Consider the following 57,671-nt stretch of genomic DNA (forward strand, 5'->3'; position numbering starts at 1 on the left):
GTAACGTTTCCGGGCGAAGCTTCATATCCGGATAAGCCATAATTTGGCCGTAACCGGAAACATAAGGGGGAAGGCCCCATAAACGCGAGGTTGAATACATGACCAAGGCCAGCGGCGGCGATTCCAAGAATACGCTCTACTGCTCCTTTTGCGGCAAGAGCCAGCACGAGGTTCGCAAGCTGATCGCCGGCCCGACTGTTTTCATTTGCGATGAATGTGTCGAGCTGTGCATGGATATCATCCGTGAGGAAAACAAATCCTCGCTGGTGAAGTCACGGGACGGTATCCCGACCCCTCAGGAAATTCGCGATGTTCTCGATGACTATGTTATCGGACAGGGCAGCGCAAAGAAGGTCCTGTCGGTCGCCGTTCACAACCACTACAAACGCCTCAACCACGCGTCCAAGAACAACGATGTGGAACTGGCTAAGTCCAACATACTTCTGGTGGGACCGACAGGGTGCGGCAAGACGCTTCTTGCGCAGACACTTGCCCGAATCCTGGACGTGCCCTTCACCATGGCTGATGCGACCACGCTGACAGAGGCCGGCTACGTTGGTGAAGATGTCGAGAACATCATCCTGAAACTGCTTCAGTCCGCCGACTACAATGTCGAGCGTGCGCAGCGAGGCATCGTCTATATTGACGAAGTGGACAAGATCAGCCGCAAGGCCGACAACCCGTCGATTACCCGTGACGTGTCGGGCGAAGGTGTTCAGCAGGCCCTGCTCAAGATCATGGAAGGAACGGTCGCTTCCGTGCCGCCACAAGGAGGTCGCAAGCACCCGCAGCAGGAATTCCTGCAGGTGGACACGACCAATATCCTTTTCATCTGCGGTGGGGCGTTTGCGGGTCTGGACAAGATTATCTCGGATCGGGGAACGCAAACCTCCATTGGTTTTCAGGCGCAGATCCATGCCCCTGAAGACCGTCGGATCGGTGAACTGTTTGCTGAACTTGAGCCTGAAGACCTTTTGAAATTCGGCCTTATTCCGGAATTCGTTGGCCGTCTGCCGGTAATTGCGACGCTCGAGGATCTCGATGAAGATGCCCTGGTGACGATCCTGACAGAGCCGAAAAATGCTCTGGTCAAGCAGTACCAGCGTCTGTTCGAAATGGAACAGGTCGAACTGGCCTTCCACGACGAGGCGCTCAAGGCGATTGCCCGCAAGGCAATCGAACGCAAGACCGGGGCTCGCGGACTGCGATCGATTCTGGAAGCGATCTTGCTCGATACCATGTACGAGTTGCCGGGTCTCAAGGGTGTAAAGGAAGTGGTGATATCGCCTGAGGTCGTCAAAGGCGAAGCCAGGCCTCTTTATATTTACGAGGACCGCGAAGAAACATCTGCGACCAGTGCCTGACCTCCGGTCTTGCACTTTTCGATATAAGTGAATAAATGCCGCTCTAAACGAGCGGCATTTTGTTTTTAGTATCTGTTTGTGAAACAGCACCGGTGTTTTCCACCGGCTGTGCGAGTCGTCAACAGACTAGACCTATTTGGGACACAGCCTTGCCTTGACACCGGCAGGTGAGGTGTCCACCTAATAGACCTTAAGGACGGCTCGTGCGAACCGTCAGCGCGCCCAGTCGGGGTGCTGTGGTTCGGCCTGTCGGGAGAGTTTCCGAAAGCCGTTTTCCAGTGTTCTGGTTGCTTTTTTACAATGGGGCCGGAACACGCTGAGAAAGGATAAAAAATGAGCGACGCAGAAATCCGCGCCACCGATCCGGACAGCACCGCTGTCTATCCCGTTCTGCCCCTGCGCGACATTGTCGTCTTTCCCCATATGATCGTTCCGCTCTTCGTTGGCCGCGAGAAATCGATCAAGGCGCTGGAAGAGGTGATGACGACCGACAAGCACATTCTTCTGGCAACGCAGATGAATGCGGCGGATGACGATCCCAATCCCGATCAAATCTACAATGTCGGCACGCTCGCTACCGTGCTTCAGCTGTTGAAGTTGCCGGACAACACCGTGAAGGTGTTGGTGGAAGGCGGCGCGCGCGCGCAGATCGGCGAGTATTCGGACAGGTCCGACTATTTCGAAGCCTCCGCAACGGTGCTGCCTGAGCGTGACGGCGAGAATATCGAGGTCGAAGCGCTGGCGCGCTCCGTCGTTTCCGAATTCGAGAACTACGTGAAACTGAACAAGAAGGTTTCGCCGGAAGTTCTCGGCGCAGTCAATCAGATTGACGACTATTCCAAGCTTGGAGACACGATCGCATCGCACCTGGCAATCAAGATCCCGGAAAAGCAGGAGATTCTTGGCGTCGTTTCCGTTGCTGAGCGGCTCGAGCGGGTTCTTGGCATGATGGAGAGTGAAATCTCCGTCCTGCAGGTTGAAAAGCGTATCCGGTCGCGCGTCAAGCGTCAGATGGAGAAGACCCAGCGCGAGTACTATCTGAACGAGCAGATGAAAGCCATTCAGAAAGAGCTCGGTGACAGCGAGGACGGGCGTGACGAAGTCGCCGAACTTGAAGAAAAGATCAAGAAAACCAAGCTGACCAAGGAAGCACGTGAGCGTGCAGCGGCCGAGATCAAAAAACTCAAACAGATGAGCCCGATGTCCGCGGAAGCGACCGTCGTTCGCAACTATCTGGACTGGTTGATCGGCATTCCATGGAACAAGAAGTCCAAGGTCAAGCACGACCTTGCGCTTGCCGAAAAGGTTCTCGACACGGATCACTACGGTCTCGACAAGGTCAAGGAGCGCATTGTCGAGTATCTAGCCGTTCAAAGCCGCGCCAACAAATTGCGCGGACCGATTCTTTGTCTTGTCGGGCCCCCGGGCGTTGGCAAGACATCTCTCGGCAAGTCCATTGCCAATGCGACCGGACGTGAATTTGTCCGCATGTCACTTGGTGGCGTCCGTGATGAAGCCGAGATCCGCGGTCACAGGCGCACCTATATCGGTTCGATGCCCGGCAAGGTCATCCAGTCGATGAAAAAGGCGAAGAAATCCAATCCGCTGTTCCTGCTCGACGAGATTGACAAGATGGGCATGGATTTCCGTGGCGATCCATCCTCGGCACTTCTCGAAGTGCTTGATCCTGAACAGAACTCTTCTTTCATGGATCATTATCTGGAGGTCGAATACGACCTTTCCGATGTCATGTTCGTCACAACGGCCAATACGCTGAATATCCCGGGTCCCCTGATGGACCGTATGGAGATCATCCGGATCGCCGGCTACACCGAAGAGGAAAAGGTGGAGATCTGCCGCCGTCACCTCATCCCGAAAGCGGAAAAGGATCACGGCCTGCGGGAAGGCGAGTTCAAGATTGAAGACGACGCACTCCAGTTTGTCGTTCGCCGTTATACTCGCGAAGCCGGTGTGCGTAACCTTGAACGCGAAATGGCGACCCTGGCCCGGAAGTCGGTCAAGGAAATCCTGATGAGCGACAAGGAAAGCATCACGGTAACCCCGGAGGTGGTCGAGGACTATCTGGGCGTGCCACGTTATCGCTACGGCGAAGTCGAGTTGGAAGACCAGGTCGGCGTGGTGACCGGGCTTGCGTGGACAGAGGTCGGCGGCGAATTGCTGACGATTGAAGGCGTGATGATGCCGGGCAAGGGCAAAATGACCGTGACCGGCAACTTGAAAGACGTGATGAAGGAGTCGATTTCAGCTGCCGCATCCTACGTCCGCTCGCGTGCGGTCGATTATGGGATCGAGCCGCCGAAATTCGACAAGACCGACATCCACGTGCACGTACCGGAAGGCGCAACACCAAAGGACGGTCCATCGGCCGGCATCGCAATGGCAACGGCGGTTATCTCGACCATGACCGGTATTCCCGTTCGCAGGGATGTGGCCATGACCGGTGAAATCACGCTACGGGGCCGCGTTCTGCCGATTGGCGGCCTGAAGGAAAAATTGCTGGCTGCGCTACGTGGTGGCATCAAGCTGGTGATGATTCCGGAAGACAACGCCAAGGACCTTGCCGAGATTCCTGACTCGGTCAAAAACTCGCTCGAGATCATCCCGGTTTCGGGTGTGGAAGAGGTGTTGAAAAACGCGCTTGTGCGTCAACCGGTGCCGATCGAGTGGGATGAAAATGCTGCTGAAGCTGCCGCAAAAGCAGCTGAGTCGGACAAAGACAAGACCGGTGTTTTGGCCCACTAAAGTCTAATTTGCACCGCACAAAAAGGCGAGCCCCGGAGATTCCGGGGCTTTTCTTTTGAATAATCGGTCGAAATGGCGGTTTTCTGCGAAAAAACCACTTGCGTTTCGTTTCAATTCGCCCGAATTTCGCGCAACGGCGCTGACAAGAATCGTCGGCACTCTGCCGTTTCTTAGAAAGGTATCTGCTATGAATAAGAACGATCTGATCGCAGCTGTTGCAGAAAAGACTGGCCTGACCAAGGCGCAGGCGGGCGAAGCAGTTGACGGGACTTTTGATGCAGTCACGGAAACGCTGAAAGGCGGCGACGAAGTCCGCATCATCGGCTTTGGCAACTTCACGGTTTCCGAACGTGCAGCGACTGAAGGCCGTAACCCGCGGACTGGCGAAACGATCCAGATCCCGGCTTCTAAGACGCCGAAGTTCAAGGCCGGCAAGGGCCTGAAAGACGCTGTTAACAGCTAAGCGTTCATAGACGACTCGTCTTTTTAAACCCCGCATCCGGATTGCCGGATGCGGGGTTTAATTTGTTCATCCGGAAGGGTTCTCGCAAGGCTGTAGATCCGTAACGAATGCCGAGTCCGACAATGCCGGCCTCATGTTTCACGTGAGCTTCATCCACATTCGAATACAAGCCACGCATTTTTTCGAATTTGTTCTTGCCAAGTTTCATCGGACGACCTAAAAGGCGTCTCACCTCGTTGAGGGCGATTAGCTCAGTTGGTAGAGCGCTTCGTTTACACCGAAGATGTCGGGAGTTCGAGTCTCTCATCGCCCACCATTTCCTCCGATTTTTCAATGCGATTCAAAGTACGCTGATACGATCAATTCGTATCTCGTTTGCTGGGCCACCAATTGCGGTTGTCTGATCTTGCGGCTGCGCAAACAGCGGCTGATCTTGCGAATCCGTATCGAGCTCCCTTTGATCCTGCCGGGTGTCGCCAGACCCTCTCGAGGCGAGGATTTGGGTGGTGACCATGTGCAAAACTTCCTTGAAAACAGTCAATCTGCACTGAGTGCGCTTTTTTCTTGTTTTTCTCGTTCCCTCAGTCTATACATTTCACTGGCTAAGTAAAAAATCCCTAAAAATTAAAAGCTTATCAAAAATGGCCTTTCTAATTTTGCTGAAAATACTCGGCGCGGTGATGTTGCTGCTTTATGCCGTTCGCATGGTCCGGACAGGTTTTGAAAGAGCATCAGGTCCGGCGTTGCGCCGTGCAATAAGCAAGGCTGCGTCCGGTCGCGTGACCGGTGTTTTCTCCGGAATGGCGGTTGCAGTCTTGCTTCAAAGCGCAACGGCAGTCGCGGTACTGGCGGCCGGCTTTGCGACGTCCGGCATCTTGACCACGGCCGCCGGCCTTGCGGTTCTTCTGGGGGCGGATCTCGGTTCGTCGCTCGTCGTTCAGTTTCTGGTCTTTGATCTCAGTTGGCTGGTACCGCTGTTGTTGGCGGTCGGAGCCTGGTTGTTTCTCAAGATTGAGTATCGCACTGCCAAACAAACCGGACGGATTCTTGTCGGGATCGCGCTGGTCCTGATTTCGCTGCAAATGATTGGAGACTCGACAGCGCCACTGAAAGAAGCGCGGTTCATGCCTCAAATCGCTGCGTATCTGGCATCCGACGCGCTCACCGCTCTTGCACTGGGCGCCGTGCTTGCCTTCCTGATGCATTCAAGCGTGGCGACCGTGCTCATGATCGCAGCATTCGCGCAGAAGGCCGGTCTTCCCCTTGAAGCTGCGATACCGCTGGTTCTCGGGGCAAATGCCGGTGCAGGAGCCGTTGCGATCTGGTTGACAAGAGGGATGGATCGAAAAGCAAGGCTTCTGCCGCTTGGAAATTTCATTTTCAGGTCGGCCGGGGCGGTTGCCGCGCTGTTGCTGGTGACCTCGGTTCATTTACCGCTTGAGGAAATCAGCAGTCTGCCGGCGCAACAGCTTGTTGCAGTACACATACTGTTCAATCTGGCGCTGGTATTGATCTGTACGCCTCTGACCGCTCCGATGGCCTGGTTGGTCGAACGCATCTTGCCCGAGGACGTGTCAACGGGTGAAGGTGAGCCCAATGCGCCCAAGAGTGCCCTGGATCAAAGGGTCGTGCACGTGCCTCGACTGGCGCTTGCAAGCGCAACGCGTGAGTTGCTTCGCATGGGTGAGCAGGTTGAAGCCATGGCACAGCCTGTGATGATGATGCTGGACAACGGCAGCGTACCGGAAATTCGCAGACTGCAGCAGATGGATGGCAGCATCAACGTGATCCATTCGGACATCAAACTCTATATTGCGGAGTTGAACCGCGGAGAACTCACCTCCGAAGAGGCCGAGCAAAGTCTTGAACTTGCAAGCTTTGCGATCAACCTGGAACGTGCAGGCGATCTCGTTTCGAAAAACCTGCTGGAAAGGGCCCTGGGGCTTCTCGAAAACGGTGTCAGCTTTTCAGAGGAAGGCCGGCGGGAGCTGGAAAGAATGCACGATCGGGTTCTGGCAAACATGCAGCTGGCGCTTAATGTACTTGTGTCGAGTGATGTGGCTTCCGCGCGCGAATTGATAGCGGAAAAAGACATGATGCGTCTGTTGGAAAAGGAATGTCATGATCGACATCTGGACCGGCTCAAGTCCCGTCTGCCTGAGAGCATTGAATCGAGCAATGCGCATATGGAAGTTGTCAGAAGCCTGAAGGAGATCAATTCTCTTTTTGCGACGGTCGCTGTCCCTATCCTGGCAAGGGAAGGGCAGCTCAGAGACAGCCGACTGGTTCCGGCCGAATAGATATCTTACTGAAAGTAAACATCAAAACGGGTAAAGCCTCTGTTTGTTCGTCATCGTTCGAATTGAGCCGGGTAACGAAATCAACCGGGATGCATGTCTGAAAACTCGGCTACCGGGGGCAGGTTTTCCACATTGAAAAATCGTCTTATCCGGAGTGGAAAAAGCTGGTTGTCCGCGGCTTTGTCAAAAATCGGCAATTTGGATGCGACAGGGCGCTTGACTTCCCCATCCAGCCGCCGTACATCAGCGCCACTTCAGGGCGACGTCTCGTCGCTGAACGAAGCGGGTGTAGCTCAGTTGGTTAGAGTGCCGGCCTGTCACGCCGGAGGTCGCGGGTTCGAGCCCCGTCACTCGCGCCACTTCCCAACCAAGGTCAAATCGGCCGGATCGGGATGGCGCAAACTACCGTGAATGTGCGGGTGTAGCTCAGTTGGTTAGAGTGCCGGCCTGTCACGCCGGAGGTCGCGGGTTCGAGCCCCGTCACTCGCGCCACTCACGGTACCTGGATCTTTCCCAATGCCTCGTTGAACGGCAGTCCCCAGTGAACGACTGGCATGTGGTTCTGGCTGTGTTTTCCCGTTTTCGTATCCCGACATTTACCGTTCAAAACGCCTGTAAACGAGTGACAGGTGCAATGTGTTCAATTTATTGTATTTTTGCAGGTTCGGGCGACTCAATCCACTTTCCGGCTTTAGAGTGGTAATCATGGATGGGTGCGGCATAATTGCGCTCGACTTGTGAAGAGAATTTACATTGGTGCAAACTGGCTGGAACCGGGGAGTTGAAGAGGGTCTTCTGGAATTTGGTTTGAGTGTGGCAAGAGTTTGACCGTATGGGGGTCTTGCGTTGCACCATATCGTAAGTTAAGCGTGCGCTCGCATGTTGGTTCAATTGGCCGACGGGCTCTGCACGATCTGCCTGCTGGGAGGGGTGATGCGCGGGAGCCCAGGCTCCGGATCGCCTCCCGGTCCGCCTCCAAATGCAAGGACGCGAAAGACATGGAAGAATTGCTGCGGGAATACATCCCGATTGTCGTGTTCGTCGGCATTGCGCTGGTGATCGGCCTTGCGCTGCTGATTTCTCCGTTTTTGCTGGCCTACAGGAATCCGGATCCCGAAAAACTCTCTGCCTACGAATGCGGTTTCAACGCTTTCGACGATGCGCGCATGAAATTTGACGTGCGTTTTTACCTGGTGTCGATCCTGTTCATCATCTTTGATCTCGAAGTTGCGTTCCTGTTTCCCTGGTCGGCCGTGTTCGGTGAACTCGGATGGTACGGGTTCTGGTCGATGATGATTTTTCTCGGCGTCCTGACGGTCGGATTCATCTATGAGTGGAAAAAGGGAGCGCTGGAATGGGACTGACCACGACAGAACCGCTCGTTGCACAGCAACCGAAGGGCATCATTGATCCGAACACCGGCAAACCTGTTGGTGAAGACGACGCCTTTTTCCTGGAAGTGAACAATGAGTTGGCGGACAAGGGCTTTCTCGTAACGTCGACCGACAATCTCATTCAATGGGCGCGCACGGGATCCCTGATGTGGATGACTTTCGGGCTTGCCTGCTGCGCCGTTGAAATGATGCAGATGTCGATGCCGCGCTACGACGCTGAACGCTTCGGTTTCGCCCCGCGCGCATCCCCCAGGCAATCCGACGTGATGATCGTTGCCGGCACGTTGACCAACAAGATGGCGCCGGCTCTGCGCAAGGTCTACGATCAGATGCCCGAGCCGCGTTACGTCATCTCGATGGGTTCTTGCGCCAATGGCGGCGGGTATTATCACTATTCCTATTCTGTGGTGCGTGGCTGCGACCGGGTTGTGCCCGTCGACATTTACGTGCCCGGTTGTCCTCCGACGGCTGAAGCGCTTCTTTATGGTGTTCTCCTTCTTCAAAAGAAGATCCGTCGCACGGGAACGATCGAACGGTAAGAGATCTTTCGCCAATGATTTGGTGTCGGATTTTTTGTAATAAGACAGGCGCTCCGCGTCTCTTGAAAATGGCTCCTGGGGAGTGAGGTCGAACACGATGGACGAGACGCTGAAGGAACTCGCTGAGCATATCGAGCTTGGCCTGGGTGAGTCTCTTGTGTCCTACAAGGTCGAATATGGTGAGCTGACGCTTTCCGTGAACGCGACCGACATTCTCGATGTGGTCCGTTTTCTTCGTGACAACAGTTCATGCAAGTTCGTCAATCTGACTGATATTTGCGGGGTCGACTATCCGGCACGCGAAAAGCGTTTCGATGTCGTTTATCACTTCTTGTCCCCGGTCCAGAATCAGCGGGTCCGAGTGAAGCTTGAAACCGACGAAGACACAGCTGTGGCTTCGCTCACGCCCTTGTTTCCCGGCGCGGAATGGTTTGAACGCGAAGCCTATGACATGTACGGCATTCTGTTCACCGGCCACCCGGATCTCCGCCGGATACTGACCGACTACGGCTTTGACGGTCACCCGCTACGGAAGGATTTCCCCGTTACCGGATTTGTCGAAGTCCGCTACGACGACGAAAAGAAGCGTGTTGTCTACGAGCCGGTGCGGCTGAACCAGGAAATGCGCTCATTTGATTTTCTTTCGCCATGGGAGGGCACTGACTACGTGCTGCCAGGCGACGAAAAAGCAACGACGAATTGAGGCGGGCAGGGATGAGCGAGCAGCTAACTGGCGGTTGTCTTTGCGGGGAAGTCAAGTTTACCGCTGTTCCCACCGATGGCGAAATGGGTGTCTGCCACTGCGAAATGTGCAGACGCTGGACTGGCGGCACTTACATGGCAGTTTCCTGTGGCACGAGTGTCTCGTTTCAGGATGAAGCAGCGCTCGGCGTCTACAGGTCATCGGACTATGGGGAGCGCGTGTTTTGCAAGACTTGTGGCTCCACAATCGCCTGGCGCCTGCGGGACGGCTCCCACACTTCGATGTCGGCGCAGGCGTTCGACGATCCTTCGATCTTCAAATTCACATCTGAAATCTTCGTGGATGAGCAACCGGAAAATTACGCGTTTGCGAATGAAACCCGCAAAATGACCGGTCCGGAAGTCTTCGCGTACTACGTCCAAAAGCAGGACCCTCAAAATGGCTGAGGCTCAGGTCAGAAACTTCAACATCAACTTCGGACCGCAGCATCCGGCGGCACACGGGGTTCTTCGCCTGGTGCTGGAGCTGGATGGCGAGGTGGTAACCCGCGTCGACCCGCATATAGGTCTCCTGCATCGGGGAACCGAGAAACTCATCGAGCAGAAGACGTATCTGCAGGCAATTCCTTACTTCGATCGCCTCGACTACGTGGCGCCGATGAACCAGGAACATGCATTTGCGATGGCTGTCGAGCGGCTGATTGGGATCGAGGTGCCGAAGCGGGGCCAGCTGATCAGGGTTCTGTATTCTGAAATCGGTCGCATCCTGTCGCACCTCTTGAACGTGACGACACAGGCGATGGATGTCGGTGCCCTGACGCCGCCGCTTTGGGGGTTCGAGCCTCGCGAAGAACTGATGGTGTTCTACGAGCGTGCCTGTGGCGCACGCATGCATTCCGCCTATGTACGTCCAGGCGGGGTTCATCAGGACCTGCCGCGCGATCTTCTCGACGATATCTGGGATTTTTGCGACCCGTTTCTGCAGACACTGGATGATATTGAAGGACTGCTGACCGACAACAGGATCTTCAAGCAGCGCAATGTCGATATCGGTGTCGTCGATCTGGACGATGCCTGGGCATGGGGCTTTTCCGGTGTCATGGTGCGCGGGTCAGGAGCGGCCTGGGATTTGCGCAAGTCGCAACCCTATGAGTGTTATCCCGAACTCGAATTCGACATTCCGATCGGCAAGAACGGTGATTGCTACGATCGCTATCTCATTCGCATGGAAGAAATGCGCCAGTCGGTTCGGATCATGAAACAATGCCTCGAGAAACTGACTGTGGAAACAGGACCTGTTTCTTCGGTAGACGGCAAGATCGTTCCACCGAAGCGCGGTGAAATGAAGCGGTCGATGGAAGCGCTAATTCACCACTTCAAGCTCTACACCGAGGGGTATCATGTCCCGGCCGGGGAGGTGTATGCCGCCGTTGAAGCGCCAAAGGGGGAATTTGGCGTCTATCTTGTTTCGGACGGTACCAACAAGCCGTACAGGTGCAAGATCAAGGCACCCGGATACGCACATCTGCAGGCGATGGACTTCCTTTGCCGCGGCCATATGCTCGCTGACGTCTCGGCGGTGCTTGGTTCAATGGATATCGTGTTCGGTGAGGTCGACCGCTGATGCCGGCGACCAACTACTCTAATTCGACCCTGGCAGCCGCCGAGCCGGCTCCGGTCACTGTGACAGAACGGGGATAACACCATGGCGGTTCGCCGACTTGCCGCGGAACAACCAGAAAGCTTCGAGTTCACCGAGAAGAACCTCGCATGGGCAAACAAGCTGATCGATCGTTATCCGGCGGGCCGTCAGGCTTCCGCGGTCATTCCGCTGTTGTGGCGCGCACAGGAGCAGAATGATGGTTGGGTCAGCGAGCCTTCGATCCGGTACATCGCCGAACTACTCGACATGCCGAACATTCGTGTCCTGGAAGTGGCGACATTCTACACGATGTTCCAGCTGCAGCCTGTCGGCAAGAAAGCGCATATTCAGGTTTGCGGAACGACGCCGTGCCAGCTGCGAGGATCAGAAGATCTGATCAAGATCTGCAAGTCCCGCATTGCGAATCACATGCACGAAATCTCCGAGGATGGCATGTTCTCCTGGGAAGAAGTCGAGTGCCTGGGAGCCTGCGTCAATGCGCCGATGGTGCAGATCTACAAGGATACATACGAAGACCTGACCCCGGAGAGCTTTGAAAGCCTGCTTGACGACATTGAAGCCGGTAACGAGGTAACACCGGGACCACAGAATGGCCGCCGGTTTGCAATGGCCGAGGGTGGCCTGACAAGCCTGAACGAACTTGACGATGACACCAAGGGTGTTCTGCCGCTGCCGCATGTCGTTGACGGCGCGGAAAAGGCGTCGCACGAGTTTGCAGGTGCCGCCATCAACACGGGTGGCAATGACTATGACGGTGTGCCGACGCCGGCTGAAGATGCCGTCGCGAAAGTGAGAGCGGAGTTCGCTGCGAAAGCGGAGAAAAAGGCTGAAAATCCGGCTCCGGCTGCAGCCGAGAAGAAAGCCGAGGCTCCTGCACCAAAGACAGAACAACCAAAGACGTCACCTGCGAAGAAAAAGGGCACCGCTGCTGCAAAACCGAAAGAAGTTGCAGCCGAAACGCCCGCAGTTGAAGAACAAGCGCCCGAGACACTGGATGGGCCTCGTGGTGGTAAGGCGGACGATCTGAAGAAACTGAAGGGTGTCGGACCGAAACTAGAGGCGACTCTTCACGAACTCGGGTTTTATCACTTCGATCAGGTTGCCAACTGGGGGCCGGCCGAAGTCGCCTGGGTGGATAGCAGATTGAAGTTCAAGGGCCGTATCGAGCGTGATGGCTGGATCGAGCAAGCCAAAACTCTTGCTGCCGGTGAAGACACTGAATTTTCCAAGCGCGTGGAAGCCGGTGAAGTGGCCTCCTCGAAGAGCGAAGAATAGGGGGAAGAGATGCTGAAAGATCAGGATCGGATCTTCACCAATATCTACGGTCTGCACGACTGGGGACTGGACGGTGCGAAAAAGCGCGGCCAGTGGGACGATACCAAGGGGCTGATCGACAAGGGCCGTGACTGGATCATTCAGGAAATGAAGGATTCCGGTCTGCGTGGCCGTGGTGGTGCAGGCTTTCCAACGGGACTGAAATGGTCATTCATGCCCAAGGCAACCGACGGGCGTCCGGCGTATCTCGTCGTCAATGCCGACGAATCCGAACCTGGAACCTGCAAGGATCGGGAAATACTGCGTCATGACCCGCATACGCTGGTCGAGGGATGCCTGGTAGCCGGTTTCGCCATGGGGGCCATTGCCGCCTATATCTACGTGCGCGGCGAATTCATCCGCGAACGAGAGCGACTGCAGGCGGCAATCGATCAGGCATACGATGACGGACTGATCGGCAAGAACAACAAGAACGGTTACGATTTCGACATCTATGTCCATCACGGCGCAGGTGCCTACATCTGCGGCGAGGAAACAGCGCTGCTGGAAAGTCTTGAAGGCAAGAAGGGCCAACCGCGTCTGAAACCGCCTTTTCCGGCCAATGTCGGCCTCTATGGCTGTCCGACGACCGTAAACAACGTTGAGTCCATTGCCGTGGCGCCAACAATCCTGCGACGGGGAGCCGCCTGGTTCTCCGCTCTCGGGCGGCCAAACAACACAGGCACGAAACTCTTCTGCGTCTCCGGACACGTCAATCAGCCGGCGACCTTTGAAGAAGAACTCGGGGTTCCGTTTTCGGAGATGATCGACAAGCACTGCGGCGGTATTCGCGGTGGATGGGACAACCTTCTGGCGGTTATCCCGGGTGGGTCCTCGGTTCCCTGCTGCACGGCGGACGAGATCAAGGACGCGCCGATGGATTTCGACACCCTTCGCGGCATGGGGTCTGGCCTCGGAACCGCGGCCGTGATCGTGATGGACAAATCAACCGACATCATCAAGGCAATCGCGCGCCTTTCCTACTTCTACAAGCATGAAAGCTGCGGTCAGTGCACGCCATGCCGGGAAGGCACAGGCTGGATGTGGCGGGTGATGGAACGCATGGTCAAGGGCGAATCCTCCTACGAGGAAATCGACATGCTGTTCAAGGTTACAAAGCAGGTCGAAGGCCATACGATTTGTGCGCTCGGGGATGCGGCTGCATGGCCGATCCAGGGTTTGATCAAGAATTTCCGGCCGGTCATCGAGCAACGCATCGACGACTATGTTGCCAAGTCGAAGACGTCTTCGACAATGGTGGCGGCTGAGTGAGCGGAACGGGATTTGGAGAGCAACGGATGACGAAGCTCATCATCGACGGCAAGGAAGTTGAAGTCCCGGCGGACTACACGCTGCTTCAGGCCTGTGAAGAGGCGGGCGCCGAGGTTCCGCGCTTTTGTTACCACGACCGGCTGTCGATAGCCGGCAATTGCCGCATGTGCCTGGTGGAAGTGAAGGGTGGGCCGCCCAAACCGACCGCGTCATGCGCCATGGGCGTAAAAGACCTGCGCCCGGGGCCCAATGGCGAGCCTCCCGTCGTCGAAACCAAGTCCGAAATGGTCAAGAGCGCGCGCGAAGGGGTGATGGAGTTCCTGCTCATCAACCACCCGCTCGATTGTCCGATCTGTGACCAGGGTGGCGAGTGCGACCTGCAGGACCAGGCCATGGCCTACGGGGTCGACGGGTCGCGCTTTCACGAAAACAAGCGTGCGGTCGAGAACAAGGAAATCGGTCCGCTGATCAAGACGATCATGACGCGCTGCATCCATTGCACCCGTTGCGTCCGCTTCACCACAGAGGTGTGTGGCGTAACCGACATGGGTCTTGTCGGTCGCGGTGAAAATGCCGAGATCACCACATATCTTGAAGCGGCCCTGTCATCGGAGATGCAGGGCAACGTGGCGGATCTGTGCCCAGTCGGTGCTCTGACGCACAAGCCTTATGAATTTCATGCGCGTCCATGGGAACTGACCAAGACCGAGAGCGTGGATGTCATGGATGCGGTCGGATCCGCGATCCGTGTCGACTCCCGTGGCAAGGAAGTCATGCGCGTCATGCCGCGCCTGAACGAGGAGGTCAACGAAGAATGGATCTCCGACAAGTCCCGGTACATCTGGGACGGTCTCAAGACGCAACGCCTTGATCGCCCCTATGCCAAGAAGGACGGCAAGCTGCAGCCTGTCTCCTGGACGGAAGCTTTCCAGATCATCGCCGAAAAGGTGAAGGCTACGTCGGCTGGCAAGATCGGTGCGCTCGCCGGGCAGTTGGCCAGTGTCGAAGACATGTTTGCGCTGAAATGCCTGATGGAAAAGCTGGGCGTTGCGAATATCGACAGCCGTTTCCCGGGGTCGCCTTTGCATCCTCGAAATGGTCGTGCAAGCTACATTTTCAACTCCACGATCCAGGGCATTGAAGACGCTGACGCGATCATGCTGATCGGCACCAACCCTCGGCAGGAAGCGCCTGTGCTGAATGCGCGTATCCGCGCACGCTGGACGAGGGGCGATGTTCATATCGGGCTTATTGGCGAAAACGCCGATCTGACGTATCCGGTGACTTACCTGGGTGCCGGGCCTGAAAGCCTTAAGCAGTTTGTCGACCACGCTCCGGCAAAGGCTGAGCGTCCCATGTTCATCATCGGGCAGGGCGCTCTCAACCGTCCGGATGGAGCTGCCGTTCTGGCCACTCTGGCGGCAGCTGCAAAATCGCTCGGAGTTATCAAGGAAGGCTGGAACGGTTTCAACGTGTTGCACACAGAAGCCTCCCAGGTCGGCGCGCTCGATATCGGTTTTGTTCCGGGTGAAGACGGCAAAGACACTGGTGCCATGCTGGAAGAAGGAGCGCTTGATTTGCTCTTCCTGCTCGGTGTCGACGAACTTGATGTTCCGGAAGGTGCCTTCGTGGTCTATCAGGGCACACACGGTGATCGCGGAGCACATCGTGCCGACGTGATCCTGCCGGGCGCTGCCTACACCGAGAAATCCGGGATCTATGTCAATACCGAAGGCCGTGTCCAGATGGCCGACCGGGCGGCGTTTCCGCCTGGCGACGCGCGAGAAGACTGGGCCATTCTGAGGGCGCTTTCCGGAAATCTCGATCAGACGCTGGAATTCGACTCGCTCGCCGAGTTGCGTGCGAAACTGTTCGAAGCCCATCCTCACATGACCGGTATCGATATGATCGAGACGGGTAATGGCGCGGATGTCGAAAAGCTCGCCGACACGTCTGCCCGCATGGACGGTGCCGGATTTGCCAATGTGATCCGAGACTTTTTTCTGACCAACCCGATCGCTCGTGCCTCGAAAACGATGGCCGAGTGTTCGGCGCTCGCAAAGTCGCGAGCGGCAGAAGCAGCTGAATAAGGGGTAGGGGACCGAAATGGTTGAGTTCTTCACGACGACCTACCTGGGTCAGTTTCTCCTGATGGCGCTTCAGAGCGTTCTGCTCATGGTCGTGCTGCTGGTGATCGTGGCCTACATTCTTTATGCCGACCGCAAGATCTGGGCCGCCGTCCAGATTCGCCGCGGTCCCAATGTCGTCGGACCATGGGGCCTTCTGCAAAGTTTTGCCGACCTTCTGAAATTTGTCCTGAAAGAGCCGGTCATTCCGGACGGATCGAACAAGATCCTGTTTTTGCTGGCTCCGCTGATTTCCGTGCTGCTTGCCCTGTCCGCATGGGCCGTGATCCCGGTTGCTGACGGCTGGGTGATTGCGAATATCAATGTTGGCGTCCTGTTTGTTTTTGCCGTGTCCTCGCTCGAAGTCTATGGCGTTATCATCGGCGGATGGGCTTCCAACTCGAAATATCCGTTCCTGTCCGCGCTTCGGTCCGCCGCACAGATGGTGTCCTACGAGGTTTCCATCGGCTTCGTGATCGTGACCGTTCTTCTGTGTGCAGGAACATTGAACCTGTCCGGAATTGTCGAGGCGCAGCAGACAGGTCTGGCGACCCTGCTCGGCGTGCCTTGGCTGTCATTTCTGAACTGGTACTGGTTACCGCTCTTTCCGATGTTCGTGGTGTTCTTCGTTTCTGCGCTCGCAGAGACAAACAGGCCCCCGTTCGACCTGGCTGAAGCTGAATCGGAACTGGTCGCCGGCTTCATGGTGGAGTACGGATCCACTCCGTACATGATGTTCATGCTTGGCGAGTATGTCGCGATCTGTCTGATGTGCGCGCTGATGACCATCTTCTTCATGGGGGGATGGCTGCCACCCTTCGACTTCGCGCCCTTCACATGGGTGCCCGGGATTGTCTGGTTCATTTTGAAATGCCTGCTCGGCTTCTTCATGTTCGCCATGGTGAAGGCGATGGTTCCGCGCTACCGCTATGATCAGCTCATGCGCCTTGGCTGGAAGGTCTTCCTGCCGCTGTCGCTTGGCATGGTGGTTGTGGTTGCAGCTGTGCTGATGGCCACGGGTTGGGCACCGGGCGCATCGTGAGCGTGTCGCTTGCCGGAGTGATCGGTGCCGCGATCGGGTTTTATGTCGGATGGCTCGACTACAAGATCCTGAAGGGCATGCTTCAGGCAACAGAGACGAAGAACAGGCAGGCCGGCGGTGACGGTGGCCGGGCCGCAAGGTACAAAGCGCCCTTGAGCGCACTGATTTTTGGAGTTCCGGTGATCGGCTTCCCGATTGTCGGTTATTGGGCCGCCAGCCAGCTGGCTGGTTGAGGAAAGAGAGGCAAGAAGCGATGGGACTTAATCAAGCCGTCAAATCGCTGTTTCTGCAGGAATTCGTATCGGCGTTCATTCTGGCGATGCGTTATTTCTTCAAGCCGAAGCCAACGGTCAACTACCCTTTCGAAAAGGGACCGGTTAGCCCGCGTTTTCGGGGAGAACATGCTTTGCGCCGTTATCCGAACGGCGAAGAGCGCTGCATAGCCTGCAAGTTGTGCGAAGCCATCTGTCCGGCCCAGGCGATCACCATCGAGGCAGGGCCACGCCGGAATGACGGCACACGCAGGACCACCCGATATGACATCGACATGGTCAAATGCATCTATTGCGGCTTCTGCCAGGAAGCCTGCCCGGTGGATGCGATTGTCGAAGGGCCGAATTTCGAGTTCGCCACGGAAACCCGCGAAGAGCTCTACTACGACAAGGAAAAACTGCTTGCGAACGGCGACCGCTGGGAACGTGAAATCGCCCGGAACATTGAAATGGATGCTCCTTACCGCTAGGAGCTAACCCAACACTTCGACGTTAGCCCGGCAATCCGGTCGGGCTCCGCATTTCCGGCCTGAACGGGCCACACGACAGACAGGTCTTTGAAATGATCCTGAAAGCCCTCTTCTTCTACCTGTTTGCCGGTGTCACACTGGCGTCAGGGTTCATGGTGATCGCGGCCCGAAATCCGGTGACGTCGGTTCTGTTCCTGATCCTGGCCTTTGTGAATTCAGCAGGTTTGTTCGTGCTTCTCGGTGCTGAATACCTGGCGATGCTTCTTGTGGTCGTCTATGTCGGCGCGGTCGCGGTGCTTTTCCTGTTCGTTGTGATGATGCTGGACGTTGATTTCGTCGAGTTGCGGCAAGGCTTCCTGCAATATCTTCCGATCGGTGGTCTGGTTGGCCTCATTCTCATGGTCGAGCTCCTGATGGGCCTGGGAGCCTGGGTCATCGTACCTGACGTTCTTGGGCATGGCGCGGAACCGACACCGGACCTTGCCCAGACAAGCAACATCGAGGCGCTCGGGTCGGTGCTCTACACGAAATACATCTATTTCTTCCAGGTCGCAGGCCTGGTGCTGCTGGTGGCGATGATCGGGGCAATTGTCCTGACCCTGCGCCACAAGCCGAATGTCAAACGTCAAAGCATACCGGATCAGGTCGCACGCACACGCGAGTCGGCCGTCGAAGTCCGGAAGGTGGAGACGGGCAAGGGTATCTGACGCAGAACACTGCGTCATTTTAGGAAAGTCTGGTAACCGGCACGCTCCTCCGTGCGGTTTCCAGTGGGGTAAACGAGGGGAGCACGGCGAGGCGCCCATGGAAATCGGTCTGTCGCACTATTTGTCTGTCGCGGCCATCCTGTTCACGATCGGAATATTCGGGATCTTCCTGAACAGGAAAAACGTGATTGTCATCCTGATGTCCATCGAACTGCTTTTGTTGTCGGTGAACATCAACTTTGTCGCCTTTTCGTCGTTCCTCGGCGACCTGATGGGGCAGATCTTCACCATGCTGGTCCTCACCGTGGCCGCCGCGGAAGCGGCAATCGGGCTTGCGATCCTGGTAGTGTTCCACCGAAACCGCGGTTCCATTGCCGTGGAAGACGTCAACGTGATGAAAGGGTAGGAGCTGATGTATTCCGCAATCCTGTTCCTGCCGCTTATAGGCTTTCTGATTGCCGGCCTTTTCGGCCGTGCGATTGGCGACAAAGCCTGCGAATACCTCACGAGCGGGCTGGTCATACTGGCGGCCCTGTTGTCCTGGATCACGTTCTTCGGTTTCTGGCTCGGCGGCTCCGAACTGCAGATCGAGCCGTTGTTCCGCTGGATGGACGCAGGTGACCTTAAAGTCATGTGGTCCATTCGGGTCGACACCCTGACAGCGGTCATGCTGGTCGTGGTCAACACGGTTTCCGCGCTGGTGCATGTCTATTCCATCGGCTACATGCACCACGATCCGCACCGTCCCAGGTTTTTCGCCTATCTGTCGCTGTTCACCTTCGCGATGCTGTCGCTGGTAACGGCAGACAATCTTCTTCAGATGTTCTTCGGCTGGGAAGGCGTGGGTCTGGCTTCCTATCTGCTGATCGGTTTCTGGTACAAGAAGCCGTCAGCGAATGCGGCTGCGATCAAGGCCTTCGTCGTCAACCGGGTTGGCGACTTCGGCTTCGCACTCGGCATCTTCGGCATTTTCTTCATCTTCCAGAGCATCGAATTCACAACGATCTTCAACGACGCGCCTTCCTTCATCGAGGGGCAGGGCGAAGTGATGACCTTCCTAGGGTATCACCTTGATCCGCAAGCGGCGATGACGGTTATCTGCCTGCTGCTCTTCATGGGAGCGATGGGCAAGTCGGCCCAGTTCCTGCTGCACACCTGGCTGCCGGACGCAATGGAAGGTCCGACACCGGTTTCAGCGCTGATCCATGCAGCAACCATGGTGACCGCGGGTGTCTTCATGGTGGCACGCCTGTCGCCCCTGATGGAACTGTCCCAGACCGCGTTGACGGTGATCATCTTCTTCGGTGCGACAACCGCTTTCTTCGCGGCAACGATCGGCCTGGTCCAGAACGATATCAAACGCGTGATTGCCTATTCGACCTGTTCGCAGCTCGGGTACATGTTCGTGGCACTCGGTGTTGGAGCCTATTCGATCGGCATTTTCCACCTGTTCACGCATGCGTTCTTCAAGGCGCTTCTGTTCCTGTGCGCCGGGTCCGTGATCCACGCAGTTTCCGATGAGCAGGACATGCGCAAGATGGGCGGTCTTCGCAAGCACATCCCGATCACCTACTGGACGATGATGATCGGCACGCTGGCACTGACCGGTGTCGGTATCCCACTCACTCATCTCGGATTTGCCGGGTTCATTTCCAAGGACGCGATCATCGAGGCCGCTTACGCCAGTGCCGGTGGTGAACATGCGAACCCGATGGCGCTATACGGTTTCTGGATGACGGTGATCGCTGCGGCGCTGACGTCGTTCTATTCCTGGCGCCTGACTTTCATGACTTTCCATGGCAAGCCACGTGCTCCGGTGGACGTGATGAAACATGTTCATGAATCGCCGCTTGTGATGACTATCCCCTTGTTCGTCCTGTCGGCCGGCGCTGCGCTTGCAGGAATGATCTTTTACAGTTCATTCTATGGTGAAGGCTATGAAGCCTTCTGGAAGGGCTCGCTCTTCACGTCGGAAGCCAATCACGTCCTTCACGAAATGCACTCTGTCCCTGCTTGGGTGAAAGTGTCACCATTTGTGATGATGGCTCTCGGTTTCCTGGTTGCCTACCAGTTCTATATCCGCTCTCCGGAAACACCGAAGAAGCTCGCGGAACGCCATCAGGGCCTATACCAGTTCCTGTTGAACAAGTGGTATTTCGACGAGATCTACGATTTCCTGATTGTCCGTCCCACGATGTGGCTTGGCCGTGTTCTCTGGAAGAAGGGCGACGGTACGGTCATCGACGGCTACGGTCCTGACGGAATTTCCGCACGTGTCCAGAACGTCACGTCCTGGGTTGTGAGGCTTCAGACCGGATACCTCTATCACTATGCATTTGCGATGCTGATCGGCGTTGCAGCGCTTATTACCTGGTCAATGTTCACCGGTGCCGGCACCGGCGGAGGTGCGCACTAATGATTGCCTGGCCAATTCTGTCACTCACGACATTTCTGCCGCTGCTTGGCGTGCTCTTCATTCTGCTCGTTTCGGGGGATGACGAAGGAAGCAAGCGCAACATCCGGATGGTCGCTCTGGTGACCACAGGTGTGACGTTCCTGTTGTCGCTTTTCATCTGGGGCAATTTCGACTACGCCAATCCAGGCTTCCAGTTCGTGGAAAACCGAGACTGGCTCGGTGGTGACATCAGCTACAAGATGGGTGTCGACGGGATTTCCGTCCTGTTCGTGATCCTGACCACCTTCCTGATGCCGTTCTGCATTCTCGCGTCCTGGGAAAGTGTCCAGAAACGCGTGAAGGAGTACATGATCGCGTTTCTGGTTCTGGAAACGCTGATGATAGGCGTGTTCTGTTCGCTTGACCTTTTCGTCTTCTACATCTTCTTCGAGGCAGGCCTTATCCCGATGTTCCTGATCATCGGCGTGTGGGGCGGCAAGCGCAGGGTCTACGCGTCCTACAAGTTCTTCCTCTATACGCTGCTCGGATCGGTCCTGATGCTGATCGCGATCATGACGATGTACTGGGACGCCGGCACAACCGACATTGAAAAATTGATGGCGCATACGTTCCCGTCCGGCATGCAGACGTGGTTATGGGTGGCGTTCTTTGCCAGCTTTGCAGTGAAGATGCCGATGTGGCCGGTACACACCTGGTTGCCCGATGCCCACGTGGAAGCGCCGACCGCGGGGTCGGTCATCCTGGCCGGCATTCTCCTGAAGCTTGGTGGTTACGGTTTCCTGCGCTTCTCGTTGCCCATGTTCCCGATTGCCTCGGACATGTTCGCACCGTTCATCTTTACCCTTTCCGTTGTGGCGATCATCTACACGTCGCTGGTTGCGCTCGCCCAGGAAGACATCAAGAAGCTGATTGCATACTCATCTGTCGCCCACATGGGTTACGTGACCATGGGTATCTTCACGATGACAGAGCAGGGTGTACAGGGCGGGATCTTCCAGATGCTGTCGCACGGTATCGTGTCCGGAGCGCTCTTCCTGTGTGTCGGGGTTATCTATGACAGGATGCACACCCGCGAAATCTCCGCTTACGGAGGGCTCGTCAACCGCATGCCGAAATACGCCGTGGCCTTCCTGATTTTCACCATGGCCAATGTAGGCCTGCCGGGCACGTCCGGTTTCGTGGGTGAAATCCTGACGCTCATGGGGGCATTCCAGGTCAACACCTGGGTCGCGTTCCTGGCGACGTCCGGTGTGATCCTGTCTGCAGCCTACGCGCTTTACCTCTACCGCCGTGTTGTGTTCGGCGCGCTGGAGAAGGAAAGCCTGAAGTCGATGCTGGATCTCAATCTTCGGGAGAAGGTCATACTGTTCCCGATGATCGTCCTGACGATTTTCTTCGGATTCTATCCAATGGCAATCCTGGATGTGACACAGGGCTCCGTGGACAATCTCATCAATCACTACACTGCAGCGCTCGAGGCGGCCGGGGTCACCCAGCACGCCGCGGCAGCTGCAGCGGCGCATTAAGGTATCGAGGGCGAGACAGAGCTATGTCAGATGTGACTCAATTGCCAGATCTCATGCCGGTTCTGCCGGAGATCATCCTGGCCGTCGGCGCCATGGTGCTTCTGATGATCGGCGCCTTCGGTGGAAAAGGCGTTAGCTACGCGGTCTTCGGCTTTGCTATGGGCCTGCTTGGCACAGCGTTCCTGATCCTCCTGCTCGTTCCGACATTTGGCGAGACGTTCGGTGGATCCTTCGTCCTGGACGAGTTCGCCTATTTGCTGAAACTCATGGTGCTGGTTGGTTCGTTCTTTGCCATTGCAATGTCCTGGGCTTATGCCAAGAGCCAGTCCTTCGATCATTTCGAGTATCCGATCCTGATCATTCTTGCGACGCTCGGCATGATGTTGATGCTGTCTGCGAACGACATGATTGCGCTTTATCTCGGTCTGGAACTGCAGAGCCTGTCGCTCTACGTGGTGGCTGCAATCAACCGGGACAGTGTGAGATCCACGGAAGCCGGGCTGAAGTATTTCGTTCTCGGGGCGCTGTCCTCAGGCATGCTGCTTTACGGAATGTCGCTGGTTTACGGCTTTACCGGACAGATTTCCTTTGCGGGCATCGCGGAAGTTCTCACGGATGACGGAGCGTCCATTGGTCTTGTCATTGGCCTGACATTCATCCTGGCAGGTCTCGCGTTCAAGATATCCGCCGTGCCGTTCCACATGTGGACACCTGACGTTTATGAAGGTGCACCGACACCCGTGACAGCGTTTCTGGCTGCGGCGCCGAAAGTCGCCGCGATGGGCATGCTGGTGCGGATCGTCATCGAGGCGTTTCATCCTGTCACCAGTGACTGGCAGCAGGTTATCGTCTTTGTCTCGATTGCTTCCATGGCGCTTGGTGCCTTTGCCGCAATCGGTCAGCGCAACCTGAAACGGCTGATGGCCTATTCCTCGATCGGGCATATGGGCTATGCGCTTGTGGGGCTGTCCGCGGGAACGCAGACCGGTGTCGAAGGCGTCATTTTCTACATGATTGCCTATCTCGGCATGACGCTTGGTGTGTTTGCCTGCATCCTGTCAATGCGCCGCAAGGACGGTATGGTCGAAGAGATCGATGACCTTGCCGGATTGTCCCAGACCAATCTTCCCATGGCGATCCTGCTCGCGCTCCTGATGTTCTCGCTTGCCGGTATTCCGCCGCTCGTCGGTTTCTTCGGCAAGTGGTACGTCTTTGTGGCTGCCGTTCAGGCCGGTCTCTATCCCCTGGCCATTATCGGTGTGCTGATGTCCGTGGTCGGAGCCTACTATTATCTGCGCATCGTCAAGGTGATGTTCTTTGACGAGCCGGTAGAGGGCTTTGAAACCATGCCGATGGAATTGCGCGTGGTTCTTGGCCTGTCGAGCGTCTTCGTGGTGCTTTTCTGGCTCGCGCCGGGACAGGTCGTCAATGCGGCCAGCACCGCGGCACAATCACTTTTCTGACCAAGCGCATGGCAGATCATTATTCCGAACGTCCGGCGCCTGGTGCGCCGGATTTTCTCTTTGAAGACCATAAAATCGTCGGATCCACCAATGCCCTTTGCTTCGAACGGGCTCGAATGGGTCATGCCGGCGGACTCTGGATCCGTGCACAGGAACAGACCGAGGGGCGTGGGCGCAGGGGTCGAGAATGGTCCTCCCCGACGGGAAATCTCTTCACCAGTCTGCTTCTGGTCGACCCGAAACCCGCGGACAGGATCGGTGAATTGCCTCTTGTTGCGGCAGTTGCCCTAGCGGAAGCAGTTGACAAAGCAGCCGGAACGCTCCATCTGGTGGAATTGAAATGGCCGAACGACCTTCTGGTCAACGGGGCTAAGCTCTCGGGCATTCTGCTTGAGGCAGAAGTGCTTGCCGATGGCCGTCAGGCTGTTGTTATCGGCTTCGGGGTCAATTGTATTTCCCACCCGCCGCTTTCGCTGTATCAGGCAACCGATCTCAGGAGCCTAGGGTTCCAGGTGACGGCTGAGCGTCTGTTCGAGGCGCTGGCGTCATCTCTTTCGGAGATGCTTTACGGTTGGCGGAAACCGGGCGGATTTGAAACGATCCAAAAGAACTGGCTCAAACGGGCGGCCCATCTGGGCAAAGAAATTACCGTCAGGACGGCCAGAGAAGAAATTTCCGGCATTTTTGCCGATCTGGATGCGCGTGGCCATCTCGTGCTCAAGCAGGATGATGGCGGAATGCGCACCATTTATGCAGGCGACGTGTTTTTGTCCGGCGAATGAGTTCCGGCAAATTGCCTGCCTACAGGTTTGAAGGAGCAATCCATGGCTTCGGCCAACAAGAATAAGAATGATATCGTATTCCTGCCTCTTGGCGGGGTCGGTGAAATAGGAATGAACCTCGGTCTTTACGGCTATGGTCCGGCGAACGACCGCACGTGGCTGATTGTTGATTGCGGGGTAAGTTTTGCGGGGCCGGACCTGCCTGGCATCGACGTAATTGTCCCCGACATCAAGTTTCTCGAAGATGAGGTCGACAATATTGCCGGGATGGTGATCACCCACGCGCATGAGGATCATTATGGCGGCATACTCCACCTTTGGCCTTTTTTGAAGGTTCCGGTTTACGCGACCGCATTTACCGCGGGGCTTCTGGCTGCGAAGTCAGAGAGCGAACCGGGGGCGGAAGAGGTTCCGGTAACTGTCGTGAAACAAGGCGAACGGCACAAGATCGGTCCGTTCGATGTCGAATTCGTCGCAATGGCGCACTCGATACCGGAGCCCTGTGCACTGGCGATCCGGACACCGGCCGGACTGGTGCTGCACACCGGTGATTGGAAAATCGATCTGACGCCTGGCGTCGGCTTGCCCATTGATATGGACCGTCTGGCCGAGCTGGGCAGGGAAGGCGTCATGGCTCTTGTGTGCGACAGCACCAATGCGGTCAGGGATGGTGTCAGTCCCAGTGAGGCGGATGTGGCCGAAGAGCTGAAGAAGGTAATGGCGAAGGCCAAACAGCGTGTCGCGGTTACAACCTTTGCATCGAACGTCGCGAGGATACGAGCTATTGCAGAAGCAGCGGTAGCCAATGAGAGGGATGTTGTTGTCGTAGGCCGGTCGATGCACCGCGTGATCGAAGTGGCAGGCGAACTCGGTTACCTGGATGGCTTGCCGCAGTTTCACGATGAAGAAGCTTTCGGTTATCTGCCGCGAAACAAGGCAGTTCTGCTATGCACCGGTTCGCAAGGCGAAAGCCGGGCTGCACTCGCGCGCATTGCCGCCGGCGACCATCGCAATGTCGCGCTTTCGAAAGGTGACACCGTGATTTTCTCCTCCCGGACCATCCCAGGGAATGAAAAGGTGGTTGCAGAGGTGCTCAACAACCTTGCCGACAAGGATGTCCGGATCGTCACGGACAAGGACGCGCTTGTGCATGTGTCCGGTCATCCGCGCAGGGGTGAACTGGAGCAACTATACAAAGTGCTCAACCCGAAAGTCGTGCTTCCCGTACACGGCGAACCGTTGCATCTTGCCGCACATGCCGCGTTTGCGAAGGAACAGGGTGTTCCCGAAGTTGTGCGTGGCAAGAACGGGGACATCATCTGTCTGAATGCGGGCAAGGCTGCGGTCATTGACGAAGCGCCGTCGGGAATTCTCGTCAAGGATGGAGACATTCTTGACGATCCGGAAGTGACCGGAGTGAAAGAGCGGCGCAAATTGTCGTTTGCCGGCGCTGCCGTGATTGCACTGGTTGTCAACCGGGCAGGGGAACTGCTGACTGATCCGCACGTTACCCTGCTCGGGTTGCCGGACACGGATGATGACGGTGATCCGATGGAAGCCATCGTTGTCAAGGCTGTGACAGGCGCGGTAACGAGTATTCCGAAGTCCCGGCGCAAGGACAAGGATCTGGTCGCGGAAGCTGCCCGGCGGGCCGCTCGCGCAGAGATCCTCAACGTGTGGGGCAAAAAGACGCTCTGTAAGGTGATGGTGACCCAACTATAGTCCATCCGGCGGCCATGACAGCCGCCCATGCGGAGGAAGTGATATGATCGGTCGGCTAAATCATGTGGCCATTGCTGTCTCGGATATCGATGCTGCAACGGCGATTTACCGGGATACGCTTGGAGCGGACGTCTCATCGAGGGAAGAACAGCCGGATCATGGTGTGAGCACTGTGTTCATTAACTTGCCGAACACCAAGATCGAGCTGCTGGAGCCCCTGGGTGACGACTCGCCTATTGCCAAGTTTCTGGAGAAGAATCCCTCCGGTGGAATTCATCACGTCTGCTATGAAGTCGATGACATCCTGGCTGCACGGGACAAGCTCGTGGCGGATGGTGCACGGGTCCTGGGCGATGGTGAACCGAAGATCGGGGCGCACGGCAAGCCGGTCCTCTTTCTTCATCCGAAAGATTTTCTCGGCACACTTACGGAACTGGAAGAGGCCTGAATAATGTCGGTGGCGTTCGGACTGGCAATCTATTTCATGCTCTGGTGGATCATCCTGTTTGCGATCTTGCCGTTCGGGATTCACCGTACCCAGGAGGAGGCCGGAGACATTGTTCCCGGTACAGAGGCAAGCGCGCCGAACAAGCCCAGATTTCTGAGGGTAATCGTGCTGACAACGGTGGTAACCACAATCGTTTTCGGTAGCTACATCGCCTTGCGGCAATCCGGCTTCGGTCTCGACGATATACCCTTCCTGAAACCTCCAAGCAGCAGCGACAGTCAATCTGATTGATGCCATCGCAAATTCGCAGACCCTGAATTCAAACAAGAAGGCAATCGTTCGTGGAAGCGGCCCCTGAGGGCCGCTGCGTTCGTTTTAGAATGACGCCGGACGTTGAAGTTCAGTGTTGACGCTGTCTTCTTCGCTGCGCCACGAAGCCAAGCAGACCCAGTCCTCCTGCAAGAAGTGGCAGCGCAGCAGGCACCGGGACAGGTGTCACCCCGTACACGATGTCTATGGATGTCGAGGCAAGAACATCGCCATTCAGCGCGGCAGACAGATTTATGGTGTAAAGGCCCTCGGCCTGTGGATCAGCAATGCCGGGGAAAAGGGTGCTGAATCCCAGGTTCCATGAGTTCTGTGCGACATTGTAGTTTCCGACGATAGCGGAATACAAAAAAAGATCTGAAACACCAGCACCGTTTGCCGTGGAGTTGTTCCCCAGGGCATGATCTGCAAAGAGAGTATTGATTGGGTCGAAGGATTGGAAACTTGTTCCTGAACCCGGATCCAGGTCGACCTGCAACAGGTATGTCAGGTCGGTCAAATTACGCGTTCCGATGCCCGATACATTTGAGTTTATCGACCATTCGAAGTTGAAAGCAGAGCGATTTGAGGGTGCATTGCTTGATGCGGGCGAAAAGGTGTAGGTGCGATCGCCGTCGTAATTGAAGGTATTTTCCGGAAGCCCACTGTTGTTGTAGCGAAGCTTTCCTCGAAGACCCAATTCAACATTGTTGGCATTCACACCTGTGAACGCGCCATTTGCGTTGCCGGAACCGAAAATGACTTCCGGTGTGACCAAACCCGTTCCGTTGACCGGGCCAGCCTGCACAGTTGCCGGTACGATTGTTCCGGCAAACAACAATGTTACACCCATCGTGAAAGATCTAAGCATGGATCGATTCATTCCCCAAAAAGAGTCATTAGTATTATTTTCAATGAAATTTATGCGGATTCTCTTTTGTAAATCAACCTATGGTTAATCTGTTTTGCCCGCTCGCGTAACAATCCGCGGCAAAAGTGTTGCAAATGTTGTGGAAGGTTTCGGTGTGTCCGAAAAGGAACCCGATCTCAGTCGTCGTAAAGCGTTGAAAAAAAAGAAAAAGGCAGAGCCAAGCTCTGCCTTTGGTAGTTCCGCGTCTAAATTGACCCCAATCCCTTACCGGCTGTTTGACCAACCTGGTCGGGCGGCTGCAATCTGAAGATGCGCCAGAGGGCCCTTCCTCCCAAGACTCAGACCGCGATGTCCTTGAGCATCTTGGCATTTCTGCCGAGACTTCTTTTTGTTATGAGGACGGAACCTATCGGATTGTTTTATGATTGTCACCTGTTTGTCGCACTGAGTCTATTTTTTTTGCTTGCCTAATTAATTTGCAGTCCCGAGCGTTCGCCATTCGGCTGAAATTCTCGACGAGACAGGGGTAGAAAATCGACGGATTGCTCCCGATTTCAGTCTGCAAAGAAGACTATTTCCGCAAATGAATGGGTGGTTTGCGTAAAGGGCTTGTTTTTAAGCGCGTCATGCGGTTTGACTGCGCACAAATTAGGCCAAGCGCAAATCGAGAGTATATTGATGCGTCTTTCCAGATATTTTCTGCCCATCCTGAAAGAGACTCCCAAGGAAGCCGAGATTGTCTCCCACCGGCTCATGTTGCGCGCCGGAATGATCCGGCAGCAGTCGGCAGGAATTTACTCGTGGCTGCCGCTTGGTCTGAAGGTGCTGCGCAAGATCGAACGGATCGTTGAGGAGGAACAGGCACGGGCCGGCGCCATACAGCTTCTGATGCCGACAATTCAATCCGCCGACCTTTGGCGTGAAAGCGGCCGCTATGATGCTTACGGCAAGGAAATGCTGCGCATAACGGACAGACACGAGCGTGACATGCTCTACGGTCCGACAAACGAAGAAATGATAACGGAAATCTTCCGCAGCTATGTGCGCTCCTATAAGGACCTTCCGTTGAATCTTTACCACATACAATGGAAATTTCGTGACGAGGTCCGTCCGCGTTTCGGCATCATGCGTGGCCGTGAATTTCTGATGAAGGACGCCTATTCCTTCGATCTCGATCAGGAGCGGGCCGTTGAATCCTATAACCGGATGTTTGTCGCGTATCTGCGTACATACAAGCGCATGGGCCTGACCGCGATTCCGATGCGGGCCGAGACCGGTCCGATCGGTGGAGACCTCAGTCACGAGTTTATCGTTCTGGCTGATACCGGCGAGAGCGAGGTCTATTGTCATTCCGACTATCTGACCAAGGACACTCCGGGTGAAGAGGTTGATTTTGACGATGATCTCACGCCAATCGTGCAAGACTGGACCTCGCACTATGCGGCGACAGAAGACATAGTTGACAAGGCGGAGTTCGAGGCCAGCGTCCCGGAAGACAAGCGGATTGTTGCAAGGGGTATCGAAGTCGGACAGACCTTTTATTTCGGCACGAAATATTCCGAACCGATGGGTGCGAAGGTAGCCACGACGGAGGGTACCGAGGTCCCGGTTCACATGGGATCATACGGTGTTGGCGTATCGCGCCTTCTTGGCGCCTTGATCGAGGCAAATCATGACGACAATGGAATCATATGGCCGAAATCAGTTGCACCTTTCCATGTCGGTCTGATCAACCTGAAGCCGGGAGATGAGCTGACGGATACGACGTCGGAAAGCCTTTATTCCAAGCTCGAGGCAGCCGGGATCGAGGTTCTCTATGATGATACGGATACACGCGCCGGAGCGAAATTCGCCACAATGGACCTGATCGGTTTGCCGTTTCAGGTTGTCGCCGGTCCGAGGGGACTGAGGGACGGCCTGCTTGAAGTCAAGGAACGCTCAACTGGGGAAAAGGAAATGCTGACCCCTGAAGCAACCTTGAACAAACTCACGGCGGCATTGACGGACTGATCCGGTCCGGTGATCCTCTAGGCGGGGATTCGGCCGCAACAAGTGCGGTTGCTCGGGCATTGCTGAAGTGGATTTACGATGACGGCAACAGACACTGTGGACGTTGGCCAAGGCCGGAAAGCGGCTCAACCCACTCGGGCTTTCTCCACCTTTGAGTGGATGATTGCAGGCAGATATCTGCGTTCCCGCCGAAAAGAGACATTCATTTCGGTGATCGCCGGATTTTCGTTTGCCGGAATCATGCTCGGGGTTGCGACGCTCATCATTGTCATGGCAGTGATGAACGGTTTCAGATCCGAACTTCTCGGCAAGATATTGGGCATCAATGGTCACATGCTGGTGCAACCCATTGACCTGCCGCTGAACGACTATGATGCAGTGTCGGCGCGCCTTGAAGGTGTTCCAGACGTCGTCGCCGCCATTCCGTTCATCGAAGGGCAGGCCCTTGTGTCAGGACCGGCAGGAAACCTCGGGGCTCTGGTGCGCGGCGTCTACGAAAGCGATCTGCGTCGGATACCGCTGATTGCCAACAATATGCGTTCCGGTACGATCGATGGCTTCGATGCGGGGGAAGGCGTTGCGATCGGGTCGCGGATGGCACAGCAACTCGGCCTGGTCGTCGGCGACAACGTAACCATCATTTCACCGCGCGGCAGCGTCACGCCGATGGGGGTGACGCCGCGGGTGAAAGCCTACCCGGTCTCAGCGATCTTCGAAATCGGCATGAGCGAATACGATTCCACATTTCTGTTCATGCCTTTGGAAGAAGCGCAGGCCTATTTCAACATGGGTGACAAGGCAACCGGTATTGAAATCTATGTGGTCGATCCGGACAATGTCGGAGTGATGACCAATGCGATCGAGGAAGGCGCGAACCGCCCGGCATTCGTGACGGACTGGCGTCAGCGGAACGTCACATTCTTTTCGGCTCTGGAGGTGGAGCGCAATGTGATGTTCATAATCCTGACCCTGATCGTTCTGGTCGCTGCGCTTAACATCATTTCCGGACTGATCATGCTGGTGAAAGACAAGGGCAGGGACATTGCCATCCTGCGCACCATGGGTGCAACGCGGGGCTCTATCATGCGGATATTCCTGATCACCGGGGCGAGTATCGGATGCGTCGGTACGCTTGCCGGGTTCTTTCTGGGACTGATCGTCTGTTTGAATATCGAGAGTATTCGTCAGTTTGTTTCATGGCTTACATCGACCCAACTCTTCGATCCGACGCTTTACTTCCTGTCCAAACTGCCAGCTGAAATCGACAGCGGTGAAACCATGACCGTGTTGCTGATGGCCCTGGCTCTCTCGCTGCTGGCAACGCTCTATCCGGCATGGCGGGCGGCGCGTCTCGATCCGGTTGAAGCTCTGAGATATGAGTAAGGAGCGGGAGATGAATATGGCAGTTGATCCGCAACCGGTTCCCGAACTTGCACCGGCCGCGCTGCAGCTTTCTGGTATTACCCGGAGCTTTGACGAAGGCGCCAGGGAGCTTCACATTCTCAAGGGGGCTGATCTGCGGATCGAGGCAGGGGAGATGGTCGCCCTGGTTGCACCGTCCGGTACAGGAAAGTCCACTCTCCTTCATATCGCCGGTCTTTTGGAGAGGCCAGATGGCGGAGATGTCTTTCTCGGCCCCGTAAACTGTTCGGATCTGTCCGACGACGAACGCACCGCGATCCGGCGCAACGATATCGGATTTGTCTATCAGTTCCATCATCTGCTGCCTGAGTTCACTGCGCAGGAAAACGTCATGATGCCGCAGATGATCCGTGGCTTGCCCCGCAAGGTCGCCGCCGAACGGGCGGACGAGCTACTGGCGTATCTGCGCCTCGGTGAGCGCGGCAGCCACCGCCCGTCGGAACTGTCGGGCGGTGAACAACAGCGGGTAGCGGTTGCCCGGGCGGTTGCCAATGCACCGCGAATTCTGCTTCTCGACGAACCGACCGGCAACCTTGATCCAAACACCGCCAACTATGTGTTTGAAGCGCTTTCAGCCCTTGTGCGCGCGTCCGGTGTCGCGACACTGTTTGCCACCCATAACCTGGGACTGGCCGGACGCATGGATCGTGCAATCACTCTGGAAGACGGCCTGGTTCAACCCCTGAGCACGACGGGGTAGATTTCCGCAGTGATTGGCTCAGGCATATCGTCCATGTACTTGGCTCGAGGAACAAAGCAAAAACGTAATGTTTAAAAAGCCTTTGATCTCCCCCAAGGCAAGGGGAACAAAAAGTGGTTGCATAAAGAACAAAGATGGAACATAGTCATTCCTAAGCAAGGATTGAAAGTTGGAGGACAACATGTTCCACATCGCTCGTGATTTTGCAGCATTTGCGTCCCTGGTCTTTTTTTGCACCACACTTGCCGTTTGGGGTGATGTGTTGCTCGCTGCCAGCTGAATTGGACCGGTCGCTCGACAAGTTTGACCTTTTGCGAGTACGGCTGTTCGAATTGAAGATCCAAACCCAGGAAAGAACATCGGGTACAAGTTTGCGGACGGGTCGACAGGTCCCCGCAGACACGTTTCACTAGGAGCTGATTCCTTGAATTGAAACGAGCCCCGATATGATCGACGTCGACAATCCACCTGCTGGTTCTTTACAAGGTTCAGGTGTCAAGGAGCGGTTAGACGCCGGGGTCGGTTTCGTTCATTTGAGAGTGCATTCGGCGCTGTCACTCCTTGAAGGTGCTTTGCCCATCAAGAAGCTGATGGACCTTGCCAAGGCGGACGAGCAGCCCGCGCTTGCGATCGCCGATACCAACAATCTGTTTGGCGCGCAGGAATTTTCCGCGAAAGCCTGGGGCGCAGGTATCCAGCCAGTCACTGCATGTCAGCTATCGATCCATTTTGACGATGGCCTGGAGAGCGGCCGCCGCGGTGAACTCGCGCTTGCCGATCTCGTGCTCATCGCCATGACGGAAACCGGTTACGGCAATCTCATGGAGCTGACGTCAAAAGCCTTTCTCGACACCGATACCGGTCTCAAACCCCACGTCACGATCGAGAAACTTCTTTCCAAGTCAGAAGACCTGATCGTTCTGACAGGTGGGCACCTTGGACCGATCGGCGCGGCACTTCTGGCCGGGCAAAAAGACATTGCACGGTCACGCCTGAACAGGCTTTCAACGGGATTTTCTGAGCGCTGCTATATTGAAATTCAGCGACACGGCATGGAAGGCGAACGCAAGACGGAAGACGCTTTCATCGATCTTGCCTATGAGTTCGGTTTACCGCTTGTTGCGACGAACGAGGCTTTTTTTCCCAAGAGAGAAGACTACGAGGCCCATGACGCGCTGATCTGTATCTCCGAGGGACGGGTGTTGATCGAGGATGACAGGCGGCGCCTGACACCGGAACACTATTTCAAGAGCCGTTCGGAAATGTGCGCGCTGTTTGCGGATTTGCCGGAAGCTCTCGCCTCGACGATTGAAATTGCAAAGCGGTGCAGCTTCAGGCCACTTCGCCGGGAGCCGATCCTGCCGAGGTTTGCCAGCGCCGATGCCGACCCGGAAGAAGCGGAGCGCGCGGAATCCGAGGAATTGAAGCGTCAGGCCAGGGAAGGGCTTCAGGCCCGGCTCGATGCCCACGGACTGGCGCCAGGCCTTGAAGAAAAGGACTATTGGGAGCGTCTCGATTACGAAACCGGCATTATCGAGCGCATGAAATTTCCCGGTTACTTCCTGATTGTCGCCGATTTCATCAAATGGGCCAAGGCACAGGATATACCGGTTGGTCCGGGGCGCGGATCAGGTGCTGGTTCCCTTGTTGCCTGGTCGCTCACAATTACCGATCTGGACCCGATGCGGTTTTCGTTGCTGTTCGAACGGTTCCTCAATCCGGAACGGGTCTCGATGCCGGATTTTGATATCGATTTCTGCCAGAGCCGCCGCGAAGAAGTCATTCGATACGTACAGGAAAAATACGGACGTCAGCAGGTTGCCCAGATCATCACTTTTGGATCGTTGCAGGCGCGTGCGGTGCTGCGAGATGTCGGGCGTGTGCTGCAGATGCCATACGGTCAGGTCGACAGGTTGTGCAAGCTGGTTCCGGCAAATCCGGCCAACCCTGTCACGCTTGCCCAGGCCATCGAGGACGAACCGCGCCTGCGTGAAGCAGCCAAGGAAGAGGAGATTGTCGAACGACTGCTGGGAATGGCGCAGAAGCTTGAAGGCCTTTACCGGCATGCGTCAACGCATGCGGCCGGTGTCGTGATCGGTGACCGGCCGTTGGAACAACTGGTGCCTCTCTATCGCGATCCCCGCTCCGACATGCCGGTTGCGCAGTTCAACATGAAGATGGTCGAGGATGCCGGCCTCGTTAAGTTTGACTTTCTCGGATTGAAGACCCTTACGGTCATCGATACTGCGGTCGGGTTGATCGAACGGCGCGGAGTGAAGGTTGATGTTGCCGGCCTGCCAATTGACGACCTCAAGACGTATGAGCTGCTTGCGCGCGGCGAAACCTTCGGCGTGTTCCAGCTGGAAAGTCAGGGGATGCGCCGAGCCATTGCAGGAATGAAGCCGGACCGGTTCGAGGACATCATTGCACTTGTGGCGCTTTACCGCCCGGGCCCGATGGAAAACATTCCGGTCTACAATGCGGTAAAACACGGCGAACAGGATCCTGACTGCCTGCATCCTCTACTTGAAACAATTCTGATGGAGACGAACGGCATTATCGTCTACCAGGAACAGGTAATGCAGATTGCGCAGGTTCTTTCCGGATACTCGCTCGGCGAAGCTGATCTGCTGCGTCGGGCGATGGGCAAAAAGATTGCCGCTGAAATGGAAATCCAGCGAGCCCGTTTCGTCGACGGTGCTGTGGAACGCGGCATCAACAAGGCCCAGGCAGGAACGATTTTCGATCTTGTTGCCAAGTTCGCCAATTACGGGTTCAACAAGTCTCACGCTGCAGCCTATGCGCTCGTTTCCTATCATACCGCCTGGCTCAAGGCGAACCATCCGGTTGAGTTCATGGCCGCCTCCATGACACTCGATCTCGGCAATACCGACAAGCTAGGAGACTTTCGGCAGGAAGCCCGGCGGATGGGGATTGTCATCGAGCAGCCATCGATCAACCGCAGCCAGGTCTTTTTTGACGTCGCGGACGACAGGATCCTTTATGCAATGGGCGCGATCAAGGGGGTCGGCGAACAGGCCGTTGAACATATTGTAGACGTCCGTGGCGATGAGCCCTTTACGAGCCTTGGCGATTTCGCACGCCGAATTTCGCCGAAAGCACTCAACAAAAGAACACTTGAAAACCTTGTTGCTGCAGGCGCTTTTGACGAGCTCGAGCCGAACCGCGCACGGGTTTTTGAAGGCATTGACCGGATCATGGGATTGGCACAGCGAACGGAAGAAAACAGGACGCTGGGTCAGGATGAGCTGTTTGGGGGCAGCGACAGTGAGGAACCCTTGCAACTCGATGAGGTGCATGGCTGGACCAACGAAGAGAAACTTCAACGGGAACTTTCCGCGATCGGGTTTTATCTCTCCGCGCATCCGATTGATGAATATTCAAGCGTCCTTGAAAAAATGCGCGCGCAGCCCTGGACGCAATTTGCCGAAGCGGTGAAGCGCGGTGCATCGCACGGGCGCCTGGCCGGTACGGTGGTTTCCATGCAGGAACGCAAAACCAAATCCGGGACCCGAATGGGGATTGCCCGGCTTTCGGACGCAACCGGCCAATACGAAGCACTTTTGTTTCGGGAAAAGCTGGAACAGTACCGCGATGTGCTTCAGGCTGGCCGGTCGGTCGTTGTTCTTGTCGGTGCCGACATGAGGGACGAAGAACCTTCGCTTCGCATTGAGCAAGTTGATCCGATCGACAAGGTGGCTGCTCGTCTCCAGAAAAGCATGCGCGTGTTTGTTCGCGACGAACGTCCGATTCAAAGCCTTGCAAAACAGCTTCACGTCAGAGGCGAGGGGGACGTTACGGTGATTGTGCTTCTGGAAAACGGGGCACGCGAAGTCGAGGTGAAACTTCCCGGAAGATTTCGCCTGTCACCAGAAATCGCGGGGGCGCTGAAGGCTGTCCCTGGGGTGACGGATGTTCAGGTTGCTTGATCGGTAAATTTCCATTCAACCAGACGATTCTCCGGTGCATGCAATTGACCGGCAGGCGAGACGCGTCAGGATTGAATCGAATTCATTGGATTGAGAAAGTTTCGTAATTGAGGTTTTGGAGCAGACTTTTAGATTTCAAATGACTTTATTAATGCAATGTTAGATTAATTGTTCTTCCGATTTCTTAATGTTTTGAACAGTACTTGAAATTTTGGCAAATTGTTAATGGTAGAATTAGTTTCTATCGCGAAGTTGTTTATATTCGAAGCCAGTTCCCTGTATTGTCAAGATGAAAACAAAAGTGTGTGCTGGGAATATGCAAATTGTGGACGACGCTCGCTAGGATATTTGTACTGCTCGTATCCCTTGGCGCGGGATATCAAGCCTTCCAGTTTGTAAGGAACTCTGAGGAGGTCGCCATTGCGCCGCCACCTCCGGCACCGGTCGTGCACGCGCAGGTTCTGGTTGCTGCCAAGGATATTCCACAAGGTGGCAAGATCACCGACAGGGACTTTGCCTGGGTGGAATGGCCGAAAAACGCTGTGCCGAATGGCGCATTGACCAAGCAAACCCACAATATCGAAAACCCCGAAGTGCTCGGTAGTATCGCCAAGTCAGCAATTTACTCAGGTGAACCGATCCGCGGGGAGCGGTTGATTCGAACCGACAAGGGATACATGGCGACGATCCTGCCAAAGGGAAAAAGGGCGATCGCTGTCAAGGTGGAGCAGGAAACCTCAGCAGGCGGCTTCATTCTTCCCGGAGACAAGGTCGATCTTATCCTGACGCAACGCGTCGATGGTGTCGGGGTGACAAGTGAAACGATCCTGGAAAACATTCGCGTTCTGGCCATCGACAGTACAACCGCCGGAGAGCAGGACACCAAGAACCTTTCGCCCAAACGAACCGCGACGCTGGAACTGACCCTGTTTCAATCCGAAGTCGTTGTTCAGGCGCAACAGGTAGGTTCGATCGCGTTGGCTCTGCGCAGTGCTGAAGATTCGGCCGAAGATGCCGAGGTCAACGACCGGCGTCGGGCGCAGGTCTTTGTGCGCGTCCAGCCAGACCACTGGTCTGCCGGCTCGCAGGGCGCGAGTGTCATCGACTGAGTGCGACTGAGATTGCCCGGGATCGTCGTTCTTCCATCCGTGCTATATGTTTGAAGCGTTTCGTAGGGCTTGCTTCTCTCTCCGCTCATCTGAGTCCGGTTTTCTGCGCTCGCCAGGATATGGGCGTGGCTGGAATTTTGTCGTAGTGACCCAATCTTCCGAAATGCGTTAAAGAAAACCGGGATTTGGGTCTTGAAATAAATTCCCGCCCCAACTATAAGGCGCCAATTCCACACGCAAGGGGCGGAACCTGAGCTTATCGGGGTCCATCCGGTGGCCGAAAGGAGTGATCCTCCGGCCCATACTCCTCTTGCGGAGGTTAAACCGGAAAACTCAGGAGATTAAGGGCCATGGCATTGCCCGATTTCACCATGCGTCAGCTGCTCGAAGCTGGCGTTCACTTTGGTCACCAGAAACACCGTTGGAACCCGCGCATGGGTCAGTACATCTTTGGTGTACGCAACGATGTTCACATAATGGATCTGTCCCAGACCGTTCCGCTTCTGCACCAGGCGCTCAAGACAGTATCCGATACTGTCGCTGGCGGTGGCCGCGTGCTGATCGTCGGGACCAAGCGTCAAGCACAGGACGCTGTCGCGTCTTCTGCACGCAACTCTGCCCAGTATTTTGTCAACGCTCGCTGGCTCGGCGGTATGCTGACCAACTGGAAGACCATTTCCCAGTCGATCCAGCGCTTGCGCAAACTTGAAGAAACCCTGTCCTCCGATGCGGCAAATGCTCTGACCAAGAAAGAGCGTCTGTTCATGGACCGCGAGCGCGAGAAGCTCGAACGGAACCTCGGTGGTATCAAGGATATGGGCGGTATTCCCGACCTGATCTTCGTGATTGACACAAACCGGGAAGCTATCGCCATTCAGGAAGCCCGCCGTCTGGGTATTCCGGTTGCTGCTATTTTGGACTCCAATTCCAATCCGGATGGCATCACTTATCCGGTACCGGGCAATGACGACGCCGGCCGTGCGATTTCGCTTTATTGCGATCTGATCGCCCGTGCAGCGATCGACGGCATTTCCCGTGCACAGGGTGCTGCCGGTATGGACATCGGAGAATCGGAGGAGACTCCGCTGGAAGAAGCACTCGTTGAATCTTCCGAGGAAGCTGCACCAGTTGCTGAAGAAGCTGCACCGGTCGCTGAAGAAACGGCACCTGCCGCAGAAGAAGCTGCGCCTGCAGCTGAAGAAGCAGCATCGGTCGCTGAAGAAGCTGCGCCTGCAGCTGAAGAAGCTCCGGCTGAAGCCAAGCCTGTCGCGGCTGAAGCCTAGGATATTTCTGCCGCGGCTCTCGCGGCAGTTTTATGTTGAATTCGCAAGGCGGACTGCACTTTGTTGCAGTCCCGTCATATAGACGCGCGATGCAATGGGCTAAACCGCGTCTTATCTGAAACCTCCCATCCACGAGGCAATCGATGAGCATTACCGCTGCGATGGTAAAAGAGCTCCGTGAGAAATCCGGCGCTGGCATGATGGACTGTAAAACCGCTCTGAGCGAATCAGGCGGTGACATGGAGGCGGCCGTCGACTGGCTGCGCACCAAGGGCCTGGCAAAGGCTGCCAAGAAGGCAGGCCGAGTTGCTGCTGAAGGCCTGGTAGGTGTTGCTGCTGACGGTGGCAAGGCTGCCGTGATCGAGCTGAACTCCGAAACCGACTTCGTCGCGCGTAACGAAGGCTTCCAGGAACTTGTCACCAAAGTTGCCAAGGCAGCCGTCGGAACCGATGGTTCGGTTGAAGCCGTTTCTGCGACTGATCTCGATGGCAAGTCGGTATCCGATGCGATCACCGATGCAATTGCAACCATCGGCGAAAACATGACCCTTCGTCGCTCTGCCTTGCTTGCAGTCAACGAAGGCGTTGTATCTGTCTATGTTCACGGCAAGGTTGCCGAGGGTCTCGGCAAGATCGGCGTTCTCGTTGCGCTTGAGTCGTCAGGTGATCAGGCAAAGCTTGATGCGCTTGGCCGGCAGATTGCCATGCACGTTGCCGCAACCAGCCCGCTCGCTCTGAATGTTGCAGAGCTGGACCAGGCGGTTGTCGAGCGTGAAAAGTCGGTGTTCTCCGAACAGGCGCGTGAATCGGGAAAACCGGACAACATCATTGAAAAAATGGTGGAAGGACGTTTGCGCAAATTCTACGAGGAAGTTACCCTCGAGAAACAGGCTTTTGTAATCAACCCGGACCAAACGGTTGAACAGGCTGTAGAGGCGCTTGCCAAGGAACTGGGTACAGAAGTCAAACTTTCCGGCTTCGTTCGCTTCGCACTGGGTGAGGGGATCGAAAAAGAGGAACAGGACTTCGCCGCAGAGGTGGCGGCAGCCACCGGGCAGTAAGCTCAAGGAAAGCGCCGGTAAGACCGGCGCTTTTTTTTTAGGAAGACAATTCTAAATCAGGTGAACCCATGTCGAATTCTTTGCGTTGGAAACGGATCCTTCTGAAACTTTCCGGCGAGGCCCTCATGGGCTCGCAGGCTTTTGGAATTGACCCGGCCATTGTGCAAAGGATCGCCAAGGAGATTGCCGATGCCGTCGCTCTTGGAGCACAGGTCGGTGTCGTCGTCGGCGGCGGCAACATTTTCCGCGGCGTCGCGGTTGCTGCAAAGGGCGGCAACCGGGTCACAGGCGACCATATGGGCATGCTGGCAACTATCATGAACAGCCTGACGCTGGCGGATGCCCTTCGCCGTCTGAAGGTCAATGCACGTGTTCTGTCCGCCGTCGCTGTGCCTTCGATCTGCGAAACCTTTTCCCAGCGTGTCGCCGATCGCTACATGGAAGACGGAGATGTCATTATCTTCGCCGGAGGGACAGGAAATCCCTTCTTTACGACCGATAGCGGTGCTGCCCTGCGCGCTGCCGAAATGAAGTGCGATGCCTTTTTGAAAGGTACACAGGTGGACGGGGTCTATTCCGAAGACCCCAAGGTCAATCCCGAAGCGGAACGGTACCAGACCCTCGGCTATGAAGAAGTCATCACACGCAATCTGAAAGTCATGGATACGACGGCGATCGCCCTGGCGCGTGACAATTCAATTCCGGTTATCGTGTTTTCAATCCACTCGCCTGGTGCGTTGGTGAGTGTGCTGCAGGAAACGGGCACTTATACAGTCGTTGGAGACTGAAACTTTTAGGCCCGTTCAGCCTTCAAGCTCTTGTGTTTCAGCGCGTTTGTGCCATGTTGGCGCGCGCTGAGACTCTATTTAGCCAAGCACAAATCAATAGTGAGGACAAAATGTCGGTAGAAGGTGTCGATCTGGATGATTTGAAGCGCCGTATGCAAGGGGCTCTTTCTGTACTGAAGACAGATTTTTCCGGCCTTCGTACCGGCCGCGCCTCAGCGTCCATGATGGATCCGATCTCCGTCGATGCTTACGGTCAGGCAATGCCGATCAATCAGGTCGCAACTGTGTCTGTTCCTGAACCGCGCATGGTGGCGGTGCAAGTCTGGGACAAGAGCATGGTTGCTGCCGTCGAAAGGGCTATCCGCGAATCGAATCTCGGCCTCAATCCTGTCGTCGATGGACAGCTTCTTCGTCTTCCAATTCCAGAGCTTAATGAGGAGCGTCGCCATGAACTTATCAAGGTGGCGCACAAGTATGCCGAACAGGCGAAAGTTGCTATCCGCCACGTGAGGCGTGATGGAATGGACGACGCAAAAAAGGCTGAAAAGGACGGCGAGATTTCTCAGGATGACAGTCGGGTCGCCTCGGAGGAAGTCCAAAAACTCACCGATCAGATGATTGGTGAAGTGGACACCATGCTGGAGAAGAAAGAACAGGAAATTTCACAGGTCTGAGTGTTTCTTGAACCAGTGAATTGGGGGAGCCGATGAGCGTCAGCCCACATCCGCAAAGACCTGTCGAAGATAGCTCCAGCGGCAAGATGCCGAAACACGTTGCCTTCATAATGGACGGCAACGGACGTTGGGCCACCGCAAGGGGGCTGCCGAGAACGGAAGGTCACCGCCAGGGACTCGAAACCTTGCGCAGTATCATCCGTCATGCGGGCAAGGTTGGTGTGGAGATCATCACGATCTACAGCTTTTCGTCTGAAAACTGGAATCGTCCGGCGACCGAAGTTTCCTTCCTGATGGGGCTCTTGAAACGTTTCGTGCAACGCGACCTGAGTGAATTGCACGAAGCAAATGTCCGCATACGCATCATTGGGGGCAGGAGCGATCTGGACCCGGGCATCCTGTCTCTGCTTGAAGAAGCGGAGGAATTGACGCGCCGCAATTCCGGGCTGGAGCTGGTTGTTGCGTTTAACTACGGCTCCAGAGCCGAAATCCTGCGGGCTGCCCAGCATCTTGCACAACGTGTTCAGGATGGTGACATACGTTTGGAAGAGATTACCGAAGAGGCTTTCTCACAAAGCCTGGACACTGGTGGGCTGCCAGACCCGGATCTGATTATCCGAACGAGCGGAGAGTTACGCCTTTCAAATTTCCTGTTGTGGCAAGCAGCTTATTCCGAGTTCTATTTCTGTGATCTGAACTGGCCTGATTTTGATGAGGCCGCGTTTGACGAGGCGCTTTCATGCTTTGGCAATCGTCAACGGCGATATGGCGGTCTGGATGCCAAGGCCTTATGACTTGCGGCCTGCCTGATGGCTGACATTGAAAAGAAACAGAATACGTCGTCGGATCTTCGGTTGCGCCTGATTTCGGCAGTGATCCTCGGACCCCTTGTGCTGTTTATCGTTTATCTCGGGGGAGCAGCCTACGTCCTGCTTGTACTTGTCGCTGCAGCGCTGTTTCTTTGGGAATGGATCACCATTACAGGAACTCGCGATACGTTCGCCGTTCCGGTAGTCGGCCTTGCCACGCTTGTCTTGCTTGCCGGGCTGGAGCTTGCAGGCATGCCCGGATTTGCGCTGCTTGCGATGCTGGCAGGCGCAATCGCGACTTTTGCCGCCGCCGGTCTTGGCCGGGCTGGTCGCTGGGGTGCGGAAGGCGTGCTTTACAGCGGACTGGCGCTCTATTCGCTGCTTGTCATCAGAGATGGCACCCACGGTACACTTTTCACCTTCTTCCTGATGTTTGTCGTATGGGCGACCGACATCTTTGCCTATTTTACCGGTCGCGCGCTCGGCGGACCCAAACTGTGGCAACGAGTGTCCCCCAAGAAGACGTGGTCAGGCGCTCTCGGAGGGTTGATATGCGCAACCTTGTTCGGAACGGGCGTTGCTCTTGCTGCCGGGTCTCAAAGCCTGCTTGCCTGGGCGGCTCTGGCCGGTGTGTTGTCGATTGTATCGCAGGCGGGGGATTTGCTGGAGTCTGCCATAAAGCGGCGCTTTGACGTGAAGGATTCAAGTCGTCTGATCCCCGGTCACGGCGGGATCATGGACAGAATTGACGGTCTGGTCGCAGCAGCAATCTTTGCAGTTGCTATCGGACTGGTGTCAGGCGGCTCGCTCTCGGATCCAGTTGCCGGCCTGGGGCTTGGTTGAGTTGGAGAATAATCAATGACGGCTCAGGCCGAAAAGATGGGTGTGTCTGGACCTGTCAGGGTAACAGTGCTGGGTGCAACGGGGTCAATCGGCCAAAGTCTGGCAGACCTGATTGAACGAAATCCTCACCGTTTTGAAGTCGTTGCACTTGTTGCAAACAAGAATGCCGAAGCACTTGCCGAGATGGCAATTCGGCTCAAGGCGTCGTCTGCCGTTCTTGCAGAAGAGGGACGGTACCTGGAACTGGTTGAGAAGCTGAGCGGACGGGGTATTGCTGCGTCAGCCGGTCGAAATGCAGTGTTTGAAGCAGTGGACAGGGAAACCGACATAGTGGTCGGGGCGATTGTCGGCGCTGCGGGGCTGGAGCCGACTTTCCGCGCCATTAAGCCAGGCAGAAGAATTGCGCTTGCCAACAAGGAGTGTCTTGTATGTGCAGGCGAGCTCTTCATGTCCCGTATCCGTGAAACCGGTGCAGAACTCCTGCCGGTGGACAGTGAACACAACGCGATATTTCAGGTTTTTGAAACGGAACAGGCAGATCAAGTCGAAAAAGTCATACTGACTGCGTCGGGCGGCCCCTTCAGGACGTGGTCGCATGACGACATGACCCGGATCACGCCCGAGCAGGCACTCAACCACCCAAACTGGGACATGGGCGCACGCATCACGGTCGACAGTGCATCAATGATGAACAAAGGCCTGGAGGTGATTGAGGCTTCACATCTCTTTCCGGTATCGCATGATCAGCTGGATGTGCTTGTTCATCCTCAATCGACGGTGCATGGCCTGGTCCAATACAAAGACGGATCGCTTCTCGCTCAACTCGGCAGCCCGGACATGCGCACTCCGATCGCCCATTGCCTGGCATTTCCGCGGCGCATGGCAGTGCCGGTCAAACGCCTGGATCTTGCCAGCCTAGGAACATTATCCTTTGAACCCGCCGATCCCGAACGGTTTCCCGCGCTGCAACTTGCTTTGGACGCCATGAGGGCAGGCGGTGCAGCCCCTGCTGCGTTGAATGCGGCTGACGAAATTGCGGTTGAGGCGTTTCTTTGCAAGAAGATCGGCTTTCTTGATATCCCACAGGCAATAGAAGCTGTATTGAAACAGCTGTCGGCAAACGGTCATCTTTCGGTTTCAAAAAGTGTTGAAGACGTGATCAAACTGGATGTCGAAGCTCGGCAAAAGACCCTAGAATGGGTGAATTCGATCCCGTCATCGCATTGATGCGGCGGGAAAATAATGTGCCCTACCATTAACGCGCCGTAATTCTCTTATTAATAGAGTGGTGCGATAATTGCCAAGTTGCGTCAGATCGGACCCCTTCATGGATCTACTAGTTTCTGCTTATTCCCTCGTTGTCGGCACGATCGTTCCCTTCCTGTTCGTTTTGACAATTGTGGTTTTTTTCCATGAGCTTGGGCATTTCGCGGTTGCACGCTGGTGCAACGTGAAGGTTGATGCATTTGCAGTGGGGTTCGGCAAGGAAATTTTCGGGTGGTATGACAAGAAGGGTACGCGCTGGAAACTATGCATGATCCCCTTGGGCGGGTACGTGAAATTTGCCGGTGACGAAAATGCGGCCAGTGTCCCCAGTCGGGAACTCATTGCAAGCATGAGTGAGGAAGAGAGAAAAACGGCTTTCATCGCGAAAGCTGTCTGGCAGCGGGCAGCAATTGTTGCTGCCGGCCCGATTGCCAATTTTCTGCTTGCCATCGTGATTTTTGCAGCTCTGTTTGCATCCGCGGGTAAACAGGGTCTTGTTCCTGTCGTCGACGAGGTCTTTCCGGACGGCGCTGCAGAGCGCGGCGGTATACATGCCGGAGATATCGTCAAAGAAATCGACGGGCGAGAGATCCACACTTTCGGAGAATTGCGGCAGATCGTTCTGATGAACGCGAACAATCCGCTTGTTTTCGAAGTGGACCGTGGCGGAAAGCTCGTGAGCTTGACGGTAACGCCCGATGCCAAGGAAAAGGAAGTCTTCTTCGGTGAGCGGCAGATGGCAGGTGACATCGGTTTGCGTGGCAATGCCGATCCCGAGAATATCATTCATATCAAGTATGGTCCGATCGGGGCTCTCGGCGAGGGCGTCAAGGAAACCTACCGGATAATGGATGGCACAGTCAGTTACATCTGGGGTGTTATCACGCAGCGTCAGTCAGCCGACCAGCTCGGAGGACCGATCCGGGTGGCGGAAATTTCGGGAAAAGTTGCGGACCACGGAATTATTCCGCTGATTTCGCTTGCAGCGGTCTTGTCGGTCAGCATCGGACTTATAAATCTGGCCCCGATACCAATTCTTGATGGCGGGCACCTGGTCTTTTTTGCCGCTGAAGCCTTGCGTGGCAAGCCGCTCAGTGAGCGCGTTCAGGATGTCGGATTCAGGATCGGATTGGGCTTGGTACTTATGCTGATGGTTTTTGTAACCTGGAGGGATATTTTGCGTCTCGTATCAAACGATTCCTAGCAGCCGTGACATTGACGCAACGTCTTCAGACTAAATCGCTTTCGGCCTCGAACGGCTGTTGCGTTATCGGCAAAAACCTATAAAACGATCGTCGGTTCCGAGAATCCGCTGGGGTGAGCGCGATTTCTTGGATGGGGTACTAAAAAAAGGCATAGCGCAATAATGCAGCGATTGCAGAAACTTACACGGGCCGTGTTTCTTGCGGCAGCCGTATTTTCAATCGGGTCGGTTCTGCCTCAGTTTGTGGGGCAACTATCTTTTGTAAATGTTGCAGAAGCAGCCGTCGCCAGAAGCATTCAGGTGCAAGGCAATACCCGTATCGAGGATGAGACAGTCATCAGTTACATGACGATTGTCCCGGGGCGCTCCTACAGTGCGTTCGACATTGATGAGTCTCTGAAAGCCCTCTACGCGACGGGTTTGTTTGCCACGGTTGATATCACCCCGCGTGGCAGCACCGTCATTGTGACGGTTTCCGAAAACCCGATTATCAACCGGGTTTCTTTTGAAGGTAACCGGAAAATCAAGGACAATGCGCTCGAAACGGCAATCCGTTCTCAGCCGAGGTCAACACTTTCACGTGCCAAGGTTCAGGCCGATGTCCAGAATATTCTAGAATCCTACCGTCGCTCCGGTCGCTTTGGTGCGTCCGTTGAGCCGCAAATCATTGATCGCGGACAGAATCGTGTCGATCTGGTGTTCGAGATCAACGAAGGGTCCAAAACCGGTGTCGAGCGTATCAGTTTCATCGGAAACAGCGCGTTCAGCGATGGTCGTCTTCGTGACGTGATCCGCACACGCGAAAGCGGCCTGTTGAGCTTCCTTCGCAGCACCGATACCTACGACCCTGATCGTCTGGCTGCCGATGAGGAGCTGCTGAGGCAGTACTACAACAAAAAAGGCTATGCCGATTTCCGCATTGTTTCCGTGAGCGCCGATCTCGATCGTGAGCAGAATATTTTCTACGTCACATTTACGGTCGACGAAGGCGAAAAGTACAAGATCGGTGAAGTGGAACTCGTTTCGACGATTGCCGAAGTGGATCCGGAAGATCTGCGCAAACTGGTGCGGACGCGTAGCGGACAGACCTTCAATTCCCTGCGTGTCGAGCAGTCCGTTGAAGACATTACACTGCGCGTGTCGGAAGAAGGTTATGCGTTTGCAAGGGTTCGTCCTCGCGGTGCACGCAACTATGACGACAATACAATTTCGTTGATCTATTACATCGAGGAAGGGCCACGGGCCTATATCGAGCGTATCAACATCATCGGCAACGACCGGACGCGTGAATACGTCATTCGTCGCGAGTTTGATATTGTCGAAGGCGACGCCTTCAATCGTGCACTGGTTGACAAGGCAGAACGCAGACTTCGCAATCTCGGATTTTTCGAAAACATCTCGATCACAACGCAGCAGGGCAGTGCGCCGGACCGCGTTGTCGTCAACGTGCGGGTGGAAGAGAAGCCGACCGGTGAAATCTCGTTCGGTGTTGGGTATTCGACCGTTGACGGTATTATCGGTGACGTGTCGCTCACCGAAAAGAACTTCCTCGGCCGGGGGCAGTTCGTGAAGCTTTCCATCGGTGGAGGCACGGACACGCAGTCCTACGAATTCCGCTTCGTTGAGCCTTTCTTCATGGGGCGCCGCGTTGCACTGGATCTCGATGTCTATAGAAGAGTCGACGATGCGAACGATTATCGTTCGTTTGACCAGAAAAGAACCGGCGGTGGGTTCGGCTTTACCTTGCCGCTGCGCGAAGAAGAACTTTCGCTTCGTTTGTTCTACAGCATCTTCCAGGAAGAGAACTCCGATCCGGACAACCAGTCTACGAGCATCAACAACTGTAACACGTCAAATCTGTCTCTCGCCGTCTGTGACTCGCTTGGCACCTATCTGACGTCGCTTGTCGGCTACGATCTGCGCTACAATACGCTCGACCGCAACATCGATCCCTCCGACGGCATATTTGCCTCGTTCGGTCAGGAATTTGCCGGTGTTGGTGGCGACAGCTATTACATCAAAACAGAAGCCCAGGCCCGCGCTTACAAGGAAATCCTTGCTGATTATGGGCTCGTCGGCAGCCTGCAGCTTCGCGGTGGTAACATCATGGCTATCGGCGACGAGCGTCTGCGCGTGTCGGAACAGTTCATGCTTGGTGGTAACCTGATCCGTGGTTTTGAGAACCAGGGTATCGGGCCGCGGGATGCCTCAACAGATGATGCAATCGGCGGCAGGTTCTACTTTGCGGCAACCGCCGAGGGAACCTTCCCGTTCCCAGTCCTACCGAAGGAATTCGGTTTGAGCGGAGCCGTGTTTGCTGATGCAGGTTCTCTCTGGAACGCCGACAGCGATCTGGTGGGTCTCGTTGAAAACAACGGCGGCACGATCGACTCTGATGATTTCGCCATCAGGGCATCCGTAGGTGCCGGTATTCGTTGGAGATCGCCATTCGGTCCAATCCGCGCTGACTTTGCATATCCGCTCGTAAAGGAAGACTCAGACAAGACGCAGTTGTTCCGATTGAGCGGCGGTACCCGCTTCTAAACTGCGGTCTTTTACGGTAGAAAACGGCCGCCGGGTCTCTACGGCGGCCTTTTTTGTTGGCTGGTAACAAGGATGACATCATGTCCGAGCCGAGGTTTTTTGAACTACCAGCTTCCGTTTCCCTGAAAACGGTCGCCGCCTGGGCGGATGCGGAGATTTATCGGGGAGATGAGACTCTCGAGATTTCGGAAGTTGCGCCGCTGGAAGATGCCGGTGCCGGGGCCTTGGTGTTCTTCGATAACACGGCCTACCTGAACCAGCTCGAAGCAACGGGTGCCGCAGCCTGTCTAGTCGGAAAGCGGCACAGGGAGAAAGTCCCGGAAGGTGTCGCCGTTTTGGTCTGCTCGGAAGCCTACCGGTCCTGGGCCATGGTTCTGGCACATCTGTACCCGGCTGCCATGACGCCCAAGGATCCCTTGATATCAGGTGTTTCCGAACGTGCAGTTGTTGATCCTGCCGCAATTCTTGAAGAAAATATCACCGTTGAACCGGGTGCTGTCATAGGTGCCGATGTTGAAATCGGGTCGGGCACCGTAATTCGGGCGAACGCTGTTATCGGGCGGGGTGTCAAGATCGGCCGCGACTGTGTCATCGGGGCGAATTGCACAGTCCAGCACACCGTTTTGGGAAACCGTGTCTGTCTCCATCCCGGTGTTTGCAGCGGTCAGGATGGCTTCGGTTACGCGATGGGACCACAGGGACACCTGAAAGTTCCTCAGGTCGGACGCGTTATCATACAAGACGATGTTGAAATCGGTGCGAATACCACGATCGACCGCGGAGCCAATCGGGACACCGTGATTGGCGAGGGAACGAAGATCGACAACCAGGTACAGATTGGTCACAACGTGGTTGTCGGGCGCCATTGCGTTCTCGTCTCTCAAGTGGGGCTGTCCGGGAGTTGCACGCTGGAAGACTTCGTTGCCATTGGCGGCAAAACCGGTGTTCGCGGGCACATAACAATCGGGATGGGTGCCCAGGTGGCCGCTGTAAGTGTTGTAAACGACGATCTGGCAGCCGGCGGCCGCTACGGCGGGACTCCCGCAAAACCGGTCAAACAGTGGTTCAGGGAAGTCGCGGCTGTTAGAAAACTTGCAGAACGCGGCGACGAGTCGTAAACGGGCCGATGAAATAGAACTTTACGGAGTCAATCCGCCAAGGGGCACTTCATGGAAGACGCAGAAAAACAGACGCTTGCCAGTGCAGACATCATGACAATCATGAAGCTTCTGCCACACCGGTATCCTTTCCTGCTTATCGACAAGATCATCGAGATGGATGGGGATAACAGTTGCATTGGAATAAAAAACGTCACAATCAACGAACCGCATTTCACCGGTCACTTTCCTGAAAGACCCGTATTTCCAGGCGTGTTGCTGATCGAGGCGATGGCACAGACGGCGGGAGCGCTTTGCGTCCATGCCAGGGGTGCGGACGCTCCGCCGCAACTGGTGTATTTTCTGACTATCGACAAGGCAAAATTTCGCAAACCTGTAGAGCCGGGTGATCAGGTTTATTTTCACGTCAAGAAAATCAAGCAACGCTCCAATATCTGGAAGTTCGACGCCGTCGCCCAGGTGAACGGAACAAAGGTTGCAGAAGCAGAAGTCAGCGCCATGCTGGTAGATGCGTGAGGACAAATGACAGATATACATCCAACGGCCATCGTTGAAGACGGGGCCGTGATCGGCGAGGGTGCTCGCATCGGTCCATATTCAATTGTCGGACCGAACGTCAAACTTGCGGATGGCGTAATTCTTGAAGCTCATGTTGCCGTTGCCGGTCACACAAGCATCGGATCGAATACCCATATTTTTCCATTCGCGAGTATTGGACACAAGCCACAGGATCTGAAGTACTCCGGTGAAGTGACGAGACTTGAAGTCGGGTCGAACAACCAGATCCGGGAACATGTGACAATGAGCCCGGGCACTGAAGGCGGCGGTGGTGTGACAACAGTCGGCGACAATTGCCTGTTCATGATGGGCTCCCATGTCGGGCACGACTGCCAGGTCGGCAATCATGCCATTCTCGCAAACAATGCTACCTTGGCTGGGCATGTTGAACTGGACGATTTTGTCATTCTGGGCGGGCTGAGTGCGGTCCGCCAATGGTCGCGCATCGGCACGGGCGCAATTGTCGGCGGCATGACGGGGGTTGAATTCGACGTCATTCCCTATGGTTCGGTGATTGGTGACAGAGCACGGCTTGCCGGTCTCAATCTGGTGGGCCTGAAGCGCAAAGGCCTGCCCCGCGATCAGATACATGCGCTCCGCGCAGCCTATCGAGCGCTGTTTGAGAGCGATGAAGGCACGCTTCGCAGCAGAGCGGAAACACTTGCCGCCGAGAGTTCAGATCAGCCCCTTGTCAAAACGGTGACGGATTTTATCCTGGAAAAGGAAGATCGGCGGTTCTGTACACCGCGTACTGAAGACTGATGCGATGGCCAACCCGGTCGAAGAACAGATTGGGCGCCTTGCCCTGATTGCGGGAAACGGCAGTTTGCCTGGACAAATCGCTGACGCTCTCGCAAGTGAGGGGCGGGAATTTGAAGTTATCGCGATAAAAGGCGAGGCGAACGCCGCGACAAGACATATGGCAGGGGTCATACTTGGCTGGGGTGAAGTCGGACGCCTTTACAACTTTCTGAAGAACAACGGGTGTGATGACGTGCTGCTGATTGGTGGCGTGACACGCAGACCCGACTTTACCTCGATATTCGGAGACTTTGGTACGTTTAGGCGCTTACCGTCGATTTTTCGCGCACTCACTGGCGGGGACGACAGTCTGTTGACCAAGGTCATTCGTCTTTTTGAAAAGGAAGGGTTTCGTGTCGTGGGTATCAAGGACGTTGTGCCGCAGCTACTGGCATCGAGCGGGGTCCTCGGAAATGTCCAACCGAAATCGAAAGATTGGCACGACCTTGAACTTGCCCTCAAGGCGACCGAAAAACTTGGCGAACTGGATATCGGACAAGCCGCAGTTGCCGTCGGTGGACGTGTCATTGCGCTCGAAGGCGCTGAAGGCACAGATGCAATGCTTGTGCGGTGTGCGGACTTGAAGAACAGCGGCCGGGTAAGAAACAAGGGCCGTTCGGGGGTTCTCGTAAAAACAGCAAAGCCTGGTCAGGATTTGCGTGTTGATCTGCCGACTATAGGACCAAAAACGATCGAGCTTGCCGTGTCGGCAGGGCTTTGCGGAATTGCCGTCGAGGCGTATGGCGCTCTGATTTCCAACAAGGAAGAAACGTTGAAAAAAGCCGATTCCGAAGGGTTGTTCCTGATCGGGATTGACGGTTCCAGTGACGCCGAAGAGGCAGGCAAGTGAGCGTCAGCTTACCGACAATCTGCCTGGTTGCCGGAGAGGAGTCGGGAGATCAACTCGGATCCGAGCTGATGAGGGCTTTGAACGGGAGGCTGGACGGCAGCGCACGGTATTGCGGCGTTGGCGGTGAACGCATGCTGAAGCTCGGGTTGACAAGCTTCTTCAACATGTCGGACGTGTCGGTCATGGGGATCAGCGCGGTGCTGGCACGCTTACCCTTGATCGTCCGGCGCGTGTACCAGACGGTTGATGCAATTGTTGCCTCCAATCCCTCCGTGCTGGTGATAATCGATAGCCCGGACTTTACTCACAGTGTTGCAAGGCGGGTCAGAAAACGCGCTCCGCACATTCCCATCGTCGGATATGTTTCTCCGTCCGTCTGGGCCTGGCGGCCGGGCAGGGCGAAGAAAATGAGCGCTTATGTAGACGAGTTACTCGCTCTTTTGCCATTTGAACCCGGTGAGCACAGCAAACTCGGTGGCCCTCCCACGCACTATGTCGGTCACCCTCTGAGCGAAAATATTGCTGATCTTCGACCATCAGGTGATGAACGAACAGCGTTGAGCGCAGGTAAGAGCGTTCTGGTCGTGTTGCCGGGCAGTCGGCGCAGCGAAGTTGACCGATTGCTCGGCGTATTTGGTGAGACTGTTGCGCTTGTGAAGAGGGACGTTCCGGGGCTCGAAGTGTTGCTTCCAGCGGTCGGACATCTTGAGAGCAGGATCCGGGACGGTGTCGCCGACTGGCAATGCAAGCCAGAGATCGTGACAGGTCCGCAGGCAAAACAGGCCGCTTTCCGAAGGGCGCATGCCGGACTTGCAGCGTCCGGAACTGTCTCGCTTGAACTGGCACTGTCTGGCGTGCCGATGGTTGTGGCCTACAAGGTCGATTGGTTTTTCCGCAGGCTCAAGGAACTCAATCGTGTTTTCAAGCTGGCCAAAGTGGATAATTTCGTGCTGCCGAATATCATCCTTGGAAAGAAGGCAATTCCACAATTTCTTGACGAAGAGGTCGTGCCGGCCGTTCTTGCCGGCCATCTGAAAGAATTGCTGCAAGACGGCCGTGAGCGCAATTTGCAGCTGGCGGAACTTTCGCGCCTGGATGATCTCATGCGGCTGCCGGATGGGCACAGTCAAAGCGACACAGCTGCTGAGATCGTCTTTCGCACAATGAGAACTTGAGCATGCACGGTTCAGTTTCCGGTTCTGCACGAGTGGCAGCGGCGCAGCAAAATTGCGCGAAAACCAATCAATGCAATGGATGCCTGCCTCCACCAACCCGGTTCCCGACCGGCAGGGCGCGTATCTCGGTTCTATCGGTCTTCGACCAAGTAGATCGCAGCGCGGTTGAATGGATCAGGGAACGGCTCTGGCTGACGTTTTCCGGATCTACGGGTTTTTCATGGCTCGACCGGCCAAACAGGCTCTCCCGTGAAACCGGAAAACGACATCTGACAATATTTTTCTCTCGACTGGATCATGGCTGAACGATCGCGTTTTGTGCTGAAACCGGTCTTCTCAAGCGTTTGCGACATTGTCCAGAAAATGCCCGACTTCCTGGTTCAGCACTTCAGTTTTTTGGGCCAGTTCCGAGGAAGCACTCAGCACCAGGCTCGCGGACTGACTTGTCTGAGATACGGCCTGTGAAAGATCAGACATGTTGGTTTTCACAGAGCCGGTTCCTTCGGCGGCGCGTTGAACATTCACTGAAATCTCATTGGTGGCCGCGCCCTGTTGTTCAACGGCTGCAGCAATGGTTGACGTGTATTCGTTGACTTCTTCCATGGTGTCGGTGATTTCCTGGATCGCGGAGACGGCATCATTCGTTGCTCTTTGGATCTCCGAAATCTGTGAGCCGATTTCTTCCGTTGCCTTGGACGTTTGGGTCGCAAGCTCCTTGACCTCAGCTGCTACAACGGCAAATCCCTTGCCGGCTTCACCGGCACGGGCAGCTTCGATCGTTGCGTTCAACGCGAGCAGATTTGTTTGTTCTGCAATGGCCTGGATCAGACTGACGACTTCCCCGATTTTCGTTGCAGCACTGGAAAGACTCTGGACCTTTTCGTTGGTCACTTGAGTACCTTCCGTCGCGCGTCCAACGACATGTGTCGTCTGGCTGACCTGCCTGGCGATTTCGGCAATAGACGCAGCCAGTTCTTCCGCCGCGCTCGCAACCGTCTGAACGTTTTGCGTTGCTTCGTCGGTTATACCGAAAGTGCTATCTGCGAGACTGGAGTTTTGGCTGGCGATCGAATTGAGATCCTGAGCCGTGCCATCAAGGGTGCTTGCGGTTTCACCAACAGAATTGAGGACGGTTGAAGCCTTTTCCCGAAATCCGGTGATGAGCTGCTCGATCGCTGCCTGGCGCTGTTCGCGAATTTGCTGTTCGTGCTCCGTGTCCGACTGCAGTTGGACACGCTCAACAGCGTTGTCCCGGAATACCTGCAAGGTGCGGCTCATGTCACCGATTTCGTCGCCTCGGGTCGTACCCTCGATATCAACTTCGGTATCACCGTCTGCAAGCAGTGACATGGTTTTAGTTGTACGTCTCAGCGGCCTTGTAACAGCGAAATTGAGCGCAAATGCGAGGCCTGCTCCGGCCGCGATTGCTGCGAGGAGAGCAATGCTTATGACACTCAATGCACTTGTGCTGGAGGCTTGTGCTGCTGCGCTTTGGCCGGCCGAGATGGCTGAAATCCGGGCCTGGACCGTTTCGGACAGGTCTTTCATCGCGCTGATTTCAGAGGCGAGCGAAAACTGATTGGCCGCAAGGCCTTCAAACGTCGAACCATAAGTGGTCAGAGCGGAAAGCACTTCGGGGACTTTCTCGACGATTGCCGGGAAATCCTTCGCACTTTCTTCAAGACGCGTCGTCAGGTCGTTCAAACTCGAAAGACCCGTCAACACTGCATTTTGCGTCTCTTCATCAGGCGATACCATGAAATAGAAGATTGCAGCCTTGACCGCGTTCGCATCCGCTTCGAGCTGCATCACGGTGCCGGACACGTTGTCCGCGGCATAGAAATTCTGATTGATTTCCTCTGCCTGCTTGTTGACTCTATCGATCGCAACCGCCGTATCCGTCTGGATTTTCTTTACGTTGGCAACCAATTCATCGAAACCAAGTTTTGCGCTGTCAGTAAGGTCGAAGATTGCGATGTAGTCCTTCGTCGTCGACAACTTGTCGAGAATTGCGACAACTTCTTCCGTCTTTGCAGCGAGATTTTTGAAATCCTCCCTATCGATGCCGTCGAAGCTGTTTCCCGCCATAGCCATTGCTGAAGGCGACAATGCCTGCAACCGGGCCTTTACCTCGGCGATCTGCGCGGCATTGTTTGCAGCGGCGGCAAAAAGGTTTTGCAGGGTCAAAACTTCTTCCTGAAAACTCGCTGCCGCCTGACCAACCTTGTTGGCGCCAACCATCGTTTTGCGCGCATTTGTATCGTCAGAACTGATACCAATCCGGGCAATGATCGCCTTGCCGAGAATATCCCCTGCAGCTGCTTCAAATCCGGTCACGGCTTCTTCCAGCTGTGCTCTTTTTTCAGCTTGCGACTGGGTGAGGGCAACGACGTTCTCGAAAATCTTGCGGAAGTCCGTTACTGCGGCAGCAGCTTCCGCAACCTGAATTTTTGCGGTGTCTTCACTTTTCAAACGTTCTTCAAGGACTGCCAGTTCCTGTCTAAGCGTGTCGATGTCAACAAGTGCGGCATCTGCGGCTTCAACATTTCGGGACGCGAGGAAGTTTTCACGCTTACCGGCAAGGTTTTGCAGTTGCGCAATTGCGGATGTTGACTGTTTTGAAATTTCCATTCTCTCCGACAGGGTCATGACACTGTAGGCGCCAACGCCGCCGACGATCCCCGTGAGAGCGACCACGGCAGCAAAACTTCCGCCAACTTTCACGCCGAATTTGAGATCGGTTGCAAATTTCAGAAACTTCATGTCATCCCCTCGAAGCCCCAGACGCCGAAACGTCAAATAATCTGTCCAGAGGATAAGCAATGATTCCTTATTATTTAGTGTAATTCAAAAACCTGTTTGAATAATTCAGTTTATTACTTATGTAAATATCAAACTTCTTATTTTTACATGAAAAATAGAGTATAAAAATGAATAATACATATTCATGGTGAAGGGTATTGGTGATATTTTTTGGCGTTGTTTTTCATTCGAAAATGAATATTCAATAGCACCCTATGGTTGCCATCCTGAAAATTTCAGCTCTATTAACTTAAGGCGTTTGGAGGAAAAATATTCCTATTCCAACTATTTTTCCTTTGCGTAAATAAAAATGCTCCCGAAGTTCGGGAGCATTTGTCGATTGGCAAAATGAGGAAGATCAAGCGCCCCACACTAGCGGCGCTGGTCGATTGGAGTGTAGTCGCGTTTGGTTGCACCGGTGTAAAGCTGCCGCGGACGACCGATTCGCTGGGACGGATCTTCAACCATTTCTTTCCATTGTGCGATCCAGCCAACCGTACGCGCCAGGGCAAACAGAACAGTGAACATGGTTGTCGGGAAGCCGAGCGCTCTCAGTGTAATACCGGAATAGAAATCGATATTCGGATACAGCTTCTTTTCGATGAAATATTCATCGTTGAGCGCGATCTTTTCCAGTTCAATGGCTACGTCAAGAAGCGGATCGTCCTTGATACCCAATTCTCCGAGAACCTCATGCGTTGTTTTCTGCATGATACGGGCGCGTGGGTCATAGTTTTTGTAAACCCGGTGGCCGAAACCCATCAGACGGAAGGGATCGTCCTTGTCCTTTGCGCGTTCGACATACTCGGGAATATTGTCCACGGACCCGATTTCAGAGAGCATGTTGAGAGCAGCCTCGTTGGCGCCCCCGTGTGCCGGACCCCAGAGGCAGGCGATTCCGGCGGCGATACAGGCAAAAGGATTGGCACCAGAAGACCCTGCAAGGCGAACCGTCGACGTTGACGCGTTCTGTTCATGATCGGCATGAAGGATGAAGATACGATCCATCGCGCGTGCCAGAACCGGGTTGACCTTGTATTCCTCACATGGAACCGCAAAGCACATGTGCAGGAAGTTCGCAGCGTAGCCCAGGTCGTTGCGCGGATACACGAACGGTTGGCCAACATGATATTTGTAGGCCATTGCCGCAATGGTCGGCATTTTCGCGATCATGCGCAGCGACGCGACCATGCGCTGGTGCGGGTCGGCGATGTCGGTTGAATCGTGATAAAATGCTGACAATGCGCCTACTGTTCCGACCATGATCGCCATTGGGTGGGCGTCGCGGCGGAAGCCGGAGAAAAAGCGATTCATCTGCTCATGAATCATCGTGTGGTAAGTCACGCGACTGACAAAATCGTCTTTTTGAACTTTCGTCGGCAATTCGCCGTAAAGCAGCAAATAGCAGGATTCCAGGAAGTCCCCGTGGTCCGCCAGTTGTTCAATAGGGTAACCACGGTAGAGAAGCGTGCCTTCATCACCATCGATATAGGTGATCTTGGACTCACAGGATGCAGTTGAAGTAAATCCCGGGTCATACGTGAACATGTCGGTGTCCTTGTACAAGGACGATATGTTCACGACTGACGGTCCGATGGACCCGTCAAGAACGTCGAAGTCGTGGGCGGCGCCACGGACGTTGAGCTTGGCGTTGTTGTCGGCCATACAGAAACCCCTTTGCGTTATCCTGGTGTCCCGTCAGATTCGGACCTCGCAATTTCCACCAGCGAGTTCGTTGCCGGACGGCACTTGAGAAATTTTCGGGTCTTGCGTAGCCCATTTACTGCACTGCCGCAAGCTGACCCTTATAACGCTTTGGTCAAAGGCGGACTTGCCCGGTTGCCAGACCGGGCTCGACTTCAATCCTACGAGGAATGCTGCAACCCGCCTGAAAAGTCTCAAGCGGACTGGTCTTCTATGCGTTTGAGAGATTCTTCTCTGCCAAGCGCAATGAGAACGTCATAAATTCCGGGTGATGTTCCCCGCCCGGTCAGCGCGGCACGCAGTGGCTGTGCAACTTTTCCAAGCTTCAGTTCTCTTTCCTCTGCATAGGACTTTACCGCTGCCTCCAACGTCTCCGAGCCCCAGTTCGGCGCCGTGGAAAGAACGTTGTGCAGTTCCTTGAGAATTGTTCGGGCTTCCTCATTGAGGATCTTTTGTGCCTTCTCGTCCGTGTCCAATGGTCGCTGCCGCCAAAGGTAAGACGCGCTTTCCGTCAGTTCGACGAGTGTCTTTGCCCGCTCCTTGAGGCCGGGTAGCGCCGTCAGAGCCGTTTGCTCATTGTCACTTTGCGATAGCCAGAAGAGCGCAGCGTCGCCACCATCTGCGTGTTGAAGATAAATCTTCCAGTGCCCGAGCAATTCTGCGTCCCCGGTGGCGCGCATGTAATGGCCGTTGAGATTTTCAAGCTTCTTGAAGTCGAAGCGGGCCGCGGATTGCCCGACTGCATCCATTCCGAACCAGGCGATCATGTCCTCAAGTGAAATGATTTCATCATCGCCATGGCTCCAGCCAAGGCGGGCCAGATAGTTCCGCATGGCTTGAGGAAGGTACCCCAGCGCTCGGTAAGCTTCTGCGCCGGTTGCGCCATGGCGTTTTGACAGTTTTGCGCCGTCCGGTCCGTGTATCAGCGGAATATGCGCCATTTCAGGCACGTTCCATCCGAGGGCTTTGAAAATGAGTGTCTGTCTTGCCGCGTTGGTCAGGTGGTCGACACCGCGAATGATGTGTGTGACACCCATGTCATGGTCGTCGACGACGACCGCCAGCATATAGGTTG

At 55.3% G+C, this 57,671-nt stretch carries 48 protein-coding genes and 3 tRNA genes (1 of these 51 only partly in view); 46 read left to right on the forward strand and 5 right to left on the reverse strand.

Features of this window, described 5'->3' with window-relative positions; all coding sequences use genetic code 11:
* Nucleotides 1-98: 98 nt before the first annotated feature.
* The 3 genes from clpX (at nucleotide 99) to LA5095_RS28210 (ending at nucleotide 4,590) form a co-directional block, all read left to right on the forward strand.
* Nucleotides 99-1,364: an ATP-dependent Clp protease ATP-binding subunit ClpX gene (clpX, locus tag LA5095_RS28200; RefSeq protein ID WP_055121155.1), complete on the forward strand. Its 1,266-nt coding sequence runs from the start codon at nucleotides 99-101 to the stop codon at nucleotides 1,362-1,364.
* Nucleotides 1,365-1,697: 333 nt separating this feature from the next.
* Nucleotides 1,698-4,127 (forward strand): endopeptidase La, encoded by a 2,430-nt coding sequence (gene lon / locus LA5095_RS28205; protein ID WP_055121156.1) that lies wholly within the window; start codon nucleotides 1,698-1,700, stop codon nucleotides 4,125-4,127.
* A gap of 187 nt (nucleotides 4,128-4,314) precedes the next feature.
* Nucleotides 4,315-4,590: an HU family DNA-binding protein gene (locus tag LA5095_RS28210; protein WP_029063392.1), complete on the forward strand. Its 276-nt coding sequence runs from the start codon at nucleotides 4,315-4,317 to the stop codon at nucleotides 4,588-4,590.
* A 4-nt stretch (nucleotides 4,591-4,594) separates the two neighbouring features.
* Here LA5095_RS28210 and LA5095_RS28215 read toward each other — a convergent pair whose 3' ends face one another.
* The gene (locus LA5095_RS28215; protein WP_055121157.1) at nucleotides 4,595-4,798 is read right to left on the reverse strand and encodes a hypothetical protein; all 204 of its coding nucleotides are present in this window, start codon (nucleotides 4,796-4,798) and stop codon (nucleotides 4,595-4,597) included.
* Nucleotides 4,799-4,830: 32 nt separating this feature from the next.
* On the opposite strand from LA5095_RS28215, the gene LA5095_RS28220 reads away from it, so the two are divergent.
* The 24 genes from LA5095_RS28220 (at nucleotide 4,831) to LA5095_RS28335 (ending at nucleotide 27,039) form a co-directional block, all read left to right on the forward strand.
* Nucleotides 4,831-4,906 (forward strand) — tRNA-Val (locus LA5095_RS28220).
* A 325-nt stretch (nucleotides 4,907-5,231) separates the two neighbouring features.
* Nucleotides 5,232-6,890, forward strand: coding sequence for a Na/Pi cotransporter family protein (locus LA5095_RS28225; protein ID WP_055121158.1), 1,659 nt, complete (start codon nucleotides 5,232-5,234; stop codon nucleotides 6,888-6,890).
* 282 nt (nucleotides 6,891-7,172) lie between these two features.
* A tRNA-Asp gene (locus LA5095_RS28230) sits at nucleotides 7,173-7,249 on the forward strand.
* Nucleotides 7,250-7,305: 56 nt separating this feature from the next.
* Nucleotides 7,306-7,382 (forward strand) — tRNA-Asp (locus tag LA5095_RS28235).
* Between the two features lie 506 nt (nucleotides 7,383-7,888).
* On the forward strand, nucleotides 7,889-8,254 hold the full coding sequence (locus tag LA5095_RS28240) for an NADH-quinone oxidoreductase subunit A (protein ID WP_055121159.1): 366 nt from the start codon (nucleotides 7,889-7,891) through the stop codon (nucleotides 8,252-8,254).
* Nucleotides 8,245-8,823, forward strand: coding sequence for a NuoB/complex I 20 kDa subunit family protein (locus LA5095_RS28245; protein ID WP_055121160.1), 579 nt, complete (start codon nucleotides 8,245-8,247; stop codon nucleotides 8,821-8,823). Before LA5095_RS28240 ends, LA5095_RS28245 begins: the two co-directional genes overlap by 10 nt.
* Before the next feature lie 97 nt (nucleotides 8,824-8,920).
* Nucleotides 8,921-9,526: an NADH-quinone oxidoreductase subunit C gene (locus LA5095_RS28250; RefSeq protein ID WP_055121161.1), complete on the forward strand. Its 606-nt coding sequence runs from the start codon at nucleotides 8,921-8,923 to the stop codon at nucleotides 9,524-9,526.
* Nucleotides 9,527-9,537: 11 nt separating this feature from the next.
* Complete coding sequence (locus LA5095_RS28255) at nucleotides 9,538-9,972, forward strand: GFA family protein (protein WP_055121162.1); 435 nt, start codon at nucleotides 9,538-9,540, stop codon at nucleotides 9,970-9,972.
* Nucleotides 9,965-11,149 (forward strand): NADH-quinone oxidoreductase subunit D, encoded by a 1,185-nt coding sequence (locus LA5095_RS28260; protein ID WP_029063399.1) that lies wholly within the window; start codon nucleotides 9,965-9,967, stop codon nucleotides 11,147-11,149. Before LA5095_RS28255 ends, LA5095_RS28260 begins: the two co-directional genes overlap by 8 nt.
* An 81-nt stretch (nucleotides 11,150-11,230) precedes the next feature.
* Nucleotides 11,231-12,463, forward strand: coding sequence for an NADH-quinone oxidoreductase subunit E (locus LA5095_RS28265; RefSeq protein WP_055121163.1), 1,233 nt, complete (start codon nucleotides 11,231-11,233; stop codon nucleotides 12,461-12,463).
* 9 nt (nucleotides 12,464-12,472) lie between these two features.
* Nucleotides 12,473-13,774 (forward strand): NADH-quinone oxidoreductase subunit NuoF, encoded by a 1,302-nt coding sequence (gene nuoF, locus LA5095_RS28270; RefSeq protein ID WP_055121164.1) that lies wholly within the window; start codon nucleotides 12,473-12,475, stop codon nucleotides 13,772-13,774.
* Nucleotides 13,775-13,800: 26 nt separating this feature from the next.
* Nucleotides 13,801-15,864, forward strand: coding sequence for an NADH-quinone oxidoreductase subunit NuoG (gene nuoG / locus LA5095_RS28275; protein ID WP_055121165.1), 2,064 nt, complete (start codon nucleotides 13,801-13,803; stop codon nucleotides 15,862-15,864).
* Between the two features lie 16 nt (nucleotides 15,865-15,880).
* Nucleotides 15,881-16,942, forward strand: a complete 1,062-nt coding sequence (nuoH, locus tag LA5095_RS28280; RefSeq protein ID WP_055121166.1) for an NADH-quinone oxidoreductase subunit NuoH — start codon at nucleotides 15,881-15,883, stop codon at nucleotides 16,940-16,942.
* Complete coding sequence (locus LA5095_RS28285; RefSeq protein ID WP_029063404.1) at nucleotides 16,939-17,175, forward strand: hypothetical protein; 237 nt, start codon at nucleotides 16,939-16,941, stop codon at nucleotides 17,173-17,175. The genes nuoH and LA5095_RS28285 overlap by 4 nt, the downstream gene beginning before the upstream one ends.
* 20 nt (nucleotides 17,176-17,195) lie before the next feature.
* Nucleotides 17,196-17,684, forward strand: a complete 489-nt coding sequence (gene nuoI, locus LA5095_RS28290) for an NADH-quinone oxidoreductase subunit NuoI (RefSeq protein WP_029063405.1) — start codon at nucleotides 17,196-17,198, stop codon at nucleotides 17,682-17,684.
* A 92-nt stretch (nucleotides 17,685-17,776) separates the two neighbouring features.
* Nucleotides 17,777-18,391 (forward strand): NADH-quinone oxidoreductase subunit J, encoded by a 615-nt coding sequence (locus tag LA5095_RS28295; RefSeq protein ID WP_055121167.1) that lies wholly within the window; start codon nucleotides 17,777-17,779, stop codon nucleotides 18,389-18,391.
* Nucleotides 18,392-18,488: 97 nt separating this feature from the next.
* Entirely contained in the window at nucleotides 18,489-18,797 is a 309-nt protein-coding gene (gene nuoK / locus LA5095_RS28300) for an NADH-quinone oxidoreductase subunit NuoK (RefSeq protein WP_029063407.1), read from the forward strand.
* Between the two features lie 6 nt (nucleotides 18,798-18,803).
* On the forward strand, nucleotides 18,804-20,807 hold the full coding sequence (nuoL, locus tag LA5095_RS28305) for an NADH-quinone oxidoreductase subunit L (RefSeq protein WP_055121168.1): 2,004 nt from the start codon (nucleotides 18,804-18,806) through the stop codon (nucleotides 20,805-20,807).
* Complete coding sequence (locus tag LA5095_RS28310; protein WP_055121169.1) at nucleotides 20,807-22,333, forward strand: NADH-quinone oxidoreductase subunit M; 1,527 nt, start codon at nucleotides 20,807-20,809, stop codon at nucleotides 22,331-22,333. Before nuoL ends, LA5095_RS28310 begins: the two co-directional genes overlap by 1 nt.
* Nucleotides 22,334-22,356: 23 nt before the next feature.
* Nucleotides 22,357-23,796 carry an NADH-quinone oxidoreductase subunit NuoN gene (nuoN, locus tag LA5095_RS28315; protein ID WP_055121170.1) on the forward strand — a complete coding sequence of 480 codons (1,440 nt, stop codon included), beginning with the start codon at nucleotides 22,357-22,359 and terminating at the stop codon, nucleotides 23,794-23,796.
* A gap of 8 nt (nucleotides 23,797-23,804) precedes the next feature.
* Nucleotides 23,805-24,578, forward strand: coding sequence for a biotin--[acetyl-CoA-carboxylase] ligase (locus LA5095_RS28320; RefSeq protein WP_055121171.1), 774 nt, complete (start codon nucleotides 23,805-23,807; stop codon nucleotides 24,576-24,578).
* A 42-nt stretch (nucleotides 24,579-24,620) separates the two neighbouring features.
* Nucleotides 24,621-26,300 (forward strand): ribonuclease J, encoded by a 1,680-nt coding sequence (locus LA5095_RS28325; protein ID WP_055121172.1) that lies wholly within the window; start codon nucleotides 24,621-24,623, stop codon nucleotides 26,298-26,300.
* 43 nt (nucleotides 26,301-26,343) lie between these two features.
* Nucleotides 26,344-26,748 carry a methylmalonyl-CoA epimerase gene (mce, locus tag LA5095_RS28330; RefSeq protein ID WP_055121173.1) on the forward strand — a complete coding sequence of 135 codons (405 nt, stop codon included), beginning with the start codon at nucleotides 26,344-26,346 and terminating at the stop codon, nucleotides 26,746-26,748.
* Between the two features lie 3 nt (nucleotides 26,749-26,751).
* Nucleotides 26,752-27,039 carry a DUF1467 family protein gene (locus LA5095_RS28335; RefSeq protein WP_055121174.1) on the forward strand — a complete coding sequence of 96 codons (288 nt, stop codon included), beginning with the start codon at nucleotides 26,752-26,754 and terminating at the stop codon, nucleotides 27,037-27,039.
* A gap of 109 nt (nucleotides 27,040-27,148) precedes the next feature.
* Here LA5095_RS28335 and LA5095_RS28340 read toward each other — a convergent pair whose 3' ends face one another.
* Nucleotides 27,149-27,925 carry a PEP-CTERM sorting domain-containing protein gene (locus tag LA5095_RS28340; RefSeq protein ID WP_144436196.1) on the reverse strand — a complete coding sequence of 259 codons (777 nt, stop codon included), beginning with the start codon at nucleotides 27,923-27,925 and terminating at the stop codon, nucleotides 27,149-27,151.
* A gap of 678 nt (nucleotides 27,926-28,603) precedes the next feature.
* Between LA5095_RS28340 and proS the strand changes: the two genes are divergently transcribed.
* The 19 genes from proS (at nucleotide 28,604) to lpxB (ending at nucleotide 52,090) form a co-directional block, all read left to right on the forward strand.
* Nucleotides 28,604-29,935 (forward strand): proline--tRNA ligase, encoded by a 1,332-nt coding sequence (gene proS / locus LA5095_RS28345; RefSeq protein ID WP_055121176.1) that lies wholly within the window; start codon nucleotides 28,604-28,606, stop codon nucleotides 29,933-29,935.
* Between the two features lie 78 nt (nucleotides 29,936-30,013).
* Entirely contained in the window at nucleotides 30,014-31,318 is a 1,305-nt protein-coding gene (locus LA5095_RS28350) for a lipoprotein-releasing ABC transporter permease subunit (RefSeq protein ID WP_055121177.1), read from the forward strand.
* A 10-nt stretch (nucleotides 31,319-31,328) separates the two neighbouring features.
* Entirely contained in the window at nucleotides 31,329-32,057 is a 729-nt protein-coding gene (locus LA5095_RS28355) for an ABC transporter ATP-binding protein (RefSeq protein ID WP_055121178.1), read from the forward strand.
* A 446-nt stretch (nucleotides 32,058-32,503) separates the two neighbouring features.
* Nucleotides 32,504-36,007, forward strand: a complete 3,504-nt coding sequence (gene dnaE, locus LA5095_RS28360) for a DNA polymerase III subunit alpha (protein WP_208992899.1) — start codon at nucleotides 32,504-32,506, stop codon at nucleotides 36,005-36,007.
* A gap of 323 nt (nucleotides 36,008-36,330) precedes the next feature.
* A complete protein-coding gene (gene cpaB / locus LA5095_RS28365; RefSeq protein ID WP_055121179.1) occupies nucleotides 36,331-37,116 on the forward strand; it encodes a Flp pilus assembly protein CpaB in 786 nt (261 codons plus the stop codon).
* A gap of 350 nt (nucleotides 37,117-37,466) precedes the next feature.
* Nucleotides 37,467-38,399: a 30S ribosomal protein S2 gene (gene rpsB, locus LA5095_RS28370; RefSeq protein ID WP_055121180.1), complete on the forward strand. Its 933-nt coding sequence runs from the start codon at nucleotides 37,467-37,469 to the stop codon at nucleotides 38,397-38,399.
* Between the two features lie 143 nt (nucleotides 38,400-38,542).
* Entirely contained in the window at nucleotides 38,543-39,460 is a 918-nt protein-coding gene (gene tsf / locus LA5095_RS28375; RefSeq protein ID WP_055121181.1) for a translation elongation factor Ts, read from the forward strand.
* A 68-nt stretch (nucleotides 39,461-39,528) separates the two neighbouring features.
* Complete coding sequence (gene pyrH / locus LA5095_RS28380; RefSeq protein ID WP_029063421.1) at nucleotides 39,529-40,248, forward strand: UMP kinase; 720 nt, start codon at nucleotides 39,529-39,531, stop codon at nucleotides 40,246-40,248.
* A 110-nt stretch (nucleotides 40,249-40,358) separates the two neighbouring features.
* Entirely contained in the window at nucleotides 40,359-40,922 is a 564-nt protein-coding gene (gene frr / locus LA5095_RS28385; protein WP_029063422.1) for a ribosome recycling factor, read from the forward strand.
* A 32-nt stretch (nucleotides 40,923-40,954) separates the two neighbouring features.
* Nucleotides 40,955-41,716 carry an isoprenyl transferase gene (locus tag LA5095_RS28390; RefSeq protein ID WP_055121182.1) on the forward strand — a complete coding sequence of 254 codons (762 nt, stop codon included), beginning with the start codon at nucleotides 40,955-40,957 and terminating at the stop codon, nucleotides 41,714-41,716.
* A 15-nt stretch (nucleotides 41,717-41,731) separates the two neighbouring features.
* Nucleotides 41,732-42,574, forward strand: a complete 843-nt coding sequence (locus LA5095_RS28395) for a phosphatidate cytidylyltransferase (RefSeq protein ID WP_055121183.1) — start codon at nucleotides 41,732-41,734, stop codon at nucleotides 42,572-42,574.
* A gap of 15 nt (nucleotides 42,575-42,589) precedes the next feature.
* Entirely contained in the window at nucleotides 42,590-43,801 is a 1,212-nt protein-coding gene (gene dxr, locus LA5095_RS28400; RefSeq protein ID WP_144436197.1) for a 1-deoxy-D-xylulose-5-phosphate reductoisomerase, read from the forward strand.
* A 100-nt stretch (nucleotides 43,802-43,901) separates the two neighbouring features.
* Complete coding sequence (gene rseP / locus LA5095_RS28405; RefSeq protein WP_055121184.1) at nucleotides 43,902-45,044, forward strand: RIP metalloprotease RseP; 1,143 nt, start codon at nucleotides 43,902-43,904, stop codon at nucleotides 45,042-45,044.
* Nucleotides 45,045-45,206: 162 nt separating this feature from the next.
* Nucleotides 45,207-47,588 carry an outer membrane protein assembly factor BamA gene (bamA, locus tag LA5095_RS28410; RefSeq protein ID WP_055121185.1) on the forward strand — a complete coding sequence of 794 codons (2,382 nt, stop codon included), beginning with the start codon at nucleotides 45,207-45,209 and terminating at the stop codon, nucleotides 47,586-47,588.
* A gap of 80 nt (nucleotides 47,589-47,668) precedes the next feature.
* Nucleotides 47,669-48,706 carry a UDP-3-O-(3-hydroxymyristoyl)glucosamine N-acyltransferase gene (lpxD, locus tag LA5095_RS28415; protein ID WP_055121186.1) on the forward strand — a complete coding sequence of 346 codons (1,038 nt, stop codon included), beginning with the start codon at nucleotides 47,669-47,671 and terminating at the stop codon, nucleotides 48,704-48,706.
* Nucleotides 48,707-48,757: 51 nt separating this feature from the next.
* Nucleotides 48,758-49,222: a 3-hydroxyacyl-ACP dehydratase FabZ gene (fabZ, locus tag LA5095_RS28420; RefSeq protein WP_029063429.1), complete on the forward strand. Its 465-nt coding sequence runs from the start codon at nucleotides 48,758-48,760 to the stop codon at nucleotides 49,220-49,222.
* A gap of 6 nt (nucleotides 49,223-49,228) precedes the next feature.
* Entirely contained in the window at nucleotides 49,229-50,026 is a 798-nt protein-coding gene (lpxA, locus tag LA5095_RS28425) for an acyl-ACP--UDP-N-acetylglucosamine O-acyltransferase (RefSeq protein WP_055121187.1), read from the forward strand.
* 4 nt (nucleotides 50,027-50,030) lie between these two features.
* Nucleotides 50,031-50,915 carry an LpxI family protein gene (locus LA5095_RS28430; RefSeq protein WP_055121188.1) on the forward strand — a complete coding sequence of 295 codons (885 nt, stop codon included), beginning with the start codon at nucleotides 50,031-50,033 and terminating at the stop codon, nucleotides 50,913-50,915.
* Nucleotides 50,912-52,090, forward strand: a complete 1,179-nt coding sequence (lpxB, locus tag LA5095_RS28435) for a lipid-A-disaccharide synthase (protein ID WP_055121189.1) — start codon at nucleotides 50,912-50,914, stop codon at nucleotides 52,088-52,090. Before LA5095_RS28430 ends, lpxB begins: the two co-directional genes overlap by 4 nt.
* A 336-nt stretch (nucleotides 52,091-52,426) precedes the next feature.
* Here lpxB and LA5095_RS28440 read toward each other — a convergent pair whose 3' ends face one another.
* The 3 genes from LA5095_RS28440 to gltX all read right to left on the reverse strand — a co-directional run.
* Complete coding sequence (locus LA5095_RS28440) at nucleotides 52,427-54,853, reverse strand: methyl-accepting chemotaxis protein (RefSeq protein ID WP_055121190.1); 2,427 nt, start codon at nucleotides 54,851-54,853, stop codon at nucleotides 52,427-52,429.
* Nucleotides 54,854-55,264: 411 nt separating this feature from the next.
* Entirely contained in the window at nucleotides 55,265-56,557 is a 1,293-nt protein-coding gene (gene gltA / locus LA5095_RS28445) for a citrate synthase (RefSeq protein WP_055121191.1), read from the reverse strand.
* Nucleotides 56,558-56,790: 233 nt separating this feature from the next.
* Nucleotides 56,791-57,671: the 3' portion of a glutamate--tRNA ligase gene (gene gltX, locus LA5095_RS28450; RefSeq protein WP_055121192.1), read on the reverse strand. It continues 544 nt past the right edge of the window; the window shows 881 of its 1,425 coding nt (coding positions 545-1,425); its start codon lies beyond the right edge, outside the window; the stop codon is at nucleotides 56,791-56,793.

This window comes from Roseibium album, from assembly GCF_001404515.1.
GTDB lineage: Bacteria > Pseudomonadota > Alphaproteobacteria > Rhizobiales > Stappiaceae > Roseibium > Roseibium album.

Excerpts from the sequence above, each read along its gene's own strand:
- rpsB (WP_055121180.1), top strand. The coding sequence starts at position 37,467 with ATGGCATTGCCCGATTTCACCATGCGTCAGCTGCTCGAAGCTGGCGTT.
- dnaE (WP_208992899.1), top strand. The coding sequence starts at position 32,504 with ATGATCGACGTCGACAATCCACCTGCTGGTTCTTTACAAGGTTCAGGT.
- proS (WP_055121176.1), top strand. The coding sequence starts at position 28,604 with ATGCGTCTTTCCAGATATTTTCTGCCCATCCTGAAAGAGACTCCCAAG.
- LA5095_RS28295 (WP_055121167.1), top strand. The coding sequence starts at position 17,777 with ATGATCCTGAAAGCCCTCTTCTTCTACCTGTTTGCCGGTGTCACACTG.
- LA5095_RS28245 (WP_055121160.1), top strand. The coding sequence starts at position 8,245 with ATGGGACTGACCACGACAGAACCGCTCGTTGCACAGCAACCGAAGGGC.
- clpX (WP_055121155.1), top strand. The coding sequence starts at position 99 with ATGACCAAGGCCAGCGGCGGCGATTCCAAGAATACGCTCTACTGCTCC.
- LA5095_RS28340 (WP_144436196.1), bottom strand. The coding sequence starts at position 27,925 with ATGCTTAGATCTTTCACGATGGGTGTAACATTGTTGTTTGCCGGAACA.
- LA5095_RS28390 (WP_055121182.1), top strand. The coding sequence starts at position 40,955 with ATGAGCGTCAGCCCACATCCGCAAAGACCTGTCGAAGATAGCTCCAGC.
- rseP (WP_055121184.1), top strand. The coding sequence starts at position 43,902 with ATGGATCTACTAGTTTCTGCTTATTCCCTCGTTGTCGGCACGATCGTT.
- LA5095_RS28430 (WP_055121188.1), top strand. The coding sequence starts at position 50,031 with ATGGCCAACCCGGTCGAAGAACAGATTGGGCGCCTTGCCCTGATTGCG.
- LA5095_RS28325 (WP_055121172.1), top strand. The coding sequence starts at position 24,621 with ATGGCTTCGGCCAACAAGAATAAGAATGATATCGTATTCCTGCCTCTT.
- LA5095_RS28240 (WP_055121159.1), top strand. The coding sequence starts at position 7,889 with ATGGAAGAATTGCTGCGGGAATACATCCCGATTGTCGTGTTCGTCGGC.
- LA5095_RS28265 (WP_055121163.1), top strand. The coding sequence starts at position 11,231 with ATGGCGGTTCGCCGACTTGCCGCGGAACAACCAGAAAGCTTCGAGTTC.
- bamA (WP_055121185.1), top strand. The coding sequence starts at position 45,207 with ATGCAGCGATTGCAGAAACTTACACGGGCCGTGTTTCTTGCGGCAGCC.
- lpxA (WP_055121187.1), top strand. The coding sequence starts at position 49,229 with ATGACAGATATACATCCAACGGCCATCGTTGAAGACGGGGCCGTGATC.
- LA5095_RS28310 (WP_055121169.1), top strand. The coding sequence starts at position 20,807 with ATGATTGCCTGGCCAATTCTGTCACTCACGACATTTCTGCCGCTGCTT.
- LA5095_RS28225 (WP_055121158.1), top strand. The coding sequence starts at position 5,232 with ATGGCCTTTCTAATTTTGCTGAAAATACTCGGCGCGGTGATGTTGCTG.
- nuoL (WP_055121168.1), top strand. The coding sequence starts at position 18,804 with ATGTATTCCGCAATCCTGTTCCTGCCGCTTATAGGCTTTCTGATTGCC.
- nuoG (WP_055121165.1), top strand. The coding sequence starts at position 13,801 with ATGACGAAGCTCATCATCGACGGCAAGGAAGTTGAAGTCCCGGCGGAC.
- LA5095_RS28260 (WP_029063399.1), top strand. The coding sequence starts at position 9,965 with ATGGCTGAGGCTCAGGTCAGAAACTTCAACATCAACTTCGGACCGCAG.
- dxr (WP_144436197.1), top strand. The coding sequence starts at position 42,590 with ATGACGGCTCAGGCCGAAAAGATGGGTGTGTCTGGACCTGTCAGGGTA.
- fabZ (WP_029063429.1), top strand. The coding sequence starts at position 48,758 with ATGGAAGACGCAGAAAAACAGACGCTTGCCAGTGCAGACATCATGACA.
- LA5095_RS28255 (WP_055121162.1), top strand. The coding sequence starts at position 9,538 with ATGAGCGAGCAGCTAACTGGCGGTTGTCTTTGCGGGGAAGTCAAGTTT.
- LA5095_RS28215 (WP_055121157.1), bottom strand. The coding sequence starts at position 4,798 with ATGAAACTTGGCAAGAACAAATTCGAAAAAATGCGTGGCTTGTATTCG.
- LA5095_RS28350 (WP_055121177.1), top strand. The coding sequence starts at position 30,014 with ATGACGGCAACAGACACTGTGGACGTTGGCCAAGGCCGGAAAGCGGCT.
- lon (WP_055121156.1), top strand. The coding sequence starts at position 1,698 with ATGAGCGACGCAGAAATCCGCGCCACCGATCCGGACAGCACCGCTGTC.
- pyrH (WP_029063421.1), top strand. The coding sequence starts at position 39,529 with ATGTCGAATTCTTTGCGTTGGAAACGGATCCTTCTGAAACTTTCCGGC.
- nuoN (WP_055121170.1), top strand. The coding sequence starts at position 22,357 with ATGTCAGATGTGACTCAATTGCCAGATCTCATGCCGGTTCTGCCGGAG.
- lpxD (WP_055121186.1), top strand. The coding sequence starts at position 47,669 with ATGTCCGAGCCGAGGTTTTTTGAACTACCAGCTTCCGTTTCCCTGAAA.
- nuoI (WP_029063405.1), top strand. The coding sequence starts at position 17,196 with ATGGGACTTAATCAAGCCGTCAAATCGCTGTTTCTGCAGGAATTCGTA.
- frr (WP_029063422.1), top strand. The coding sequence starts at position 40,359 with ATGTCGGTAGAAGGTGTCGATCTGGATGATTTGAAGCGCCGTATGCAA.
- LA5095_RS28250 (WP_055121161.1), top strand. The coding sequence starts at position 8,921 with ATGGACGAGACGCTGAAGGAACTCGCTGAGCATATCGAGCTTGGCCTG.
- nuoF (WP_055121164.1), top strand. The coding sequence starts at position 12,473 with ATGCTGAAAGATCAGGATCGGATCTTCACCAATATCTACGGTCTGCAC.
- LA5095_RS28335 (WP_055121174.1), top strand. The coding sequence starts at position 26,752 with ATGTCGGTGGCGTTCGGACTGGCAATCTATTTCATGCTCTGGTGGATC.
- LA5095_RS28355 (WP_055121178.1), top strand. The coding sequence starts at position 31,329 with ATGAATATGGCAGTTGATCCGCAACCGGTTCCCGAACTTGCACCGGCC.
- nuoH (WP_055121166.1), top strand. The coding sequence starts at position 15,881 with ATGGTTGAGTTCTTCACGACGACCTACCTGGGTCAGTTTCTCCTGATG.
- LA5095_RS28395 (WP_055121183.1), top strand. The coding sequence starts at position 41,732 with ATGGCTGACATTGAAAAGAAACAGAATACGTCGTCGGATCTTCGGTTG.
- tsf (WP_055121181.1), top strand. The coding sequence starts at position 38,543 with ATGAGCATTACCGCTGCGATGGTAAAAGAGCTCCGTGAGAAATCCGGC.
- gltA (WP_055121191.1), bottom strand. The coding sequence starts at position 56,557 with ATGGCCGACAACAACGCCAAGCTCAACGTCCGTGGCGCCGCCCACGAC.
- nuoK (WP_029063407.1), top strand. The coding sequence starts at position 18,489 with ATGGAAATCGGTCTGTCGCACTATTTGTCTGTCGCGGCCATCCTGTTC.
- LA5095_RS28210 (WP_029063392.1), top strand. The coding sequence starts at position 4,315 with ATGAATAAGAACGATCTGATCGCAGCTGTTGCAGAAAAGACTGGCCTG.
- LA5095_RS28320 (WP_055121171.1), top strand. The coding sequence starts at position 23,805 with ATGGCAGATCATTATTCCGAACGTCCGGCGCCTGGTGCGCCGGATTTT.
- LA5095_RS28440 (WP_055121190.1), bottom strand. The coding sequence starts at position 54,853 with ATGAAGTTTCTGAAATTTGCAACCGATCTCAAATTCGGCGTGAAAGTT.
- mce (WP_055121173.1), top strand. The coding sequence starts at position 26,344 with ATGATCGGTCGGCTAAATCATGTGGCCATTGCTGTCTCGGATATCGAT.